General features: G+C 40.4%; 47 protein-coding genes, 1 other RNA gene, 1 pseudogene and 1 other annotated feature. Of the genes and pseudogenes, 40 read left to right on the plus strand and 9 right to left on the minus strand.

What is annotated here, in order from left to right; genetic code table 11:
- From J7E63_RS09035 to yajC, 9 genes and pseudogenes are all read left to right on the plus strand, one after another.
- Window positions 1–577, plus strand: a pseudogene (locus tag J7E63_RS09035) (hypothetical protein); the annotation flags it as partial.
- On the plus strand, window positions 564–1553 hold the full coding sequence (locus tag J7E63_RS09040) for a phosphotransferase (protein WP_215011226.1): 990 nt from the start codon (window positions 564–566) through the stop codon (window positions 1551–1553). The pseudogene J7E63_RS09035 and the gene J7E63_RS09040, both read left to right, overlap by 14 nt.
- A 105-nt stretch (window positions 1554–1658) precedes the next feature.
- Window positions 1659–2354, plus strand: coding sequence for a YhcN/YlaJ family sporulation lipoprotein (locus J7E63_RS09045; RefSeq protein ID WP_215011228.1), 696 nt, complete (start codon window positions 1659–1661; stop codon window positions 2352–2354).
- A gap of 131 nt (window positions 2355–2485) precedes the next feature.
- On the plus strand, window positions 2486–3031 hold the full coding sequence (locus J7E63_RS09050) for an intercompartmental signaling factor BofC (protein ID WP_215011231.1): 546 nt from the start codon (window positions 2486–2488) through the stop codon (window positions 3029–3031).
- A gap of 399 nt (window positions 3032–3430) precedes the next feature.
- Window positions 3431–4042, plus strand: a complete 612-nt coding sequence (gene ruvA / locus J7E63_RS09055; protein ID WP_168245206.1) for a Holliday junction branch migration protein RuvA — start codon at window positions 3431–3433, stop codon at window positions 4040–4042.
- 10 nt (window positions 4043–4052) lie between these two features.
- On the plus strand, window positions 4053–5057 hold the full coding sequence (ruvB, locus tag J7E63_RS09060; RefSeq protein WP_214731742.1) for a Holliday junction branch migration DNA helicase RuvB: 1005 nt from the start codon (window positions 4053–4055) through the stop codon (window positions 5055–5057).
- Window positions 5058–5086: 29 nt separating this feature from the next.
- The gene (queA, locus tag J7E63_RS09065) at window positions 5087–6115 is read left to right on the plus strand and encodes a tRNA preQ1(34) S-adenosylmethionine ribosyltransferase-isomerase QueA (RefSeq protein WP_215011234.1); all 1029 of its coding nucleotides are present in this window, start codon (window positions 5087–5089) and stop codon (window positions 6113–6115) included.
- Window positions 6116–6142: 27 nt separating this feature from the next.
- Window positions 6143–7282: a tRNA guanosine(34) transglycosylase Tgt gene (gene tgt / locus J7E63_RS09070; protein WP_215011236.1), complete on the plus strand. Its 1140-nt coding sequence runs from the start codon at window positions 6143–6145 to the stop codon at window positions 7280–7282.
- A 29-nt stretch (window positions 7283–7311) separates the two neighbouring features.
- Entirely contained in the window at window positions 7312–7605 is a 294-nt protein-coding gene (gene yajC, locus J7E63_RS09075) for a preprotein translocase subunit YajC (protein WP_088089120.1), read from the plus strand.
- Between the two features lie 81 nt (window positions 7606–7686).
- Here the strand turns inward: yajC and J7E63_RS09080 are convergent, their stop codons facing one another.
- Window positions 7687–8079: a TIGR04086 family membrane protein gene (locus J7E63_RS09080; protein WP_308161930.1), complete on the minus strand. Its 393-nt coding sequence runs from the start codon at window positions 8077–8079 to the stop codon at window positions 7687–7689.
- A gap of 233 nt (window positions 8080–8312) precedes the next feature.
- Here J7E63_RS09080 and J7E63_RS09085 point away from each other — a divergent pair, with 233 nt between their 5' ends.
- Window positions 8313–8972 carry a DUF421 domain-containing protein gene (locus J7E63_RS09085; protein ID WP_215011238.1) on the plus strand — a complete coding sequence of 220 codons (660 nt, stop codon included), beginning with the start codon at window positions 8313–8315 and terminating at the stop codon, window positions 8970–8972.
- A 46-nt stretch (window positions 8973–9018) separates the two neighbouring features.
- Here J7E63_RS09085 and spoVB read toward each other — a convergent pair whose 3' ends face one another.
- The gene (gene spoVB, locus J7E63_RS09090) at window positions 9019–10566 is read right to left on the minus strand and encodes a stage V sporulation protein B (protein ID WP_215011240.1); all 1548 of its coding nucleotides are present in this window, start codon (window positions 10564–10566) and stop codon (window positions 9019–9021) included.
- Between the two features lie 138 nt (window positions 10567–10704).
- Here spoVB and J7E63_RS09095 point away from each other — a divergent pair, with 138 nt between their 5' ends.
- The 6 genes from J7E63_RS09095 (at window position 10705) to dtd (ending at window position 19398) form a co-directional block, all read left to right on the plus strand.
- On the plus strand, window positions 10705–11001 hold the full coding sequence (locus J7E63_RS09095; protein ID WP_215011242.1) for a post-transcriptional regulator: 297 nt from the start codon (window positions 10705–10707) through the stop codon (window positions 10999–11001).
- Window positions 11002–11143: 142 nt separating this feature from the next.
- Window positions 11144–13408 (plus strand): protein translocase subunit SecDF, encoded by a 2265-nt coding sequence (secDF, locus tag J7E63_RS09100; RefSeq protein WP_215011243.1) that lies wholly within the window; start codon window positions 11144–11146, stop codon window positions 13406–13408.
- Between the two features lie 248 nt (window positions 13409–13656).
- A complete protein-coding gene (gene recJ, locus J7E63_RS09105) occupies window positions 13657–16020 on the plus strand; it encodes a single-stranded-DNA-specific exonuclease RecJ (RefSeq protein ID WP_215011245.1) in 2364 nt (787 codons plus the stop codon).
- Entirely contained in the window at window positions 16011–16523 is a 513-nt protein-coding gene (locus J7E63_RS09110) for an adenine phosphoribosyltransferase (RefSeq protein ID WP_168245196.1), read from the plus strand. The genes recJ and J7E63_RS09110 overlap by 10 nt, the downstream gene beginning before the upstream one ends.
- 219 nt (window positions 16524–16742) lie before the next feature.
- Entirely contained in the window at window positions 16743–18941 is a 2199-nt protein-coding gene (locus J7E63_RS09115) for a RelA/SpoT family protein (RefSeq protein ID WP_215011247.1), read from the plus strand.
- Window positions 18942–18954: 13 nt separating this feature from the next.
- On the plus strand, window positions 18955–19398 hold the full coding sequence (dtd, locus tag J7E63_RS09120; protein WP_215011249.1) for a D-aminoacyl-tRNA deacylase: 444 nt from the start codon (window positions 18955–18957) through the stop codon (window positions 19396–19398).
- A gap of 145 nt (window positions 19399–19543) precedes the next feature.
- Here dtd and J7E63_RS09125 read toward each other — a convergent pair whose 3' ends face one another.
- From J7E63_RS09125 to J7E63_RS09135, 3 genes are read right to left on the minus strand one after another with little or no spacing between them, the layout of a single operon-like run.
- Window positions 19544–19993, minus strand: a complete 450-nt coding sequence (locus tag J7E63_RS09125; RefSeq protein ID WP_215011251.1) for a PaaI family thioesterase — start codon at window positions 19991–19993, stop codon at window positions 19544–19546.
- Window positions 19994–20008: 15 nt separating this feature from the next.
- Window positions 20009–21559 (minus strand): solute symporter family protein, encoded by a 1551-nt coding sequence (locus J7E63_RS09130; RefSeq protein WP_215011253.1) that lies wholly within the window; start codon window positions 21557–21559, stop codon window positions 20009–20011.
- Complete coding sequence (locus J7E63_RS09135) at window positions 21559–21909, minus strand: DUF485 domain-containing protein (RefSeq protein ID WP_215011255.1); 351 nt, start codon at window positions 21907–21909, stop codon at window positions 21559–21561. Before J7E63_RS09135 ends, J7E63_RS09130 begins: the two co-directional genes overlap by 1 nt.
- Before the next feature lie 275 nt (window positions 21910–22184).
- On the opposite strand from J7E63_RS09135, the gene J7E63_RS09140 reads away from it, so the two are divergent.
- The 13 genes from J7E63_RS09140 to paaX all read left to right on the plus strand — a co-directional run bounded on the left by J7E63_RS09140 (window position 22185) and on the right by paaX (window position 33937).
- Entirely contained in the window at window positions 22185–23513 is a 1329-nt protein-coding gene (locus tag J7E63_RS09140) for a phenylacetate--CoA ligase family protein (RefSeq protein ID WP_215011257.1), read from the plus strand.
- A gap of 294 nt (window positions 23514–23807) precedes the next feature.
- Entirely contained in the window at window positions 23808–24764 is a 957-nt protein-coding gene (gene paaA, locus J7E63_RS09145; RefSeq protein WP_215011259.1) for a 1,2-phenylacetyl-CoA epoxidase subunit PaaA, read from the plus strand.
- Between the two features lie 15 nt (window positions 24765–24779).
- Entirely contained in the window at window positions 24780–25139 is a 360-nt protein-coding gene (gene paaB / locus J7E63_RS09150; protein ID WP_088089105.1) for a 1,2-phenylacetyl-CoA epoxidase subunit PaaB, read from the plus strand.
- Window positions 25129–25932 (plus strand): 1,2-phenylacetyl-CoA epoxidase subunit PaaC, encoded by an 804-nt coding sequence (paaC, locus tag J7E63_RS09155; RefSeq protein WP_215011261.1) that lies wholly within the window; start codon window positions 25129–25131, stop codon window positions 25930–25932. Before paaB ends, paaC begins: the two co-directional genes overlap by 11 nt.
- Window positions 25933–25959: 27 nt before the next feature.
- Window positions 25960–26457, plus strand: coding sequence for a 1,2-phenylacetyl-CoA epoxidase subunit PaaD (gene paaD / locus J7E63_RS09160; protein WP_215011263.1), 498 nt, complete (start codon window positions 25960–25962; stop codon window positions 26455–26457).
- A 17-nt stretch (window positions 26458–26474) separates the two neighbouring features.
- Window positions 26475–26777 (plus strand): EthD family reductase, encoded by a 303-nt coding sequence (locus J7E63_RS09165; RefSeq protein ID WP_215000730.1) that lies wholly within the window; start codon window positions 26475–26477, stop codon window positions 26775–26777.
- Between the two features lies 1 nt (window position 26778).
- Window positions 26779–27555 carry an enoyl-CoA hydratase/isomerase family protein gene (locus J7E63_RS09170; protein ID WP_215011265.1) on the plus strand — a complete coding sequence of 259 codons (777 nt, stop codon included), beginning with the start codon at window positions 26779–26781 and terminating at the stop codon, window positions 27553–27555.
- Window positions 27556–27566: 11 nt separating this feature from the next.
- Window positions 27567–28340: an enoyl-CoA hydratase-related protein gene (locus tag J7E63_RS09175; RefSeq protein ID WP_215011266.1), complete on the plus strand. Its 774-nt coding sequence runs from the start codon at window positions 27567–27569 to the stop codon at window positions 28338–28340.
- A 23-nt stretch (window positions 28341–28363) separates the two neighbouring features.
- Complete coding sequence (locus tag J7E63_RS09180) at window positions 28364–29884, plus strand: aldehyde dehydrogenase family protein (protein WP_215011268.1); 1521 nt, start codon at window positions 28364–28366, stop codon at window positions 29882–29884.
- 169 nt (window positions 29885–30053) lie between these two features.
- Window positions 30054–30926, plus strand: a complete 873-nt coding sequence (locus J7E63_RS09185; RefSeq protein WP_215011270.1) for a 3-hydroxyacyl-CoA dehydrogenase — start codon at window positions 30054–30056, stop codon at window positions 30924–30926.
- On the plus strand, window positions 30923–32125 hold the full coding sequence (locus tag J7E63_RS09190) for a thiolase family protein (protein WP_215011272.1): 1203 nt from the start codon (window positions 30923–30925) through the stop codon (window positions 32123–32125). Before J7E63_RS09185 ends, J7E63_RS09190 begins: the two co-directional genes overlap by 4 nt.
- A 62-nt stretch (window positions 32126–32187) precedes the next feature.
- The gene (locus J7E63_RS09195; protein WP_215011274.1) at window positions 32188–32964 is read left to right on the plus strand and encodes an enoyl-CoA hydratase-related protein; all 777 of its coding nucleotides are present in this window, start codon (window positions 32188–32190) and stop codon (window positions 32962–32964) included.
- An 82-nt stretch (window positions 32965–33046) separates the two neighbouring features.
- A complete protein-coding gene (gene paaX / locus J7E63_RS09200; RefSeq protein WP_215011276.1) occupies window positions 33047–33937 on the plus strand; it encodes a phenylacetic acid degradation operon negative regulatory protein PaaX in 891 nt (296 codons plus the stop codon).
- Here the strand turns inward: paaX and J7E63_RS30075 are convergent.
- The gene (locus J7E63_RS30075) at window positions 33922–34047 is read right to left on the minus strand and encodes a hypothetical protein (RefSeq protein ID WP_285289921.1); all 126 of its coding nucleotides are present in this window, start codon (window positions 34045–34047) and stop codon (window positions 33922–33924) included. The genes paaX and J7E63_RS30075 overlap by 16 nt on opposite strands.
- A gap of 80 nt (window positions 34048–34127) precedes the next feature.
- Here J7E63_RS30075 and J7E63_RS09205 point away from each other — a divergent pair, with 80 nt between their 5' ends.
- Window positions 34128–35087 (plus strand): NAD(P)H-dependent flavin oxidoreductase, encoded by a 960-nt coding sequence (locus J7E63_RS09205; RefSeq protein ID WP_215011278.1) that lies wholly within the window; start codon window positions 34128–34130, stop codon window positions 35085–35087.
- A gap of 166 nt (window positions 35088–35253) precedes the next feature.
- Here J7E63_RS09205 and J7E63_RS09210 read toward each other — a convergent pair whose 3' ends face one another.
- Window positions 35254–36801, minus strand: coding sequence for an N-acetylmuramoyl-L-alanine amidase family protein (locus tag J7E63_RS09210; protein WP_215011280.1), 1548 nt, complete (start codon window positions 36799–36801; stop codon window positions 35254–35256).
- A gap of 167 nt (window positions 36802–36968) precedes the next feature.
- Between J7E63_RS09210 and J7E63_RS09215 the strand changes: the two genes are divergently transcribed.
- From J7E63_RS09215 to J7E63_RS09235, 5 genes are all read left to right on the plus strand, one after another.
- Window positions 36969–37145: a hypothetical protein gene (locus J7E63_RS09215; protein WP_215011282.1), complete on the plus strand. Its 177-nt coding sequence runs from the start codon at window positions 36969–36971 to the stop codon at window positions 37143–37145.
- Between the two features lie 61 nt (window positions 37146–37206).
- Window positions 37207–37448 (plus strand) — a binding site (T-box leader).
- A gap of 197 nt (window positions 37449–37645) precedes the next feature.
- Entirely contained in the window at window positions 37646–38917 is a 1272-nt protein-coding gene (gene hisS, locus J7E63_RS09220; protein WP_215011284.1) for a histidine--tRNA ligase, read from the plus strand.
- A 14-nt stretch (window positions 38918–38931) separates the two neighbouring features.
- Complete coding sequence (aspS, locus tag J7E63_RS09225) at window positions 38932–40701, plus strand: aspartate--tRNA ligase (RefSeq protein WP_215011286.1); 1770 nt, start codon at window positions 38932–38934, stop codon at window positions 40699–40701.
- Between the two features lie 66 nt (window positions 40702–40767).
- Window positions 40768–40965, plus strand: a non-coding RNA gene (gene ssrS / locus J7E63_RS09230) — 6S RNA.
- Window positions 40966–41124: 159 nt separating this feature from the next.
- The gene (locus J7E63_RS09235) at window positions 41125–41892 is read left to right on the plus strand and encodes a tRNA threonylcarbamoyladenosine dehydratase (protein WP_215000702.1); all 768 of its coding nucleotides are present in this window, start codon (window positions 41125–41127) and stop codon (window positions 41890–41892) included.
- A 555-nt stretch (window positions 41893–42447) separates the two neighbouring features.
- On the opposite strand, the gene J7E63_RS09240 is transcribed toward J7E63_RS09235, so the two are convergent.
- Window positions 42448–43359 (minus strand): nuclease-related domain-containing protein, encoded by a 912-nt coding sequence (locus tag J7E63_RS09240; RefSeq protein ID WP_215011287.1) that lies wholly within the window; start codon window positions 43357–43359, stop codon window positions 42448–42450.
- 186 nt (window positions 43360–43545) lie between these two features.
- On the opposite strand from J7E63_RS09240, the gene J7E63_RS09245 reads away from it, so the two are divergent.
- Together J7E63_RS09245 and J7E63_RS09250 are read left to right on the plus strand one after the other, a co-directional pair.
- Window positions 43546–44475, plus strand: a complete 930-nt coding sequence (locus J7E63_RS09245) for an ABC transporter ATP-binding protein (protein WP_215011288.1) — start codon at window positions 43546–43548, stop codon at window positions 44473–44475.
- On the plus strand, window positions 44468–45412 hold the full coding sequence (locus J7E63_RS09250; RefSeq protein ID WP_215011290.1) for an ABC transporter permease: 945 nt from the start codon (window positions 44468–44470) through the stop codon (window positions 45410–45412). The genes J7E63_RS09245 and J7E63_RS09250 overlap by 8 nt, the downstream gene beginning before the upstream one ends.
- Window positions 45413–45476: 64 nt before the next feature.
- On the opposite strand, the gene J7E63_RS09255 is transcribed toward J7E63_RS09250, so the two are convergent.
- Entirely contained in the window at window positions 45477–46748 is a 1272-nt protein-coding gene (locus tag J7E63_RS09255) for a replication-associated recombination protein A (protein WP_215011292.1), read from the minus strand.
- 170 nt (window positions 46749–46918) lie between these two features.
- Between J7E63_RS09255 and cymR the strand changes: the two genes are divergently transcribed.
- Genes cymR through mnmA form a run of 3 tightly spaced genes read left to right on the plus strand, consistent with a single transcriptional unit; the run spans window position 46919 to window position 49684 of the window.
- A complete protein-coding gene (cymR, locus tag J7E63_RS09260; protein WP_088089084.1) occupies window positions 46919–47338 on the plus strand; it encodes a cysteine metabolism transcriptional regulator CymR in 420 nt (139 codons plus the stop codon).
- Between the two features lie 45 nt (window positions 47339–47383).
- Window positions 47384–48526 carry a cysteine desulfurase family protein gene (locus tag J7E63_RS09265; RefSeq protein WP_215011294.1) on the plus strand — a complete coding sequence of 381 codons (1143 nt, stop codon included), beginning with the start codon at window positions 47384–47386 and terminating at the stop codon, window positions 48524–48526.
- A 39-nt stretch (window positions 48527–48565) separates the two neighbouring features.
- Window positions 48566–49684: a tRNA 2-thiouridine(34) synthase MnmA gene (gene mnmA, locus J7E63_RS09270; RefSeq protein ID WP_215011296.1), complete on the plus strand. Its 1119-nt coding sequence runs from the start codon at window positions 48566–48568 to the stop codon at window positions 49682–49684.
- The last annotated feature ends 43 nt before the right edge of the window (window positions 49685–49727 follow it).

Below are 49727 nucleotides of genomic sequence, written 5' to 3' on the forward strand. Positions count from 1 at the left end.
AGGAGGATATGGTCAAATGCCAACAGGTTATGGCCAGCAAATGCCAGCAGGATATGGTCAAATGCCAACAGGTTATCCAATGGAAAGCCCTTCAGGATTCGAGACACCACAAAACCCAACTGACTTTGCTCCACCTCCAGTAATGCCTGGAAACCCGTTCGGAAATCCAGCAATGGCTAATCCGTATGGAATGGGAGCACCATATGGCCAAATGCCATACGGATACCCTCAGATGGGTGGTCCAATGAGTGCACCTGCAGGCTTTGGAACACCTGAAATGGCGGGATCAGGTCCATTCATGCAGCAGCCAAATCCAACACAGGGGTTACCAGTAGGAACCGGAGCGATGGGGGATTGCGGCTGTGGAGCTGCACCAGCTGGAATGCCTGGACCTGAAGCCACACCGCAGCCAGCAGCCATGCCACCAAACTTTGTACCGCCAACGCCGCCAATCTATAGCGCACCATATACAGGACCTGTTAATGCTGCACAGCCTCCTTATATGAATCCATATGGTATGGGTCCAGTTGGAACAAGTCCTTACGGTATGCCGGGTTACGAAGATGAGAGCCTTTAATACGGCAAATAATAAAAAGGGAGACGATGATTATTTTGATCGTCTCCTCTCTTATTTTCAATCAAAGTTCTATGATAGAATCCTTCAGATGATTCCGATTCGAAAAGCCGTTATTTTTTTAAGAACGGATAAAAATGATTATGTCATAAAAGGGTATCATACCAACAGTAGACTTAGACTCCAAGAAGCCTTTACAGCAACATTGAAAAAAGAAGGGTTTAAAAAGACATATTTGTTTTTAACATCCCCAGTGAGAGACCAGCTTTTTTTTGAGGGAACTTACTTCGGATGTATGGAGTACATTCCGCCGAATAAAAACGTATTTTCTTTTCATACTCATAAAAATCGCCAAGAAGGAATGGAGTTATTAGAGAAATTTCACCAAACCACAGCTTCGTTTGAATCACGCTATCGAACCTTACTGCCAAAAGGGCACCTTATTGAAAAATGGACAGAAAGGTTAAATGTTTTCTCCAATAATCTTCCCTATCTTGGGTATTTTATCAATGAACCCTTCATCTCGGAAATGTTGTCTTGGGCAAAATGGTCACTTGAAGGTATGGAAAATAATCGTGTTTTTTTTCAAAAAGAACCAATCGTCATATTGCATGGGGATGTAGCCCATCATAACTTTTTAAGGGATACAAAGGGGCAGTTACATCTCATTGATTTTGATTTAATTAGTATCGGACCCGCATCATTTGATTATTTACAATATGCAAACCGAATTTTGCCTTTTATCGATTGGTCATTTGAAAGACTGTCGAGCCTTAAACAAATTAAAAAATACTTACACGAAGAGGCTTTTTTATTTGCCTTAGCCTATCCCGCTGATATTTTTCGGGAATGGAATCGAATGATCCGTGAAAAATCGTACACAGATCATACAAAATATAAACAGGTAATGGACTTAACCATTAGTCAGTTTTATGCAAGAAAAAAGTTTATTGACCACCTAAGGGAGTTATTGGTCTGAGCAGCTTTGGAATTTTCCGTCTGAATGAAATCCCCCCGAAAATAACACCCTATTAATGAGCATGTTAAGCTCATGCTCAGGATGTTAATGGAGGGGGTTTTTCGCTTGAACAAGAAACAGTGGATGATTCCTCTTTCAGCCGCATTGATGTTGGGGCTGGCTGGATGTACAAATGATAATAATCGTGCGGGAGTTAATAAGAACAATAACAATTCGTTAAGGCCGGTTGGATATTATTCCAATGAAAACCACCCAACTTCAGATAACGATTTATTTAGAGATGATGACGGGGCAATAACGGAAATGATGGACCATTCTCTTGGGGATGAGGATCAAGTTACAAATGAAAACAGAAGAAGGCAGCTTCAATCACGAGACGAAAATGGAAATCCAAAAAATCCATCATCACCTTTAGCTTCTAAAGACCGTAATTTTTTCCAACGCGATAATCGTTTTAGTACAAGCGATATGAACTATCACGGTCATCTGAATGCAAAAACTGGAAATGCCGGGGTTGTTACGGATCCTGACTTCCAGGATAATTTTACCAATAAAGTCAGAAACAAAGTAGAAGCGATTCCGAATGTACAGACCGTAAGATCCGTCGCTTATGGAAATACTGTCATTGTTTCAGTGGTGTTAAACGATCAAGATAAAGCCGCTGCAACAAAAAGTGCAATTAAGAGAGCTGTGAGGCCTTACGCAAGCGGAAGAACGGTAAAGGTTATAACCGATGAAGGAACCCTTGGCCGCGACCGCAATTTCAACAAAGATAATCAGCACGAAAAGGGCGGAAGGTAATTCCTTCCGCGGTGGAGGGCAAAGCTTTCGAGCTTTGCCCTTTTAAAATTGCATGAAGGATAAAAAGGCAAAATAAGGCTAAACTAGTACTGGATAGATTGTTCAATTTTTAACAATAAGAGGTGAGTAGCATGAGGTTTAAGTGGATGGCATGGTATCGGTATAGTCTCGCCGGATTCGCTTTTCTTCTCTTCATGTTTATTTTTAATGCCAAAGGAATGACCATTAACGCCGCTGCTTCACAAATGGATACCCAGAAAAAGACTGAACCTTTACACATGACCGTTATTTTGGAAAGGGTCTATTTAGATGGGGAAATAAGTCAAGAAGTAGTCCACGAGACTTGCTGGTCTGCCGAGAATTTCTGGGCAAAATATGACCAATGGCAGCTGACTGATATCGATGAATCGACAATGGTATTTCGGAAACAGGTCAATGACATATCACCATTGCTTAAAGCGAATGGCTTTTTTGGGATAACTGAAGATGGTGTTTTGAGTATTTTTAATGGAAGACCTGACCAATTGAGAATTATTCAATCATTTTTTCAAATAGATATTAAGAAGTTGGAAAGTACGAAGCAAGAAGAACTTCTTCAAGGCATACCAATCAAAACAAAAGATCGATTTGTTGAAGTTTTAGAGACATTTAAGCCTTATTCTTTAAAAAAAGAATAGTAATATTACCGAATCAGACTGATGCCGCCACTTCAGCCTGTTTTTTTTTTGAATTCTCCTTGTTCGAGTTGTAATTTTGTGAATCTTAATTATTTATTAGCGGAAAATATAGTTTAATGGGCGAATTCCGCAGTCCAATGAGCGAATTTTGAGGTTTTATGAGCGAATTCCGTCGTTCAATGAGCGAATCCACCTCTATCAGCGAATCTCAAGCTTCTATCAGCGAATTTCATGGTTCAATCAGCGGAACCCAAACTTCAATCAGCGGAACCCAAACTTCAATCAGCGAATCCCGAATTCCGAATAGTTTGATGTTTTATCTACCAGCCTATTTTCTACAACTAACCTAAAATTTTATGATAGAATGAAATACAGTGAAAAACTAGGGGAGAGAATGTAGTGTACGAATTTATTAAAGGGACCGTCGATTTTGTCGGACCAGAATATATAGTTGTTGAGAACAGCGGCATTGGCTACCAAATATCTACACCCAATCCGTTTATTTATGCTAGTAAAATGGAAACAATGGTAACCGTCTATACCTACCACTACGTTCGTGAGGATGTAATGGCCTTGTACGGTTTCGAAACAAGAGAAGAGAAAAAGCTTTTTACAAAATTACTAAATGTATCTGGAATCGGTCCAAAAGGGGCGTTGGCCATCCTTGCTTCCGGTGAAGTACAACAGGTGGTTACTGCCGTTGAAAATGAAGATGAAAGCTTCCTAGTCAAATTCCCCGGGGTTGGCAAAAAAACAGCCCGGCAAATGATATTGGACCTAAAAGGAAAATTGCAGGATATCGTTCCCGACTATTTCCCCAATTTATTTAATACCGACCAACTTCACTTACATACACAAGCAACCAACTCGAACTTGGAAGAAGCAATTCTTGCTCTGAAAGCATTGGGTTATTCCGAAAAAGAAATCAAAAAGATTTCCCCTGAGTTAAGAAAAGAACAAATGTCAACGGACCAATACATTAAGAAAGCCCTTCAGCGGCTTTTAAAATAGGTGATGATTCATGGATGACCGAATTATTTCGAGTGAAGTCAATGAAAGTGAAATCAGCATAGAACAAAGCCTTAGGCCGCAAACCTTAAGACAATACATCGGACAGGATCAAGTAAAGGAAAATCTTGATATTTATATTAAGGCAGCAAAAATGCGTAAGGAAACGTTAGACCATGTGCTCCTTTATGGTCCGCCCGGATTAGGGAAAACAACACTCGCTGTGATCATTGCCAATGAAATGGGCGTGAACATCCGCACCACTTCAGGACCTGCGATTGAAAGGCCTGGTGATTTAGCTGCAATTCTTACCGCACTCGAACCTGGGGACGTTTTATTTATTGATGAAATTCATCGCCTGCAAAGGACGATTGAAGAGGTACTTTACCCAGCGATGGAAGATTTTTGTCTTGATATTGTCATTGGTAAAGGCCCAAGTGCGAGATCAGTCCGCCTCGACCTCCCACCCTTTACGCTTGTTGGAGCGACAACGAGGGCAGGCTCCCTTTCAGCTCCTCTAAGAGACCGGTTTGGAGTTTTAAGCCGACTCGAGTATTATAAGGAAGATCAATTAAAAAATATTGTCCTTCGAACAGCGGAAGTGTTCGGTACCGAAATCGATGACCTTTCAGCGCAAGAAATAGCCAGGAGATCAAGAGGGACCCCGAGAATTGCGAATCGTCTTCTTCGCCGGGTTAGAGATTTTGCCCAAGTAAGAGGGAATGGGACGATTGAGCTGGCGCTAGCACGAGAAGCACTCGAACTCCTCCAAGTAGATCGACTTGGTTTAGACCATATCGACCATAAACTGCTGAAGGGCATTATCGAGAGATTCCGCGGCGGCCCTGTCGGCCTTGATACGATTGCCGCATCGATTGGGGAAGAAGCCGAAACGATTGAAGATGTGTATGAACCATATTTATTACAAATTGGCTTTTTGCAAAGAACTCCACGGGGCAGGGTGGTAACCCCATTGGTCTATCACCATTTTGGGATGGATTCGCCTGCCACTGATTGATTATTAAATTTAGATTAGGGTGTCATAATATGAAGGTAGATTTGTTTGATTTTCATTTGCCAGAGGAATTAATTGCACAGGTTCCGCTTCAAAATCGGACGGACAGCAGATTAATGGTCCTAGATAAGGAATCAGGCGAAATAAAGCATGAAGTTTTTAAGAATGTTATCGACTATTTGCGTGAAGGAGATTGCCTTGTTTTAAATGATACAAAGGTACTTCCTGCACGTCTTTTTGGTGTCAAAAAAGATACAGGTGCAAAAATCGAAGTCTTACTCTTGAAGCAGCTGGAAGGCGATCAATGGGAGACACTTATCAAGCCTGCAAAAAGAGTAAAAGAAGGAACGGAAATAGATTTCGGTGATGGCCTTCTTACGGCTGTTTGCACAGGGACCTCGGACCATGGCGGGAGAATTTTAGATTTTAAATATGAGGGTATTTTTTATGAGGTCCTTGACCAATTAGGAGAAATGCCGCTTCCTCCCTACATAAAAGAGCAGCTCGAGGACCGGGATAGGTATCAGACCGTGTTTGCCCGTGAACCTGGTTCAGCCGCGGCACCAACGGCAGGGCTTCATTTTACAGACAGCTTATTAGAAGCGATTAAAGAAAAAGGTGTTCATATCGCCTTTATTACCCTTCATGTAGGGCTCGGAACCTTCCGTCCTGTAAGTGTAGATGATGTATTGGAACACGATATGCACTCCGAATTTTATATCGTCACAGAAGGGACAGCGCGTCTGCTTAACGAGGTACGAAGCAATGGAGGCAGAATTATTACCGTTGGGACTACCTCAACACGAACCCTTGAAACGATTGGATCCGCAAATGATGGACGTTTTATCGAGGGCAGCGGCTGGACCAATATTTTTATTTACCCAGGGTACGAATTTAAAGCAATCGATGGCATGATTACGAACTTTCATTTGCCAAAATCAACCCTGATTATGCTCGTCAGTGCGTTAGCAGGCAGAGAACATGTTTTACATGCTTATCAAACTGCCGTTACAGAGCGGTATCGTTTTTTTAGCTTTGGCGATGCAATGTTCATCATCTAAGAGGTGCATAAGGAAGGAGAAAAAATTTTGACTGCGATTCGTTATGAATTAATCAAGACATGTAAACAAACAGGGGCCAGGCTTGGCAAAGTCCATACCCCGCACGGTTCGTTTGATACCCCTGCATTTATGCCGGTAGGAACGCTGGCAACTGTGAAAACAATGTCCCCCGAAGATTTAAAAGAAATGGGAGCGGGGATCATTTTAAGTAATACCTATCACCTTTGGCTCAGGCCGGGGCATGAAATCATCAGAGAAGCAGGCGGACTACATAAATTTATGAACTGGGACCGAGCCATCCTAACAGATTCAGGCGGATTCCAAGTTTTTAGTTTAAGTGAATTCCGTAAAATTGAGGAAGAAGGAGTCCATTTCCGTAACCATATGAGCGGTGAAAAATTATTTTTATCACCAGAAAAGGCGATGGAAATTCAAAATGCTCTGGGTTCCGATATTATGATGGCCTTTGATGAATGCCCACCATACCCTGCAACATATGAGTACATGCAGAAGTCTGTTGAGAGAACATCACGATGGGCGGAGCGCTGTTTAAATGCACATAGCCGCCCCAATGACCAAGGCTTATTTGGGATCGTCCAAGGGGGAGAATATGAAGAGCTTCGTAAGCAGAGTGCGAAAGATCTTGTTTCGTTAGACTTCCCTGGCTATGCGGTTGGCGGTTTGTCAGTGGGTGAACCAAAGGACATTATGAATCGCATGCTTGAACACACGACACCACTTTTACCTACAAATAAACCAAGGTATTTAATGGGTGTAGGATCGCCTGATTCATTAATTGATGGCTCCATCCGCGGAATTGATATGTTCGACTGTGTGCTGCCTACACGAATTGCGAGAAATGGTACATTGATGACAAGCACTGGCCGACTTGTTGTAAAAAATGCACAATTTACGAGAGATTTTGGCCCGCTGGATGAAAATTGCGATTGCTATACCTGCCGAAATTATAGCCGTGCATACATTCGTCACTTAATTAAATGTGACGAAACATTTGGAATTCGATTAACGTCTTACCATAATCTCTATTTTCTGTTAAGATTAATGGAGAAAGTCAGACAAGCCATCATGGAAGACAGGCTTGGTGATTTTAGAGAAGAATTTTTTGAGCAATATGGTTTTAACAAACCGAATGCGAAAAATTTCTAATAGATGTTTTTTGAAAGGAGGGAAACAAGATGTCAGGAGGAATTGGTACAATTGTTCCATTAATATTAATGTTTGTGTTATTTTATTTCCTATTAATTCGCCCGCAGCAAAAGCGCCAGAAAGCGGTTCAGAGAATGCAAAGTGATTTAAAAAAGGGTGATAAAGTAGTCACGATTGGTGGATTACATGGTTTTATAGATTCAATTGATGAGAATAAAGCCGTAATTAAATGTGGTGACGGAAGCCGTCTTACATTTGACCGTAATGCCATTCGTGAAGTCACTGCGGATGCAAGTGAAGGAAGCGTCAATCTAACAAAATAGGAACAAACGAAAAGGAAGCCGTCCTGTATGGCTTCCTTTAATTTTTTAATTGTCTAGCTCCAGCGCTTCCACTTTTCGATTCTAAGCGGATCTCCGTGAATTGTTGGTTGAGATGTTTACCCCTAAAATTCCACCCATCATCGCAATTAAGGTGTAGCAAGTATGATAAATTACTTGTTCGGCGTTAAACAGGCGATCATATCCTAAGTATTGGAATAAAAAGACAACGATCGAGTAGATAAGTCCAGTTAGTCCGCCAATAAGCCAACCCTTCTCTTTTCTTTTCCCGCCAGATAGAAAACCGCCTCCAAATAGTCCGATGAATGATAATGCCGTGATGACATATTGTAGTGATACTTCACGAGCAGACGTAAACTTGAGAATAAACGCAAATATAATGCTGCATATCACGGCAAATACAAGAATAAAAATTAATCCGTACAGAATTGAAGTACCAAAGCTTTTTGATTCGATTTTAACTCTCCCCCTTCAGTCGCCTTCAGGCTGGCAAAAGATCCTAAATGTAAAGTACTGCCAGACCCTAGATACATGTTTCACTCCTAGTACAAGCGTATTCGTTGAAGGCGGAAAGTAGAATAAGTTTCCGTGAATTTTTCTATTGAAGAGTAGGTTGGTATTTTATTCCGCTAATTTTTTAGCCACTAATGCAAATAATACCGTTGAACGTAAAAAAAGGGGCGACGGTTGTGGAGGATTATCTAACGATTGTGTTTCGAACGCTATTGTTCTATACCCTAATCCTAATTATTTTTCGTGTTATGGGGAAAAGGGAAATCGGTGAATTAAGCATTTTAGATCTAGTTGTTTTTATTATGATTGGTGAGATGGCAGTTGTGGCCATCGAAAGAGTTCATACACCGTTGTTCCATACGATCATTCCAATGGTGTTGCTAATGTTGATTCAAATAACCTTAGCCATCCTTTCGTTGAAAAGTAAAAAATTTCGTAATCTGATTGATGGGCAGCCAAGCATTATTATTAATAGGGGGAAAATAGATGAGAACGCAATGCGGAAGCAGCGGTACAATTTTGATGATTTAATGACCCAGCTCCGAGAAAAGAACATTCGCAGTATTGCAGACGTGGAGTTTGCAATATTAGAATCCTCAGGAAGTTTGTCTGTCATTGAAAAATTAAAGAATAATAATAATGAACCTGAGCTAGGCGATATTACCATCCCTTTAATCCTCGATGGAAACATTGAAGAAGAAAATTTAAAAAGAATTAACAAAACAAATCTCTGGCTTCGGCAGGAATTGAAAAAACAGGGCTATCGCGATGTGAAGAAGATTTCTTTTTGCAGTTATGAAAATGGGAAATTCTTTATTGATCTACAAGATGAATGAACAAAAGACACGCTAAGAATGCGTGTCTTATTTTTATAGAAAGTAATTAGGCAAACAAGTTTCGAAGCCAGGGAATACGTTTTAGCTCTTCCTTTTTAATAAGACCTAACAAAATAATCATGATCAAATAGGAAATGGACATGGCCATTAACGAAAATATTACCTTAATGGTTAACGGTTCAGTTAGGAAGGTGTTCTCAAATAACCAATAGCCTAACCAACCGGTAGCTCCCATGACTAGAAATCCCTTCAGATAATCGCGAACGTAAAATGAGAAGGAAATCTTTTTTAATACCGTTGCAAAATGAAGAACAGTGACTAATACAAAACCAACGATAATTCCTAATGCCACCCCGTTAATTCCAAATGAGGCTTGCGAAGCCAGTAAAAAAATCACAGCTGTCTTAACGATGGCGCCAATAAGACTATTAATCATCGCTGCTCGTGCAAGATTCAATGCTTGTAACACAGCTTGTAATGGTCCTTGATAGTAATAGAATAAAAAGAAGGGAGCCATCAATCTAATAAAATAAGAGCCCTTCGCTGAGCCATACATGAGTTCCATCAATGGGTTAGCCAGCACATATAGAACGACAACGGCCAGTCCTCCCGATAAAAAGGCAAAGCGCAATGCTTGCTGTAACCGGTATTCAATCAATTTTTTGTTGTTCTGCGTATTGGCTTCGCTAATCGCAGGCACAAGTGATGTAGCTAAAGAAAAGGTGATGAAAGACGGTAACATTAACAGTGGCATCGCAAAACCAGTTAAGGCACCGTATTGTTTGGTAGCTTCTACAGTGATGACACCAGCAAGGGCTAAGCTATGGACGACAACTATAGGTTCAAAGAACCATGCCACAGATCCAATCATTCTGCTCCCCATTGTCGGTAAAGCGATATCCATGAGTTCTTTGAAGGTTTGTTTCCCGCTGTGGACAAATTGAAAGAAATTTTTCCTTAGCCTAAAACGTTTTTTTAATTTAAAGGCAGTCATTAAGTAGATGAGTGAGACAAGTTCGCCGATTACAGAAGAAACCATTGCTGCTGCAGCGGCATATTCAATTCCATAAGGAAGGAACGCTTTTGTCATCACAGCAATCAAAGTAATTCTCACAAATTGTTCTACAATTTGTGAGATTGCCGAGGGACGCATGTTTTGTCTGCCTTGAAAGTAGCCCCGAAGCACAGAGGAAATCGCAATTACTGGAACCACTGGAGCTATTGCAATTAAAGGATAAAAGGTTCTTGGGTCAGTAAACAAAGTTTTTGATAGAATTGGTGCAAGTAAGATTAGCGCTGGCGTAAATATAAGTGATAAAGAAATAGTCGTCGCTAGGGATACAACAAGAATTTTTTTTATCTCTGCAAAATTTCCCTTTGCTTCTGCCTCCGCGACATTTTTTGAAATAGCAACAGGGAGCCCTAACTGAGTAAGCGTCACTACAAGGATGAATGTAGGAAACGCCATCATGTATAAGCCAACACCTTCTTCCCCAATACTCCTTGCTATTACAATCCGATTAATAAAACCAAGGACTCTTGTAACAAGACCTGCGATTAATAGGATAAAAGTCCCCTTTAAAAACTTCGACATGCGGATTCCCACCTTCTCAAATAAGAAGAATTCATATACAATTATCTATATGCCTAATGGTGGACAAAGCATGACAAGTAGTAAAAGCTTTTTGAAAGGTTCAATTCAGGTGGGAGAGCTCCCAAGGAGGCAGTCATAATGGATAATAGTCACAGATTCGAACATTTTCGCACCCAGGTCCAACCAGCAGTAGCAAGTAAACTCACCGAGTTTCAATTGCTAGGGATTGATTCTGTAACGGAGAAGGAACTTTGGGATTTTTTAATAAAGAAAAAGTGGAAAAAGGTAAAGGAAGAAATGAAACTGTACGAAATTATCCAAGAAATCCTGTCTGTTAAGGCGAGTGATTATCTCAGCTTCGCGACGATTGAGGCATATAAAACGACCGAATTCTCAATTGATAATGAAGATGAATTGAAAGAGCTTTTAAAATAAAAATGCCTTATGAATTCATATTATTGTAAATTGACAGCCAATCTAACTTCTTTCATAATGAAGGAAATGACTTTTTGGTAATTTTTATAATGATTATACGGAACAGTGCTAATGCACAGGCACTAAGGAGGAACAATACATAATGGTAAAGCGCAGTAGAATTGTTGCTTTTTTTCTTGTCGTCCTAATTATAGGAAGCACAATGGGAGCAACAACTAAGAACATCTTAAACAATATGAAGCTAGGACTAGACCTTCAAGGTGGATTTGAGGTTTTGTACGATGTTAAGGAAGCGAAAAAAGGTCAAAAGATTGACAAAGAGGTTTTGGCAAGTACCGCTGAGGCACTCGACAAGCGGATCAATGTCCTTGGGGTAAGTGAACCTAGTATTCAAATTGAAGGAAAGAACCGGATTCGTGTGCAGCTTGCTGGGGTAACAGACCAGAATAAAGCTCGCGAAATCTTATCTACTCAAGCAAATCTAACCTTCCGTGATGCTAATGACCGTCTGATGATGGATGGTTCTGACCTAAAACAAGGCGGAGCTAAGCAAACTTTTGATGAAAATGGTGCACCAAGCGTTTCTTTAACATTAAAAAGTGCCGATAAATTCCGCAAGGTGTCCGAAGAAATTATGAATATGGCACCAAACAATGTTCTTGTTATTTGGCTGGATTTTGAAGAAGGAAAAGACTCTTTTAAAGAGGAAGTAACAAAAGAGAACCCTAAATTTTTATCAGCCCCAACAGTAAAGCAAATATTTAATCAAAATACAGTTTCGATTGTTGGCAGTTTTACTGCAAAAGAATCTCAAACCTTGGCTTCGCTTTTAAATGCAGGCTCCTTACCGGTCAAGTTAAAAGAGGTGTACTCAACTTCCGTCGGAGCTAAGTTCGGGGAACAGGCATTACATGATACGGTCTTAGCTGGAATCATTGGTGTTGTAATCATATATCTTTTCATGCTTTTCTATTACCGTTTTCCAGGTTTCATTGCTACTGTTACGTTATCAATTTATATATTTCTCGTCTTATTAATTTTCGATTGGATGAATGGGGTTCTGACCTTGCCGGGAATTGCCGCGATTATTCTCGGAATCGGTATGGCCGTCGACGCCAATATTATTACTTATGAACGGATTAGAGAAGAACTAAAGGTAGGTAGAAGCATTAAATCAGCGTTCCAAGCTGGTGAGCAGCATGCTTTTACAGCTATTCTTGACGCCAACTTAACGACAATCTTAACAGCTTGTGTATTATTCTTTTACGGGACAAGCTCTGTAAAAGGGTTTGCGACAATGTTAATAGTGAGTGTCCTGATGAGCTTCCTCACGAATGTTTACGGTGCAAGGTTATTGCTAGGGCTATGGGTCCAAAGCGGTTTATTAAATAATAAACCTGGTTGGTTTTCAGTACGCAAGTCCCAAATTAAATCTATTAATGATAATGTAGATACAATCGATCTTCCGACTCGATTTGATAAAATTGATTTTGTTAAACTTAGGAATAAAATATTCATCCTATCTGGAGTTCTCCTTGTTGCCGGTGTAATCATTCTCGCTATTTTCCGTATGAATTTAGGAATTGATTTTTCAAGTGGAACACGTGTAGAAGTTCAATCAAGAACACCTTTAACCACTACCCAGGTGGAAAATGCTTTTAACAAACTTCATTTAACTCCAGATGATGTCGTCATTTCTGGTGATAAAAAGCAAATTGGTGCCGTCCGAATGATTGGGGTACTGTCAAAAGATGAAATTTCAACTTTAAAAGCAGATTTTAAAAAGCAATTTGGCTATGAACCGAATGTTAGTACAGTTTCTCCGACTATAGGAAAAGAACTAGCGAAAAATGCCTTTTTTGCCGTCTTGATTGCATCAATCGGTATCATTCTCTACGTTTCGATTCGATTTGAAGCTTATATGGCAATCGCCGCGATTGCTGCCATCCTTCATGATGCATTTTTCATGATTGCTGTTTTTAGTATTACAAGACTTGAAGTAGATTTAAACTTTATCGCCGCAATTTTGACCATTATTGGTTACTCAAACCATGATACGATTGTTACTTTCGATAGGGTTCGCGAGAATATGCAAAAGAAAAAACGGCTTAAAACGGTTCAGGATATTGCTGATGTGGTAAATGTTAGTATTCGCCAAACTTTAACACGGTCGTTTAACACCGTTTTAACAGTCCTCATTACGACAGTATGCTTAATGATTTTTGGAAGCCCGGCAATTCGCAATTTCTCTATCGCTTTATTCGTTGGATTAATTATTGGGGTATATTCCTCCGTCTTTGTCGCAGGTTCTTTATGGTATGTGATGAAATGTAAAGAGTTGAAGAAGAAGGGCGTTATTAAAACGGTAAAAGAGAAAAGAAAGTACTCTGATCAACCACAAGTATAAATTTAGTTGAAAACCGCAGATATCCTGCGGTTTTTTCTTCTGTCTAGCTCCGGCGCCCAGCGACTAGTGGACTTCGCTCTCTTCCCTACGATAAGTCAACATCGAATCGCTTACGCTCTTCGTGTTTCCTTTATCTCAGTCAGAGCGCTCCAGTCCATACGTCGCTAACCGGGCGCCTCCGCTTTTCTTTTATTGAATCCTGTATTCTACTCCTGTATAATAAGAAGGTCTGAGGGGTGAACATACACATGTTAAGTTCAAAAACAAGATGGATTGTTCGGAAATCCGATGAACAACTGATCAAAAAGCTAGAAACTGAATTGAAAATTACGCCTCTTGTCGCTTCACTGCTTGTCAACCGTGGCTTTAATACCGTTGAATCTGCACGGTATTTTTTATTTGGAAAGGAAGAATTCCACGATCCCTTTCTTCTAACAGGGATGGATGTTGCAGTTACGAGAATTCGTGAAGCCATCGAAAACCAAGAGCCGATCCTCATATTCGGCGATTATGACGCTGATGGAGTAAGCAGCACATCAGTATTAATGATCACGCTTCGTGACCTTGGTGCAAATGTTCAATTTTACATCCCTAATCGTTTCACTGAAGGATATGGCCCGAATGAGGCCGCATTCCGGAGTGCAGCGGAAAATGGAATAAATTTAATTATTACTGTGGATACTGGAATATCAGCTACCTATGAGGCATCCGTTGCAAAAGAGCTAGGCATGGATCTCATCATTACCGATCACCATGAGCCTGGGCCGGTATTACCTGAGGCACTTGCGATCATTCATCCCAAGCTTCCTGATAGTACCTATCCGTTTCGTGAACTGGCAGGAGTGGGTGTAGCCTTTAAACTTGCCCATGCCCTTTACGGGAAGGTTCCAGAGCATTTGTTAGAAATAGCTGTGATTGGGACGATTGCGGATTTAGTCTCGTTAAAGGATGAGAATCGCCTGATCGCTAAAAAAGGACTTGAAAAACTAAAAACAACGAATAATATTGGCCTTAGAGCCATTTTAAAGCTGGCAGGGGTCGATCCCATGTCGATAAATGAAGAAACAATTGGCTTTACCCTCGCGCCAAGGATTAATGCCGTGGGGCGTTTAGAAGATGCTGACTTAGCTGTTCAGCTGATCTTAACCGATGATCCACTCGAAGCAGAAAGCCTAGCATCAGAAATGGATGCTCTCAATAAGTCAAGACAGTCGATTGTTAATTCGATTACGACTGAGGCGATGGAAGAGGTTGAAAAGAATTTCCCGATCGAGTCTAATAAAGTTCTAGTCATCGGTAAGGAAGGCTGGAATGCCGGAGTCATCGGAATTGTTGCCTCAAGACTCGTTGAAAAGTATTACCGGCCAACGATTGTACTGAATTTTGACCCGGATAAGGGAGTGGCAAAGGGTTCGGCACGTAGTATTGCAGGTTTTGACCTATTTAAAAATTTATCAACCTGCCGTGATATTTTGCCGCACTTTGGCGGTCACCCCATGGCAGCAGGGATGACCTTAAACCTAGAGAATGTTGCGGAACTCCGCACAAGGTTAAATTTATTGGCAGAAGAACAATTGACTCATGAGGATTTAATTCCAGTAACATTTCTCGATGAGGAAATTAAACTTCAACATGTAAATCTATCATCATTAGATGAAATGAGTCTACTTGCTCCTTTTGGTATGGACAACCCCAAACCAAAGGTTTTAATAAACAATGTCGATATTACAAATATCAGAAAAATTGGCAGTGAGCAAAACCACTTAAAAGTATTAGTGAATGAAAGTGGTGCAAATCTGGATGGGGTAGGCTTTGGTTTAGGACCTTTAGTGGATCATATCTCACCTGCATCAAAAATTTCGTTAATTGGAGAATTATCTGTTAACGAATGGAACAATATACGTAAACCACAAATTTTCATCCACGATATTGCCGTGGAGTCATGGCAATTATTTGATTATCGCGGACAAAAGCGGATCAACAGCCTTTCAAATGCTGTCCCTGCTGATAACAGGAAATTTATTATTTTTAATCAAGAACACCTTGAAAAAATAAACCCTAATTTAATCGATGAGACCATTTTTATTAAAGATGTGGAAGATGCAAAATCGTTCGATGGGAACAAGGCAAATATTGTTCTGGTTGACTTTCCTTCATCAAAAGAAATCCTAAAGGTTTTATTTAAAGGGAAACAACCAGCTAGGATTTATGCTTATTTTTATAAAGAATCCAGTGATTTCTTTAGTACTGTCCCGACCCGTGACCATTTTAAATGGTTTTATGCTTTTCTGTTAAAAAAGGGTCCGATCGATCTTAAACGACATGGGGGTGACCTCGCAAAGCATCGCGGTTGGTCGCAGGAAACGATAAACTTTATGTCAAAGGTGTTTTCTGACCTGGATTTTGTTACAATAAACAATGGATTTATAACTTTAAACACCGGAGCGCAAAAGCGTGACCTAACTGACTCTCGAACCTACCAAATAAAACAAGCACAATATGAACTTGAAAGGGAACTATTGTTTTCATCCTTTCAGGATTTAAAAGCCTGGTTCGATCAAGTTATTCAAGAGTCGGTTGAAACTGAGGAGGCAATTGAAGAATGGACTTAAAGGAATTTATTACAATCGTACCTGACTGGCCAAAAGAAGGAATTAAATTTAAAGATATCACCCCTTTAATGAATGATGGTGAGGCCTATAAATATGCAACAGACCAAATCGTTGCTTATGCAAAAGAAAGACAAATTGATCTGATTGTTGGACCTGAAGCCCGAGGATTTATTATTGGCTGTCCGGTTGCATATGCCTTAGGCGTAGGCTTTGCCCCAGTCCGTAAAGAAGGTAAACTTCCACGGGAAACGATTAAAGTTGGTTACGGGCTTGAATATGGTAAAGATGTTCTAACCATCCATAAAGATGCCATCCAACCAGGCCAACGTGTCCTAATCACGGATGATTTGTTGGCTACAGGCGGTACAATCGACGCTACGATTCAATTAGTGGAGCAACTTGGCGGTGTGGTTGCAGGGATTGCTTTCTTAGTTGAGTTAAGTTATTTAGAAGGTAGAAAAAAACTTGATGGTTATGATGTTTTAACATTGATGCATTATTAAACCATTAAAGAGGGCACTCAGGGCGAGTGCTCTCTTTATATAAAAAAGCGGAAGCGCCCGTTTAGCACAATTTTTCCTGAATTGTGTGGAAAAAGACTCTCAATCTCTTTACATCTTGGCTTTTTTTTTCGATAATAATAACAATCATTCCTATTTAGAACAAATTTTTAGAGAATGACATTTATATAAATAAAATGAGACGAAAATAAAGGTGATTTCATGGCGAATGATCTAGTGTTAACAGCCGACCAAGTCATCGACAAGACTCGGAATTATTTAAATGATGAACATGTTAAATTTTTGGAAAAAGCATACGAATTTGCAAAACATGCTCATCGTGAACAATATCGAAAATCGGGCGAACCGTACATTATTCATCCGATCCAGGTTGCTGGCATTCTAGCTGACTTGGAGATGGATCCTGCCACGGTTGCAGCTGGTTTTCTTCATGACGTCGTTGAAGATACGAGTGTATCTTTAAAAGATATTGAGTCTTCTTTTAATGACGAAGTGGCCATGCTTGTCGACGGCGTAACCAAATTAGGGAAAATTAAATATAAATCTCACGAGGAACAGCAGGCAGAGAACCACAGAAAAATGTTTGTGGCAATGGCCCAGGATATCAGGGTCATCCTTATTAAGCTTGCCGACCGTTTGCATAATATGCGGACACTTAAACATCTTCCTTTAGAAAAGCAGCGTCGGATTTCAAATGAAACACTTGAAATTTTTGCACCTTTGGCACATCGTCTTGGTATTTCTAAGATTAAATGGGAACTGGAAGATACAGCCTTAAGGTATTTAAATCCGCAGCAATATTATCGAATTGTTAACTTAATGAAAAAGAAGCGCGCTGAACGTGAGCAATATTTAGTGGATGTCATTGAAGAAGTAAAGAACCGAATGGGTGAAGTGTCCATTAAAGCAGAGCTTTCTGGCCGTCCGAAGCATATTTATAGCATTTATCGGAAAATGGCTTTGCAAAACAAGCAGTTCAGTGAAATTTATGATTTGCTAGCTGTTCGTATCGTCGTAAACAGTATTAAAGATTGCTATGCTGTTTTAGGGATTATTCACACTTGCTGGAAACCAATGCCCGGCCGTTTCAAGGATTATATCGCGATGCCGAAGCCTAATATGTATCAATCCTTGCATACTACCGTAATCGGCCCAAAAGGAGATCCGCTTGAGGTTCAAATTAGAACGTATGAGATGCATCGGATTGCTGAATTCGGGGTGGCAGCACACTGGGCTTATAAAGAGGGCAAAGAAGCACTTAACGAGAGCACTTCGTTTGAACAGAAATTAACCTGGTTCAGAGAAATACTGGAGTTCCAAAATGATACCGCCAATGCGGAAGAGTTTATGGAGTCATTGAAAATTGACTTATTTTCCGATATGGTATTTGTGTTTACACCAAAAGGTGATGTCATTGAGTTGCCGTCTGGTTCTGTACCTATTGATTTTGCTTATCGAATTCACTCCGAAATTGGCAATAAGACGATAGGCGCAAAAGTGAATGGCAAAATGGTGACGCTGGACTACCGGCTTAAGACTGGTGATATCATCGAAATCCTTACATCGAAACATTCATACGGTCCAAGTCAGGATTGGTTGAAGCTGGCGCAAACATCGCAAGCGAAAAACAAGATTCGGGCCTTCTTTAAGAAGCAGCGCCGCGATGAAAATGTCGATAAAGGCAAAGAGATGGTTGAAAAAGAAATTCGTAATATGGAGTTCGATATCAAAGAAATATTGACCTCTGACAATCTAAAAAAGGTTGCCGAAAAGTTTAATTTCTCCAGTGAAGAAGATATGTATGCAGCGGTTGGTTATAATGGTGTAACGGCTTTACAGGTCGTTAACCGATTAACCGAGAAATGGCGCAAAAAGAGGGATCAGGAACAGAGTTCAAATATTACCAATGCCATAACGGACCTAAAAACCTTCCCATCTTCCAAAAAACGTGAATCCGGTGTCCGAGTTTCCGGGATTGATAATTTACTGATTCGGTTATCAAGATGCTGCAATCCTGTTCCAGGCGATGAAATTGTCGGTTTTATTACCAAGGGGCGCGGAGTTTCTGTTCATCGTTCGGACTGTACAAACATTGATTCTAATGATGCTCAGTCAAGGTTAATCCCTGTAGAATGGGAATCGTCCTTAAATGATCGGAAAGAATATAATGTTGATATTGAAATTAACGGTTATGACCGAAGAGGGCTTCTCAATGAAGTACTCCAAGCTGTAAATGAAACAAAAACAAATATTTCTGCCGTTTCAGGCAAATCGGATCGGAATAAAATGGCGACGATTAGCATGTCGATTGCCATACACAATGTGAACCATTTGCAAAAGGTGGTTGAACGAATTAAACAGATCCCCGATATTTATTCCGTCCGTCGAATGATGAATTAAGGAGTTTCAAAAAATGCGTGTAGTTGTTCAACGAAGTAAAGGTGCCAGCGTAACTGTTGGCGGGGAAGTAACTGGTCAAATAACAAAGGGGCTTGTCTTACTTGTCGGTATCACCCATGCTGACAAGGAAGAGGATGCCATCTACCTAGCCGATAAAATTGCCAACCTCCGTATTTTTGAGGATGCCGATGAAAAGATGAATCTATCTTTATTAGATGTTGGCGGTGAAATTCTTTCTGTTTCGCAATTTACTCTTTACGGTGATTGCCGAAAGGGGAGAAGGCCAAACTTCATGGATGCGGCCCGGCCAGACCAAGCTGTTCAACTTTATGAGTTACTTAACAGCTTGCTGCGGGAAAAAGGGATTCGTGTTGAAACCGGCATATTCGGTGCGATGATGGATGTCGAACTCATCAATGACGGTCCCGTGACGTTGATACTTGAAAGTAAATCATAAAAAAGGCTTGGCACTTTCGATTAGGTGCTAAGTCTTTTTTATTTTATATAGGAAAAGCCCTTTCAATTGAAGGCCGGGAAATCATTATTTCAAATTGTAAAAAACAACCGGACGAAATGATTGATTTGTCCGGTTAATAAAAGCTTTATTTATCCTGTTTAACAAAATAATGACTTTTTCTGTAAACCATCGCTTCCATTGTTGCGATTAGTTCATTTTCACTTTGGACATCGATTTTGTACCAAGCGAGTTTGTGATTTTTCTTTATTTCTTTTGCATTTGCAGTTAAAGTCCTGCCAGGTTTGCCAGCTGATATAAAGTTAACATTGGTTGTGACACCCACAGCTGTTTTGCCATATGAGTTGCTCGCTGCGGCAAATACGTAATCTGCAAGTGAAAAGATAATGGCACCGTGAACTGTTCCATGTGCATTAAGCATTCTGTCGTCAGGAATTAATTCCGCTTCCGCTGTGCCAGGTCCGAGATTTGTCAGCTTCATTCCAAGAAAAGCTGCAAATGGTTCGTCTTTTAGAACTTGCTTAATTTCATCGTAATGTAAATCGTGAATTGCCTGATCATCTAATTGAATTGTCATGGAATTCTCCTTTTCTTAATGATCTTTTGCTGAGCTAATGCCATACCCAGTGTTTGATTTAAACAATACTTCTGCGAATTTATTTTGGTCTTCTTTTGCTTTAGACAACATTGTACCTATATAGGCACCTATAAAGCCTAGAGGCACGGTGAAAATGGTCGGGTTGCTCATTGTGAAAATAGGGTCTCCTGTGAAAATACCCATTCCAGGTTGGGGATTCCATATATTCGGACTAAGCAAAACTAAAACTAGAGAGCTGATTAACCCAAACAGCATGCCGGTGATCGCTCCGCTTGCATTAAATCGTTTCCAGTAAATTGTGCAAAGAATAACCGGCAAGTTGGCGCTTGCTGCAATACCTAATGCAAGTACAGAAAGGAAAGCAACATTCAGTGACTGTGCGAACAAGGCTAGCACGATTGAAATAGCCGCAACACTAATTGCCGAGATACGTGCTACAAGAACTTGCTGCTTTTCAGTCATTTTTCCGTCTTTAATAATTTCTCCATAAATGTCATGTGCAAAGGCAGATGCTGACGTTAAAACAAGGCCGGATACTACCGCTAAAATAGTGGCAAATGCGACAGCTGAGACGAATGCAAACAAGAATTCACCGCCTACGGTTAATGCGAGAAGCGGCGCGGCCATGTTTCCAGCAGGGTTAGCCTCAACAATGCGTTCAAAACCGACGAATGAAGCAGCACCGAACCCTAGGAAAATCGTCATAATAAAAAATACGCCAATAAACCATGTTGAATATACAACAGATTTTCGTGCCGTCGCCGCATCCTTTACAGTAAAGAAGCGGACAAGTAAATGCGGAAGTCCTGCTGCGCCGAGGACAAGTGACATATTAAATGAAATCATATCAAGTCCATTCGTGTATTTATTACCTGGATTTAAAAAGTCATTACCAAGGGGTGTTGCTGTCTTAACATGGTGGAACATTTCTGAGATGTTAAAGTTATATCGGGAAAATACAATAAACGTCAAAACGGAAGAACCGCCCAGCAAAAGCGCGGCTTTCGTTATTTGCACCCAGCTTGTCGCCCGCATCCCACCGAAAATAACATAAATTGTCATTAATACACCAACGAGAAGAACGGAAAGACCGTAATCGATCCCGAGAAGAAGTTTAATCAATCCACCCGCACCAACAAGTTGAGCAATCATATAAAAAATAGAAATGACAAGAGTGTTCGCTGCAGCGATCCCACGTACCTTTTTGGACTTAAACCGAGCAGAAATCATATCGGCTAACGTGTATTTTCCAAGATTACGAAGCGGCTCCGAAACAAAGTATAATAAGACAAGGAACGCGACAAGATTGCCAATGCTCATATAAAATCCATCGAAACCAATCAGAGCGATAGCCCCTGTAATACCGAGAAAAGAAGCGGCAGACATAAAGTCACCAGCTACAGCCAATCCATTTTGCCATGCAGTCAACCCGCCGCCAGCTGTATAAAAATCGCTAGCGTTTTTCGTTTTCTTAGAAGAATAATAGGTTATTGTAAGCGTTAACAAGATAATGCCTAAAAAAAGTATAAGAGATAATGTACTCATCAGCCAAGCTCCTTCCGGTATTTAGTTAAAATATTTTGGGCCATTTTGTCATACTTCTCTGATTTCTTAAGGTAGACAATACCACCGATCCAAACCACAACGAACTGAAGAAGTGCATAAACCCATGCCCATGTTATACCGAGAAAAGCTTCTCCTTTTAATACATATGTATAAGCAGCTAACACAGGCAGAACAAAATAAAACGTAAGGAAGAAAGTGGTGACAGGGATAATAAATGCTTTTTTCTTTTGAAGTAAAACCTTAAAATCTTCGGTTTCAACCAATTGATAATAGGGCTTCTTTTCGACATGTTCTTCGGTTAAGTAGCTTTTTTTTACTGGTGATTCCATAATAACCCCTCCTTGAATAAAACGATTTTAAAACGGTGTTGATAAAAAGTGATATATGTCACTCTCGTTTTAAAGCTATCATAATTAGAATATTAAGTAAATTAAAATATTTAATAAAATTTTATATTTTCTATTAAAATTCAAAGTTAACACTATTGACAACGTGGAAATGTCGTATTAATCTGAAAAAGTATATTACTAGATTTTTTATTTTCGTTTTAATTCCGTTATGTGATTTCGGGAACAATGAAAAGCAAATGAGGGGGACTGAAACAATGTACAATCCAGAAATTGAAACTGCTACCCGTGTTGAAATGGAAAGTTTGCAGCTGGCACGTCTTCAAAAAACGGTTAGAGATGTATTTGAGAATGTACCATTTTACAAAGAGAAATTTGATGAACTGGGTATTACGCCAGAAGATATTCAACAGCTAAGCGATGTGACAAAGCTTCCATTTACCAAAAAACAGAATTTTCGTGAGCAATACCCATTCGGTCTATTTGCAGTTCCCATGGATGAGGTTGTCCGCGTTCATGGATCGTCTGGAACGAGTGGAAAGCCGACAATTGTAGGATATACAAAAAATGATATTGAAAACTGGTCCGTAATGGTTGCCCGTGCAATTGTCACTGCAGGTGGCCGGAAATCTGATATTTTTCATAACGCCTATGGCTATGGATTGTTTACAGGCGGACTTGGTCTTCATTACGGAGCAGAAAAGCTAGGAGCTGCAACATTACCAATTTCAGGGGGAAACACAGATCGGCAAATTACACTTATTAATGATTTGAAACCGAGGGGTATTTGCGGAACGCCATCTTATATTCTAAATATGGCTGAAAAGATGGAAGAAATGGGGATAGACCCTGCTGATAATGGAATTGAATATGGTATTTTTGGCGCTGAGCCTTGGTCGGAAGAAATGAGAGCGACACTTGAAAAGAAACTAAAATTGAAAGCGGTTGATATTTACGGCCTAAGTGAAGTTATGGGACCGGGTGTTGCGATAGAATGTCATGAAGCACAGGATGGACTTCATATCGCAGATGATCATTTCCTGATTGAAGTGATTAATCCAGATACACTCGAACCGGTAGCAGATGGAGAAGTTGGAGAACTGGTTTTTACTAGCTTAACGAAGGAAGCCCTACCAATAATTCGTTATCGAACTGGGGATCTTGCCGCTATTACCCGAGAAAAATGTAAATGTGGACGTACGACAACGAGAATGTCCAGGGTAAAAGGCAGAACAGATGACATGCTCATTGTCAGAGGTGTAAACGTTTTCCCTTCTGAAATTGAACGGGCATTGTTGCAAGTGAAGGGACTCGTTCCTCATTATCAGATTCACCTTGTTAAGAAAGGTGCAATGGACAGTGTTGAATTACATGTTGAAATTGAAAGCGATTTCTATACTGGAATTGATGGAGACTTAACACATGCCAATGTTCAGAAATTGAAGAAGACGGTCCAGCACCATATGAAAAACACATGTCTAGTGACGATGGATATCGTTGTCAACATTCCAAAAGGCATCCCGCGTTCTGAAGGAAAGGCCATTCGTATTGTTGATAAGCGAAAAAGTGCTATGATCAGCGTATAATGAATCTGTCATTATCCCAGCAGGGAATGATGCATGCTGTTCCTTCATTTTCGTCAAGAAGAACAAATGCCATTCCCTTGTCATTGTAATCAAAAATTTCTGGTGAAGCTGCACCGTGCCCACAATCGATTAAAGTGGAGTCGTCACGGTTCAAAGTATCGTTGAAATAAAGGAGAGTATCGCCCATTCTTTTATTTTAAAAAAATGACGCAATATTCTTGCTTTTTATATAACAATAAAATATAATTACGTTAAATAAACGTTATATTGTTTTTGAGAAAAGGGGGATTTGAAATGAGCGTTCTTTTAAATGAAATAACAGAACAGGAAAAGCTGGAGCAATTTATAGCTAGGATCGAAGCTGGAGATAAAATTGAAGCAGATGATTGGATGCCAGATGAATATCGGAATACATTAATCAAATTAATTTCCATGCATGGTATGAGCGAAATAATGGGAGCACTTCCTGAAAAGGAATGGGTACCGAAAGCTCCTACTTTGCATAGAAAACTTGGGATTATGGCGAAGGTACAAGACGAAATGGGACACGGACAATTATTGCTTCGTGTGGCGGAAGATTTATTGAAACCATATGGAAAAAAGCGGGACGATCTGATGCAGGATCTTTTTACTGGGGATTTAAAGTTCCATAATGTTTTCCATATGGAAGCTAAATCATGGGGAGATGCAGGGCTGATTGGCTGGTTAGTTGACGGAGCGGCCATTATCACCCAAACGGATATGCTTGGTGCATCTTACGGTCCATATGCCCGTGCCTTACACAGAATTTGTGCAGAAGAGGTTTTCCACGCTCAACACGGAGAAGCCATTATTATGGCTTTAGCTGAAGGGACAGAAGAACAGAGACAAATGGTGCAAGATGCCCTTAATTATTGGTGGGAATCTTTGCTGCTTTTCTTCGGACCGCCAAGCAAGAATGAAATGGGTGCTTCAAAACAAGATGTTACCTTAAAGTATAGAATCAGAACGGGCACGAATGAAGGACTTCGTCAATCTTTCTTTAGCAAGTATATTAAGCGGATACATTCACTTGGTTTTACCATTCCGGATGAAACGCTGCGATTTGATGAAGAAACAGGAAAATGGATTTATAAACAGCCTGACTGGAATAAATTGAAGAAGATTGCTAGAAATGAAGGACCTCGTTCACAAGAGCGCTTGAATCTTAGAAGAATTTCTTACAAAAATAACCAGTGGGTACGTGAAGCATTGTCACCAAAGACTGTCTAAGGGAGGGGAAGGAACATGGAAACTAGGCAAGAATCATATTTTGAAGAGTTTGAAGTATTTAGCCGCAAGACCCCAACTGCACCAGTACAATATCATTTTAGCTTGCTCGCACCAAATGAGGATATTGCGATCCTGATGGCACAGGAAAACTTTATGCGACGTGAAGCAGTGGATGATATCTGGGTTGTGAAACGTCAGAATATACGTAAAATGACTTCGGAAGAAAAGAAAACGCTTCAACGTTTAGATAATAAAGAATACCGCACAACAAAAGGGTATGGCTATTTAAAGAAAAAATGGCGGAAATATGAACAAGAAATGCTTGATGAGAAGGAAATTTTATCTTGGGCAGGAGGCGTAAAAAATGGCAAATAATTCATCAGTAGAGAATACGGCAATTAAAGAGTTGCTATTTCAACTAGCAGACGATGATTTTATCCATTCCTATCGTGGATCTGAATGGCTGGGTCTCGCTCCTCACATTGAAGAAGACGTAGCAACTTCCTCCATCACCCAAGATACAATGGGTCATGCGGCCATATTCTATCAATTGTTAGAAGAACTCGGTGAAGGGAATGCAAATCAGCTAGCCCATGACCGTCCAGCGAATGCAAGGCGTAATGCGATTATCTTGGAACTCGCTAATGGACCTGGCTATTATATGGAAGAACCGGATTATGATTGGGCTTTTGCAGTTGTACGAAATTATTTTTATACCCAAGCTAAAATGATTAAGATTCAATCACTACATTCAAGTTCATATGAGCCGCTGGCTGAAGTTGCCGCAAAGGTGCAAATGGAACTTTACTATCATTTAATGCACTGGAAAACATGGTTCGTTCAACTTTTAGGTTCAGGTCATGAAGAAGCTGTTTCCCGAATGAAAGCAGCTATTGAAAAAACGTTGCAAGATTTTCAAGGTGTTTTCTCTCTTGGAGAACATCGAAATAAAATCGTGCAACAAGGTTTAATTGAAAGCGAAGCGGTTTTACTGAATAAGTGGAATCAGGCCGTTGCACCTGTATTGAAAAGTGTTGGGCTCCAAGGACCCATTGAAGTAGGAATGGCTCAAGGAGATGGACGAAATGGGAAGCACACAGAGGATTTAGAGAAGGCACTCGAAACTTTAAGTGAAGTATACGCTAGTAATAAAGCAGCTACCTGGTAATACAAGAGGAAAAGGGGGAGGGGGACTATGTCTACCGTGTTATTAACATCAGAAGAAATATATAAACTACTGGAAAACGTAAAAGATCCTGAAATTAATACAGTCAGCATTCTAGATTTAGGAATGGTGGAGAATGTGGAGATATCAGGATCAGATGTTTCAGTAAAAATACTGCCTACCTTTCTAGGGTGTCCAGCTTTGTCTATCATTCAAAAAAATGTTGAAACAGCCGTTAAACAGCTGCCAAGCGTTGAAGGAGTGAGCGTAGAATTCCTACGTTCCCCATCCTGGACATCTGACCGGATTACGGAAAAGGGGAAAGCGGGACTAAAGGTATTCGGAATCTCCCCTCCCCCTCGACAAATGAAAGAAGATGGATCGTGGCATATAGATTGTCCGTATTGTGAATCCACGTATGTCACGATGGAAAACATATTCGGACCAACAGCGTGCCGCAGCATTTTATATTGCAAATCATGTAAAAACCCATTTGAAGCAATGAAACCAATGATTAAATTTATGTAAAATACGGAGGAAATAAAATGGTAAAGTTAATTGCTCTATATAAGCAGCCGGAAAATAAAGAAGAATTTGATGAACATTATTTCAGTGTTCACGGTCCTATCACAGAAAAAATCCCAGGTCTTCAAAAAATGGTCGTTACGAAAATAGTCGGAACACCAATGGGGAAAGACTCTGAATATCACATTCTATGCGAAATGTATTATGAAAATCATGAAGCACTTCAACAAGGTATGCGTTCCCCTGAAGGAAAAGCATCAGGAAAAGACTTGATGGGTTTTGCTGGGAAACTCGTAACCATGATGATCGGTGAGGAAGTATAAAATGAACGAGTTTCAATTTATTGAGACATCAATTGGGGATGGGATAGGCTTTATCACTTTGAACCGACCGAAACAATTGAATGCGCTGAACCGGACGATGGTCGGTGAAATTGTTTCTGCAGCAGAAGAATTCGACCGTGATACCCAAGTGAAAGTAATCTTATTATCCGGTCATGGAAAAGCATTTTCTGCTGGAGCGGATATTGATGAGATGGCCAATGACAATCCTGTTAGATTGGAATTGTTGAATCAATTTGCTGATTGGGACCGGTTAAGTTTCGTTAAAAAGCCTATCATTGGTGCAGTCAAAAGCTTTGTATTCGGCGGTGGCTTTGAGCTTGCCTTATCATGTGACTTACTTATAGCTGCTGGAGATACACTGTTTTCCTTTCCAGAAGTAACACTTGGAGTTATGCCTGGAGCAGGAGGGACACAAAGACTGACGAAGCTAGTGGGTAAAACAAAGGCACTTGAATGGATCTTGACCGCCGAAAGAATCAATGCAGAAACAGCCTTAAAATATGGCATTATTAATAAAATTGTCGCACCTGAATTATTGATGGAGGAAGCAATTGGCTTTGCAAGAAAGATTGCGGCACAGCCGCCTTTAGCAGTCAGAATAATCAAAGACTCTGTTAATAAGGCAGTGGATTACTCCTTATATGAAGGAATGCAATATGAAAGAAAGAATTTCTACTTGCTCTTTGCTTCTGAAGATCAAAAGGAAGGCATGGAAGCGTTTGTAGAAAAAAGAAAGCCTAATTTTACAGGCAGATAAGGAGTTATGCTATGTACGAAACAATTACTTTTCGGATTGAAAACGGGGTAGCTTGGCTCAGTCTAAACCGACCTGATAAACTGAATGCTTTTACATCACAAATGAATAAAGAAATCCAAAAGGTAATTAAACACTCGTCAAAGTCTCATGAGGTGCGTGCGATTGTCATTACCGGAGAAGGAAGGGCCTTTTGTTCCGGTCAAGACTTAGCAGATGTGGATGACAGCATGAATTTAGGGCAAATGCTCCGTGACGATTACGGTCCGATGATGAAGGAAATCGTCAGTTGTGAAAAACCAATTATTGCAGCAGTAAACGGTGTGGCTGCAGGGGCAGGCTTCAGTCTGGCATTAGCCTGCGATTTCCGTCTTATCTCTGAGAAAGCAAGCTTTCTAAATGCCTTTGTCAATATTGGGTTAATTCCTGATTCGGGTAATCTGTATTTCCTTTCACGAATTGTGGGTCATGCAAAGGCATTAGAGCTATCTGTATTGGGAGAAAAAGTACCTGCTGCTGAGGCAGAAAAAATGGGTCTTGCTACAAAAGTAATCGGAGTAGAGGACTGGAACGAACAAGTGACAGCCTTTGCAGAAAATATTGCCAGCAGACCAACGAAAGCAATCGGCTTAATCAAAAGATATTTAGAAGCCTCCTACCATATTTCTTTTGAAGAATATTTGAAAGAAGAAGCGGAAGGACAACGAATTGCCGGCTTAACGAAAGATTATGTTGAAGGGGTAACGGCATTTACAGAGAAACGCAAAGCTCAATTTATTGGTGAGTAACATAAAAAAGGGAGTGGGATGAAATGGTAAAAGTACAAGAAGCAGCAACTTTTGAAAAAGTAGAAATGAAGCGTGATTATTACCATCTAGTTATTAATGGTGAAAGAGTGGAAAGTTCTAATGGAGCCACTATTGATGCTTACAATCCTGCCACTGGTGAAATCATTGCCAGGGTTGCAAAAGCTACACAAGAAGATGCTGAAAGAGCAGTACAAGCAGCTCTTGGGGCTTTCGAAAACGGGAAATGGAAAAAATCACCTGTTAATAAACGCTCTCGAATTTTAAATAAAATTGCGTCAATTATGCGTTCCCGTTTTAATGAATTAGTCGAATTAGAAGTCTTAAATAGTGGTAAATCCATTTCAGCGGCACAAGGTCAAGTTATGCAAGCTGTTGAAGTTTTTGAATTTTATGCAGGTGCCATTGTAGGACATAGTGGCTCCGTAAATAATATGGCAGGTCAATTCCATAACTATACAGAGAAAGAACCTGTAGGTGTATGTGCACAAATTATTCCTTGGAACTACCCATTGATGATGGCGGCGTGGAAGATTGCACCTGCAATCTCGGTTGGATGTTCTGTCATTGTGAAACCAGCTTCATTAACTCCGTTAACTGCCATTGTTTTAGGGGAAATTTGTATTGAAGCAGGAGTTCCTGCGGGAGTTGTTAATATTATTCCTGGTTCTGGTTCTGACGTTGGAAATTATCTTGTTGAACATCCGAATGTAAATAAAGTCGCTTTCACAGGTTCTACACCAATTGGTAGAGATATCATGGGCAAGGCTTCTAAAACATTAAAGCGTGTAACATTGGAGCTTGGCGGGAAATCTCCGAATATCGTGTTCGAGGATGCTGATATTGAAGCGGCTATAGATGGGTCACTATTCGGTATTTTCTATAATACAGGACAATCTTGTGAGGCGAGATCTCGCTTATACGTGCACGAGGATATCTATGATGAATTTGTTACTAGATTCGTAGAAAAAACGAAAAAGCTTAAATTAGGAAATCCATTAGATAAAGAAACACATGTTGGATCAGTTATCGATCAAGGTCAATTAGATGTTGTTGATAGTTATGTTCAATCAGCTATTGCAGATGGAGCTGAAATCTTAGTGGGTGGAAAGCCGGCTGTAGTTGAAGGATTCGAAGGCGGTTATTGGTATGAGCCGACGGTCATTGGTAATGTAAATCACAATATGAAAGTAGTGAAAGAAGAAATCTTTGGACCAGTTGTTGTAATCATGAAGTTCAAAGATGAAAAAGAGGCAATTAGACTAGCAAATGACACAGAGTTTGGTCTTGGTTCTGCTCTTTGGACAAAAGATGGTGCCCGTGCAACTCGTGTCGGTAACCAAATCCAAGCAGGGATTGTCATGGTAAACTGCCCATTCTCAGCTTTCCCAGGAACACCTTTCGGCGGTTATAAACAATCAGGGTTCGGAAGGGAGCTTTGTATTGAGACATTAGATCTTTATACTGAAACAAAAAGTTTTATTTCCTATTATGGAAGCCGCCCATTAAATCCTTTCGGCATTTAATAAGGTGAAACTTCTATCAGGGGCCTGCTGTTGATGGATATTAAACCGAGATACAAAATAGTGAATAAAGGCTGGCTGAAACATATTTCAGAAAAATCATTCGGGTATAGCTGGATGCTAATCTGATTCTATCGCAGCCAGCCTCTATTATGTGGAAGGAGAAAGTTAGATGATTACAAACATAGTAGTCGTAGGCTCTGGAGTAATGGGCAGAGGGATCGCCTATGTAGGAGCGACCGGAGGATTTGACATAACATTAGTAGATGTGAATCCATCTGCTTTAGACAGCGCGAAAAAAGAGATTGATATTATTTTTGAAAAAGGTGTACGTTACGGAAAAATCACTTCTGAAGAAGCGGATGCAGGAAAAAGTCGATTATTATATTCTTCCAATTTAAAAGAAGCTGCTATTAAAGCTGATTTAATTATAGAGGCCGTTCCAGAGCGTGCAGAAGTTAAAAAAGCTGTTTTTGAAAAAATAGAAGAACATGCACAGGATCACTGCTATTTTGCTACTAATACTTCCACTATGAGCCCGACAGAAATTGGCTCTTATGGAAAGCGTCCTGAAAAAACGATTGCGATGCATTTCTTCAATCCTGTACAGAAAATGCCGCTAGTCGAAATTGTACGCGGCCTCGAAACGAGTGATGAAACAGCAGCAGTCATAAAACAGGTTGCTGAGAAGATGGGGAAAGAGACAGTGGTCATAAACGAATTTCCTGGTTTTGTAACAAGCCGGATCAGCTGCCTGGTTGGGAATGAAGCATTCTATATGCTTCAAGAAGGGTTAGGAACACCTGAAGAAATTGATAAAGCAATCAAGCTAGGATTGAATTTTCCGATGGGCCCATTTGAGCTGGGGGATTTAGTAGGACTAGATGCCCGTTTAAATAATTTAAAATATTTACATGAAAAACTTGGTGAAAAATACCGTCCAGCGCCACTTCTTGAACAGTATGTAAAAGCGGGAAGGCTGGGCCGCAAGTCTGGTAAAGGTGTGTACGACTATACAAAAATTGAAGAGCTGGTGGGAAAATGAGGGACGTTGTCATTGTTGATGCGGTAAGAACACCTATCGGGAAGTATAAAGGAGCATTAAAAAGTGTACGTCCAGATGATCTCGGAGCAATTGTCATTAAAGCGCTGACAGAGCGGAATCCAGGGCTGCCGCCAGAACAAATTGAAGATGTCATCTTCGGAAATGCGAATCAGGCAGGAGAGGATAACCGAGATGTAGCGAGAATGTCCGCACTTTTAGCTGGTCTTCCAGTCAACGTTGGTGGAACTACTATTAATCGTTTGTGCGGATCAGGACTTGATGCGGTTATGTATGCTGCACGATCTATAGCTGTAGGGGAAGGCGATATTTACATCGCAGGGGGAACGGAAAGTATGACAAGAGCACCATATGTCATGGCAAAACCTGAGAGTGACTTCCCTCGGGGATCGATGGAGCTTCAGGATACAACGATTGGATGGCGATTTACGAATAAAAAGCTAGAAGAGATGTATGGAGCAGATTCCATGCCTCAGACAGCTGAAAATGTGGCGCAACGCTGCTCAATTTCACGGGAAGATCAGGATCAGTTTGCACTTCAAAGCCAACAGCGGGCAAAAAAAGCAATGGAATCCAATCGTTTTGCGGAAGAAATTGTACCCGTTCGTTTTCATGATCGGAAAGGAAACGAGGTTGTCTTCGATCAAGACGAGCATCCACGTCCAGATACAACGATTGAAAAACTTGCTAAACTGCGCCCGATTTTTGAAGGCGGCACAGTAACAGCTGGTAATGCATCCGGAGTAAATGACGGTGCATCCGCTTTGTTATTAATGAGTGCGGATAAAGCAAAGGAACTTGGTTTGAAGCCCCTTGCAAAATATGTGGTTGGAGCGGTTGCTGGTCTTGAGCCTGCGGTTATGGGCCTTGGTCCAATTTATGCAACGAGAAAAGCGCTTGATCGGGCAAACTTATCGGTAAACGATATCGGTCTTGTAGAACTAAATGAAGCTTTTGCCTCACAGTCGCTGGAATGCATACGCCAGCTTGAGTTTGATCAGGAAAAGGTCAATGTAAACGGCGGTGCTATTGCGTTTGGACATCCACTTGGTGCAAGCGGAGCCCGTATTTTGACGACGCTTTTATATGAAATGAAAAAACAAAATGTTCAATATGGACTGGCGACAATGTGTGTAGGAGTCGGTCAGGGGATAGCAGCGATTATTGAAAATATAGAGTAGGAACTACAGAGTCTGTCTCGAATACGAGAGGGCTCTATTTTAAAAAGGAGAGGGAATTTTTTATGGGAAATGTATTATATGAAGTGAAAGGTCATATCGGATATGTAACAGTAAACCGACCGGACGTATTGAATTGTTTTAACTATGATACACTTCGTGAACTGCAGGAGGCTGTTGATTCCATTCATGTAAATCCTGAGGTACGCGTTGTTATTTTTACAGGATCCGGCCAAAAAGCATTCAGTGCCGGTGCTGATTTGAAAGAAAGAAAAACCTTAAATGAGTCAGAGGTAAGAAGAAATGTAAAAGCGATTCGTGATGTGTTTAATAGTATTGCCAGCTTGCCGCAGCCGACAATCGCAGCGGTTAATGGTTACGCGCTGGGCGGAGGATTTGAGTGGCTACTGTCGTGTGACTTTGCGATTGCGGCACAAGGTGTATCCATGGGGTTGACCGAAACGAGCTGGGCAATCATTCCGGGTGCAGGCGGAACACAGCGCCTTCCACGACTGATTGGTGAAATGAAGGCCAAAGAATTAATTTTAACGGCGAAAAAAATCTCAGCTGAGGAGGCGCTCGACCTTGGTATTGTATTAAAAGTGGTGCCGCGTGATGTGCTTTCTGAAGAGTGTAAACAATTTGCGGCAAACATGATGAAAAACGGGCCTGTTGCATTAAAACAGGCGAAATATGCGATTACTCAGGGAATGAACACAGATATACAGACGGGGCTTGCAATTGAAGCGAAAGCGTATGAACTGACGATTCCAACAGAAGACCGAATCGAGGCGCTCGATGCATTTAGTGAGCGGAGAATACCTCAATTTTCAGGGAGATGATATTGACGTTTATGATATAATAGAAAAAAACGTCTCGTTCAAAATTTGTAAGGGACAGGGAAAAAGAAAGAGTGAAGAGGTTATGGGTGCAAACACACAATCGATGATTTTCACCATTTATGGAGATTATTTACGTCACTATGGAAATAAAATTTGGATTGGCAGCTTGGTTCGTTTATTGAAAGAGTTTGGGCATAATGAACAGGGCGTTCGTGTCGCTGTTTCGCGAATGGTGAAGCAAGGGTGGATTCAGTCAGAAAAGCAGGGAAACAAAAGTTTTTACTTTTTGACTGAACGAGGTGTTTCCCGGATGGATGAGGCCGCCAACCGAATTTTTAAACTGAACCCGCATGAATGGGACAGAAAATGGCGTATTTTAATGTATTCGATTCCGGAAGAAAAACGGCAGATTCGTGATGAGCTTCGACAGGAACTATTGTGGAGTGGATTTGGCAGTTTCTCTAATGCCTGCTGGATTTCACCGAATAACCTTGAAAAAGAAGTGAATCTTTTAATCGAAAAGTATGATATTAGTGAATACGTTGATTTCTTCGTCTCGGACTATAAAGGGCCAAAAGATAGTCAATCCCTTGTGGAAAAAAGCTGGCCGCTTGAGGAAATCGAGAATAAGTATGAGGAGTTTATCTCAAAGTACAGTAAGCAATTCATTGTACATCAAAGTGTGCTAAGCAAAGGAGAAATGTCCGACTCAGAGTGCTTTGTAGAGAGAACAAATCTTGTTCATGAATACAGAAAATTTCTGTTCATTGATCCAGGTCTGCCAAAGGAACTTTTACCGCCAATGTGGAGTGGTAATCATGCGGCGCTGCTGTTTAGTCAGTATTATCAACTTTTAGCGGAACCAGCTAGCAGGTTTTTTGAAAATGTCTTTGAAGCGGATAATGATTTGCGCAGAAAGGATCATTCCTATGACGCGAAAAATCATCCTTTAATTATTCATTCAAAAAAATAAAAGCTGCCCCAAAAGTCTTTAATGGAAGACTTTCGAGGCAGCTTTTTTTGTTCCGCAGCTCCGTGTTGTCTAGCTTCAGCGCCAAGGGGCTTATTGAATGGGATGATCATTTCTTTCGCTCCTTTTAAAAAATCAGAATTGTTTTTCTATTGATTATAGTATAACATGAAATTAATAGGGGGTTGAAAAAATGAAATATATTTGCGGGCTTTTTTCTATTCAATATCCAATCATTCAGGGGGGAATGGGGAATATAAGCAATGCTCAACTTACGGCTGCTGTATCTGAAGCTGGAGGTCTTGGTACGATAGGATGTGGAACGATGACCCTTGAGCAGGTCGAAGCCATTATTCTTGAAACGAAAGATAAAACGAATAACAGTTTTGCATTGAATATACCAATTAATGTTAGTCCTTATACAAAAGAAATGATTCAACTTGTGTTTAAGCATGAAATACCAATTGTTTCATTATCGGCTGGCAATCCTGCTCCTTTTATTCCACTCCTGCATGAAAAAGGCATAAAAGTAATTGCGGTTGTCGCGTCGGTCAAACAAGCTCAAAAGGCAGAGGCTGCAGGAGCAGATGTATTGGTGGCAGAAGGGTTTGAAGCAGCCGGTATTAATTCAAGTATGGAATTAACCACATTTACGCTCATTCCACAAATAAGCCGCCATGTCACAATCCCGGTTGTGGCAGCGGGTGGAATTGGAAATGGTCAAGGTCTGGCAGCGGCTTTGATGCTCGGAGCAGCTGGCGTACAGTTAGGTACCCGCTTGATAGCAACGAAAGAAGCACCATTTCATTCAACCTATAAGCAAAGGCTTCTTGATGCTGGGGATAACGAAACCGTTATTTTAGGCCGGTCAGTCGGACAAGTAAGACGCGTTTTAAAAGCACCATATGCTGATAGCATTATCGAATCGGAACGAAGTGGAGTGGCTTCAGAACAATACCTCGAAATGACATCAGAGGACCATCACATTGCTGGTGCGATCCAGGGAGATGCTGAGAATGGTTTCATGAATAGCGGGCAGGTGGCCGGACTCATTGAACATATTCCAACCGTGAAAGAACTGCTCGATAGAATGATGATTGATGCTAAAAAACAAATGGAAGATCGATTAAGCAGCTTTACTGTGATGTTATAATTACATTCTAATTGTTTTACGAACCTGGATAATGGAGCCTATAGGCGATCCAAATTATGGGTGGAGCAGTCTCGGTAGCCCACAACAAAACAAGCACACGTTATTGTCGTGTGCTTGTTTGAATTTCTTATACTATCGAGGAATTTGTAGAAACCTTCCAAGGCTCTTATTCATTCTCTTTAAAAAATCTGGCTAATCCATTAAACAAACCAGAAGCGGCATTTTCTTGGAATCCACTTGATTTTATCGTCATTTCTTCTTCCGGGTTACTTAGATAGCCAAGTTCTATTAAAACGGCTTTTTGACTATTCTCACGGATCACATGGAAATCGCCAAAACGCACCCCACGGTTATTCAATTTTGTTTGTCCAATAGTTGATGTTAAAATGGATTCAGCCAGGGCTTTTTGATAGGAATGATAATAAAAGCCAGTCATTCCTCGAATACTGCGATCTAAATTACTATCGTAATGAAGGCTGATAAAAGCATCCGCCTTGTAATTACTTGCCATATTCACTCGAGCAGCGAGTTGTAAGTAAGAATCATTTTTTCTCGTTACGTAGACATTGGCTCCTGCGGCTATTAATTTATTAGATAAAAGCTGGGATGTCCTAAGTGTAAGCTCTTTTTCATATGTTCCGCTCGCTCCAGTAGCCCCTTTATCCACTCCGCCATGTCCTGGGTCCAGAACAATGGTTTTATTTTTAAGATATAATTCGGCTCCGGGCTTTTCAATCTGTTGTTTCGTTCCGTTAATGGAAACAAGCCAGCCAGCTACATACCCTGTTTTTCCGTTCTTCAGCTTAATCTCATACCAGTCATTAATTACCCTTTTAACGGGATAATTACTGCCCTTATTTGCACGCTCGAGGACACCTGACTGCACATTTGGTTCTATTCGGATATTTGTCCCGTTATGTATTATCGTAATGATACTTTCCTTCACAGCTTGTCCAGATTGGGATTTCACTGTTTTTTTATCAAGATACCATCCCGCAACCCATCCGAAACTACCAGTCTTGTATTCTATTTTTGCCCAGTTATTCTTCTCTTCTACTATCTTATAACTTAAACCATAGGTTACAGTCCCAATGAGGTTTGAATTTAATGAGGCCGCTGAGCGAACACTAAGACTATTCGCTGTTACGGTTCCGGTGACGGTACTGGTAGTCTTTTCGTTTTGAGTCGTGCCATTTTGAGCACTTGATGATTGGCTGTCAATAAACTCAGTACTGACCCATCCCCTTACATTAGAAAAGCCAACCTCTAACCAATTCTTTTGTTTAGAATAAATGGTTACGCTTGTCCCACCTGTTAATTTCCCAATAACGGGACTCGATGTGGAGGGTTCACGTCTTATGTTTAATGTATCACCATTGACGATCCCTGTATTATTTTTCGAAGCAGTACTTTCTGGTTTACTTTCTTGTTGGAAATCGTTATCTTTTGTGACTAGCCAATTAACTAACCAGCCAGTTTTACCAAATGACAATTGAATTTGAATCCAATCCCCTTGCTCCTTTACAATCTGATACTTCTCGCCCCGATTGGCTATTTTTACAAGGGGATAACTCAAGCCTGGGCCGCCGCGGACATTGACTAAATCGGAGGAAATAGTAATGGAACCTGTCGCTGCTACACTTTTCCCTTGAGGCAGGAAGGCTCCAAAAACAAGAATAATAGATAATAGCAATAAACTATACTTCTTGACCATAACACCCTCCTTTTCTATTAATTCAATTTTAACGTATTAAAAGCTGAAAATCATTCCTAAATTGCTAATATTGTCCAATAAATTGAGAAATACTTATTGATTATGCAAGTTTTTCACGAAGAGTGGAAATAATATCAGTATTGAAGAAAGGGCAGAGGTGATTAAGAATGAGAGCGAGTGAAAAGGGAATGAATATCCAGTCAATGGATGGACGACTTTTCGGCGTTGATTTTCATGATTTTATTCAAAAGGAACAGCAGGCTACCTCGTTTGAACTGGCATCAGAATTTGGATTAACGATCGGTGATGTCAGAAAGTTAAAAAAACATTTAGAAAGATCATAAAACACTATTGACATTACCATCGATGCTCCGTAATATTAATAAAATAAAATGACATATTGCGACATAACCAATGATGGAGCATAGTAATTAAGCACAGTCATGAAAAGAGAGGAAATGCCCTAGGCTGAAAGCATTTCTACATGGAACTTAATGAAGGAACACTCCGTAGGCTTCTCTCTGAAAAAGGATCAACTCTAGTAGGAGAAGAACGTAGCAGGCGTTAACTGTTAAAGAGGAAGTGCATGAAGTCTATGCCTTCAACTAGGGTGGCACCGCGGGATTATTATAACTCTCGTCCCTTGTATTCGTACAAGGGATGGGAGTTTTTTGTTGTTTAAAAGAAAAGCGGAAGCGTCCGTTTAGCGAAGTTCATTAGACGCTGGACTCTCCTTTAGAAAAGCTAACGGTTTTCTTTCGTGCGAGGTATCGCTTTCGAAGCTTACTCTAATGGAACTAAACACAATACTTACATAACTGATTAAATGAGGAGGTTTTCCACTATGTCAATAAGCATTCCACGGGGAACGCAAGACATTTTACCCGGAGAGGTTGAAAAGTGGCAGCTGATTGAAGCAAAAGCGAGAGAACTTTGTGAGAAATACCAATACAAGGAGATTCGCACCCCAATTTTTGAACATACCGATCTTTTTTCAAGAGGCGTTGGCGATAGCACCGATATTGTTCAAAAGGAAATGTACACATTTGAAGACAGGGGCAAGAGGAGTCTCACGCTTAGACCAGAAGGAACTGCTGCGGTAGTTCGCTCCTATGTTGAGAAAAAAATGTTTGGGCTGCCTAATCAGCCTGTAAAGCTTTATTATATGGGGCCAATGTTTAGATATGAACGCCCACAAGCAGGACGGTTTCGTCAGTTTGTTCAGTTTGGAATTGAAGCCTTAGGCAGTAATGACCCTGCCATCGATGCAGAAGTCATTTCGCTCGCGATGAACTTGTATAAAGAAATGGGCTTAAAAAAGCTGAAGCTGATTATTAATAGTTTGGGTGATAAGGAAAGTCGGAACGCCCACCGCGATGCGTTAGTCAATCATTTTAAACCAAGAATCGGCGAGTTTTGTCATGATTGTCAAAATCGTCTCGAAAAAAATCCGCTCCGAATTTTGGATTGTAAAGTGGACCGTGAGCATGAATTAATGAAAACAGCGCCATCGATTCTTGAGTTTTTGAATGATTTTTCAAAGAATTATTTTGAAAAATTACAGCGCTATTTAACCCAGCTTGATATTCCCTTTGAAGTGGATGCCAACTTAGTGCGCGGGTTGGATTATTATAACCACACAGCATTCGAAATTATGAGTAATGCGGAAGGCTTTGGTGCAATTACCACGCTTTGTGGAGGCGGCCGTTATAACGGATTAGCAGAAGAAATTGGCGGTCCTGAAACGCCTGGAATAGGCTTTGCCTTAAGTATCGAACGTTTTATTGCTGCTCTTAATGCAGAAGGAATCGAGCTTGCGATTAACGAAAGCATTGATTGCTATCTGGCTGCACTAGGGGAAGAAGCTAAGGATTACACGGTCGGACTGTTGCAGCAGCTGCGCAGGGCAGGCTTTTCAGCAGAAAGAGATTATATAAATCGAAAAATTAAAGCTCAATTTAAAGCAGCCGATCGTCTAAAAGCAAAATTTGTGGCGGTTCTTGGCGATGAGGAGCTTAAAAATAATAAAATTAATGTGAAAAATATGGCGACTGGTGAGCAAGTAGAAATCGATTTAGCAACTTTTATTAAACAATTCCAAGAGTTGCAGGAATAAGGGGAGGATATTTTATGTTTGGCAGATCATATTTTTGTGGGGAATTACCTGAATCAGCAGTTGGTGAAAAAGTAACCTTGAAAGGCTGGGTCCAAAAAAGACGCGACCTAGGTGGATTAATTTTTATCGACCTTCGCGACCGTTCAGGTGTTGTTCAAGTAGTGTTTAACCCTGATTTATCTAAAGAAGCGTTGCAAATTGCTGAAAAGATCCGTAACGAATTTGTTTTGGATATTGTGGGTACTGTGGTAGCCCGCGATGAGGCAACCTTCAATGAGAATTTGAAAACAGGTAAAATTGAAGTGCAAGCGGAAAAAGTAACGATCATTAATGAAGCGAAAACACCGCCATTTATGATTTCTGACAAAACCGATGCTTCAGAGGATGTTCGGTTAAAATACCGGTACCTAGACTTCCGCCGTCCGGTGATTTTTGAAACCTTAAAAATGCGTCACCAAGTAACAAAGCAAATCAGGGATTTCCTGGACGGTGAAGGCTTTTTAGATATTGAAACACCTATTTTGACAAAAAGTACACCTGAGGGTGCACGTGATTATTTAGTTCCAAGCCGTGTTCATCCAGGAGAATTCTATGCGTTACCACAATCACCACAACTTTTTAAGCAGTTACTTATGGTGGGTGGAATTGAACGCTATTATCAAATTGCACGCTGTTTCCGTGATGAGGACTTACGTGCCGACCGTCAGCCGGAATTCACACAAATCGATATCGAAACCAGCTTTTTAAGCCAAGAAGATATCATGGGTATGATGGAAAAAATGATGACGAAGTTAATGAAAGAAGTAAAAGGAGTAGACGTACCTGCTGCCTTCCCACGGATGACTTATGACGAAGCAATGAGCCGGTTTGGATCGGATAAACCTGATACTCGTTTTGGGCTAGAGCTTGTCGATCTTTCAGAAATCGTCAAGGACTCAGGCTTTAAAGTGTTTGCTTCTGCAGTGGCAAATGGCGGGCAAGTTAAAGCGATCAATGTAAAAGGTGCATCTGAGAAATACTCTCGTAAAGACATTGATGCCTTAACAGACTTCGTTGCTGTGTATGGCGCGAAGGGGCTTGCTTGGCTTAAAGTGGACGCAGATGGACTTAAGGGTCCGATTGCAAAATTCTTCTCTGAAGAAGACACAAAGGCACTTACGAGTACGCTTGAAGCTTCAGCAGGTGATTTGCTCCTGTTTGTTGCTGATAAGAAGAAGGTTGTCGCCGATGCTTTAGGTGCACTTCGACAAAAGCTAGCTAGAGATTTAGATTTAATTGATCCAAGTTTGTTCAATTTCTTATGGGTAACAGACTGGCCGCTTCTTGAGTATGATGAAGAGGATGGTCGTTATTACGCTGCCCATCATCCGTTTACCATGCCGTTTAGGGAAGATCTAGAGTATTTAGATTCAGATCCTTCAAAAGTACGTGCCCAAGCGTATGATATTGTCTTAAACGGGTATGAACTAGGCGGAGGGTCACTCCGGATTTTTGAACGTGATATCCAAGAAAAGATGTTCAGCGTACTTGGGTTTACACCTGAAGAAGCAAAGGAACAATTTGGTTTCTTGTTAAATGCGTTTGAATATGGAACCCCTCCACACGGTGGTATCGCGCTCGGTCTTGATAGATTTGTCATGCTTCTTGCTGGCAGTACGAATTTAAGGGACACGATTGCTTTTCCAAAAACCGCAAGTGCAAGCTGCTTGTTAACGAACGCACCTGGTGAAGTTTCTGAGGCGCAATTAAAGGAATTAAATTTGTCACTAAATGTAAAAAAATAGCAGGAAATCGCTTTCATGAATACTTGAATACCGATTTTTAATATGCTATTATAAAAGCATCAAAGAAGAGTCCTGAAATGTACGTTGCGTTGCCTGAAGTTTTGACCGAACATTATTTATACGGGAGTCTAGAGTTTCCTGATTGCGTAAATGCCTCACCCTACTACGGGTAAGGGGACTTACAATTTCGGGAACAGGACACCCACCTGCTGAGGGCGGGATCAAAACTAAGGAATTAAGAGTGACGGCATAATTGGGACTCTTTTCTATGCTTAAAATCAACCTCCTGAACGTTGCGGGAGGTTTTATTTTGCTTTCCAACTTTATTATTCCTATCAAGATACTTGTTTTTAATGGAGTGTATGATATATTTTTAATCGGGAAAAAGAAACTTAACGAATTTAATAAATGGGAGTGAACATAATGCTGCATCAATTTTCACGTAATGAACTTGCCATCGGCAAAGAAGGCCTTGATATTATGAAAAATAGCACGGTTGCTGTTTTAGGTATCGGCGGGGTAGGTTCCTTTGCTGCTGAAGCTCTGGCCCGTTCTGGCGTTGGCCGGTTAATTTTAATAGATAAAGATGATGTTGATATTACCAACATCAACCGACAGCTGATTGCTTTGCTTTCCACTGTTGGTCGACCAAAAGTAGAGATTATGGAAGAGCGGATCAAAGATATCAATCCAGATTGTGAAGTCATTTCATTAAAAATGTTTTATACAGAAGAGACGTATGAACAGATTTTTAGCCATAATTTGGATTTTGTTGTCGATGCTTCTGACACGATTGTCTATAAAATTCATTTAATGAAGGAATGCTTGAAGAGAAATATCCCAATTATTTCAAGTATGGGAGCAGCCAATAAAATGGACCCAACCCGTTTTAAGATTGCTGATATTTCGAAAACTCATACGGATCCGATCGCAAAAGTCATCCGCACGAAGCTGCGCAAGGAAAGAATCCATAAAGGGATCCCGGTTGTTTTTTCCGATGAAAGCCCGATAGTTATTCGTGAGGATATTAAAAAAGAAGTCGGCAATGAAAATGCACCTATCCGCAAAGCACAGATGCCTCCAGCGTCCAATGCCTTTGTTCCATCTGCTGCAGGTCTGATCATGGCAAGCTATGTGGTAAGACAATTATTAAGCAGCATAAAAATCCAACGAGTATCTGATGAGAAATAAGCGTTGAAGTGGGGCCCTAAACTTTTATTGGTTTAGGGTTATTTTTTTACGTAGTAAGGTTCAACGCTAACTTAAACTTGGAATAAAGGGAAAAAGCAACGTAGGAAGGGTCTACGTGACCGGAATCATTAAAAGAAGGATGAGATGGTAACGTAGGAGGGTTCTACGTGACCGGAACTGTTCAAAATAGGATGAGAGGGTAACGTAGGAAGGGTCTACGTGACCGGAACTGTTAAAAGAAGGATGGGAGGGTAACGTAGGAAGGGTCTACGTGACCGGAACCGTGAAAAGAAGGATGGGAGGGTAACGTAGAAGGGTTCTACGTGATCGATTCCGAGAAAAAAAGGGTGTTAGGGTAACGTAGGAACCGTCTACGTGACCGGAACCGTAAAAAGAACGATGGGATGGTAACATCTTAAGTTTTATGTGACTGTAAAAATGAAGAGCAAAAGGAAATGGTCACTTAGGATCCACTAAGTGACCAAACTTATTAATAAAGGAAGGAAAGGGTATTTATGATAAATGTTTTTCTCAATTTAAGATACAATCCACTATTCATTCATAATAGAACCATCGACCATACCCTATTGCTTTATAATTTTCCATTAGTACCCTTCTAATCGTCTTTTTAGACTTTACTACGTGACACCACTCATAAACCAAAACAGTAGTAATTTTTATATCTGGGAAAAGGAACTTTAGTTCCACGACATTACGTAGTACTGCTGATTCAACCGTTTCTACATACCCACATTTTTTACACTTAACAATAATATTATCCTCACCAGAAATCATCAATGAGTCGCACTTTTTACAAGACATACCTTTCTTAAGTTTTCGATATTCATAAGTAGGTAATCGGGTTGCATAGGGTGATTCGTTCGAATGTAAAGATATTAATCGGTCCGCTAACTTATTGTGTCTGTCATTTAGTTTTGACGGTGTCCCATCAAACTTTTTCATAAAACAATCAATCTGAGTTGGATAAATAATCGGCTGGTTAAGAGGCGCTTGATATAAGGTAAACTCGGGGTTAATAAAAATGATGGTTGGTTCAACGGGTATATTATAGCCAAGATTTTGAAGCAACTGGAGGAGTAATAATTTACTGCGTCTTATCTGGTCTAATGGATTAGTTATAATTGTCCCGGATATTTTATGGAACCCTTCAGTGTCGTAATAATAATCTCCGGAGTAGTTTTTTACCTCAAATGGATAAATCCTATCTTGAGCAATGATTAAAGTATCAATTTGAAACACAGTGTCGTTAATCTCAAGGCACAAGTCGTTTATTACTAACATATCACCTTGAAGCTTTTCGGTTAACAGATCAAACATCAATTCACCTTGGTATCCTTTTTCAAGCTTAAAAAAGTACTTCTTTTCTGTTGGAGATAAATTACTCCGTATGTTTAAAGATCTCATAATTTTTAATTCCTTCGACTCACAACGAGACTTTAATGCCATAGTCCACTCCCTCTCATTTTAATAGAACCTAATCTTATTTTACAAAAAAGAGGGTACGTTTAGGGGAAAGTATATGAATATTTTGTTAAAATTTGCCGAAATCATTTTTGGTGATAACCTTAATATGAGGTAAATACTTCTGCAATAAGATAAACTAGGTGAGGATACATTGAGAGGAGTGAGAGGTTGGAAAAAATCGTTGAGTTAAAAAATGTTACAAAAGTAATTAAAGGAAGAACCATAATAGATAATATTAGCTTTCAAGTAAATAAAGGAGAGGTATTTGGTTTTTTAGGTCCAAATGGAGCAGGGAAAACTACAACTATTCGAATGATAGTTGGTTTAATGAATATTACATCAGGGGATATCAGTGTTGGCGGTTCAAGTATTAAAAGTGATTTTGAAGACGCGGTGCGTCATATTGGTGCGATTGTTGAAAATCCGGAAATGTATAAATTTCTAACTGGCTATCAAAACCTGGTCCACTATGCAAGAATGTCAAAAGGAATTTCCAAGGAGAAGATTGCCGAAACAGTAGAACTCGTGGGATTAACTAACCGCATAAATGACAAGGTAAAAACCTACTCCCTTGGTATGAGACAAAGATTAGGGTTAGCACAGTGTCTATTGCATGATCCACAGGTGTTAATCCTTGATGAACCAACCAACGGTTTAGACCCTGCTGGAATAAGGGAAATTCGTGACTATGTACGTCTCCTGGCAAGTGAAAAAAACCTAGCCGTGATTGTCTCAAGTCATTTGCTTTCAGAAATGGAAATGATGTGTGACCGGATTGGGATTATTCAGAATGGGCGCTTGATCGATGTGCAGCATGTCCATGAACTAGTCCACGGTGAAACTGAAATGACCTATGAAATGGAAGTAGTTCCTAGCGAAAAGGCGTTGGCACTTTTGGAGACCCACTATCCAAATCTTCGAGCAAACCGTTCAAGGAATGGTATAACTGTGGCGCTTCCAAAAGAAGAAATTCCGAATCTAGTAAAAACATTCGTTACAGAGGATATTCAAGTTTTTGCAATCAAAGAAGTAGCCAAGACTTTAGAAGATCGCTTCCTTGAACTGACAACCGAAAAGGGGGCGCCAAGTCGTGGTTAATTTAATTAAAAATGAATGGATGAAAATTTTTAGACGCCCTGGAACGTATGTGATGATTGCGATCCTGATCGTTATTATTTCTATTTTTGGTATTTTTCAAAAATACCAGGAACAGGATTTCAACCTTGATAAAAACTGGGAACAAACATTACAGCAGGAAAATGATGCACTAAAGAAGCAGATGAAGCAAAGCAATTCGAAGCTGGAGAAGCAGTTTTATAAGGAAGAAATTGCTATTAATGACTACCGAAAAAAGCATCATATTCCCTATAATGAAAAATATAATGTCTGGACGTTCGTGAAAGACGCTTCACAACTCATTATCCTAGCAGGATTATTTACAATAATTATTTCGGCAGGGATTGTTGCGAGTGAATTCAACTGGGGTACCATCAAGCTATTATTAATCCGGCCGATAAATCGCAGCAAAATCTTAGCATCCAAATATCTTACCGTTATGTTGTTTGCGTTGCTGATGTTGGCCATCCTATTTGCTTTCTCTACTTTACTTGGTGCCATCCTGTTTGGAACGCCAGATCATCCTGTGCCATATTTGAATTATTCCAATGGGCAGGTAACGGAGCAAAATATCATTGTTTATCTAATGATTTATTATGGGTTTAGATCCATTGACACGATAATGCTTGCGACGATGGCGTTTATGATTTCATCAGTTTTCCGAAACAGTTCTCTAGCAATTGGCTTATCATTATTTTTGTTATTCACAGGAGCTCAATTTACAGTATTGCTTTCGATAAAATTTAGCTGGGCTAAATACATCTTGTTTGCCAACACGGACCTAATGCAATATGTGGACGGTACACCCATGATGGAAGGAATGTCGATGTCATTCTCAGTTATCATGCTCCTCATCTACTTTGTAATATTCCAATTATTAGCCTTTCTTGTCTTTAAAAAACGAGACGTTGCTGCCTAGATAGATACGAAAAGGGTGTCAGGCACCATGTGAATTTTTCACATGGTGCCTGACACCCTTATTATTATTTCTTCCTTGATAGTTTCTCATAGACAATCGCAAGTGCCTGTTCGAATTTTCCGGTTTTCTTTGGTTGGTAGTATTGTTTGTGTTTTAATTTGTTGGGCAAATATTGTTGCGGTACCCAACCGTTTTCATAGTCATGTGGGTATTTGTAGTCAATTCCTCTGCCAAGCTCTTTTGCCCCTTTATAATGGGCATCCTTTAGATGGTCAGGTACTTCGCCGACGATACCTTTTTGAATATCTTCGAGCGCAGCCTGAATGGCTAAGACAGCCGAGTTAGATTTTGGTGATAAGCATAGTTCAATCACGGCATTTGCAAGTGGAATTCTTGCCTCTGGAAAACCAATTCTCTCGGCGGTTTCAATCGCTGCTAACGTGCGTGCTCCTGCTTGTGGGTTGGCTAGTCCGATATCTTCATAGGCGATGACAATCAATCTTCGGCTGATACTCGGCAGGTCACCGGCTTCAATTAATCGGCCCAGATAATGAAGAGCAGCATTGACGTCGCTGCCCCGAATCGACTTTTGAAAGGCTGACAAGACATCATAGTGGCCATCACCGTCTTTATCGGCAACAAGGCTTTTCTTTTGCAAACATTCTTCAGCGGTTTCGACATTGATATGGATGATATCAGATACATCCTTATCTGTTGAAAGGATTGCTAATTCTAGTGCGTTCAAAGAACTCCTTACATCACCATTCGAACCTTGTGCAAAATGCATTAACGCGGCATCCTCAATTTCAACCTTCAATGTACCAAAACCGCGTTCGTCATCCTCAAGGGCGCGAATTAAGGCCTGCTTGACTTCATCCGGAGTTAGCGGCTTTAACTCAAAAATCTGACAGCGGCTCCGGATCGCAGGATTAATGGCATGGTAGGGATTACTAGTCGTAGCACCGATTAGTACAATCATTCCATTTTCTAAATAAGGTAATAAAAAGTCTTGCTTTGCTTTATCTAAACGATGGACTTCGTCGAGGAGCAGAATAACTTTTCCTGACATTTTTGCTTCAGCAGCAACAATTTCCATATCTTTTTTATTATTCGTCACCGCGTTGAGTGTTCGAAAGGCGTACTTTGTGCTGCCGGCAATCGCACTGGCAATCGAAGTTTTGCCAATACCAGGAGGTCCATACAAGATCATTGAGGTCAGCTGTTTGGCCTTCACCATTCTTGAAATTATTTTTCCTGAACCTACCAGATGCTGCTGTCCGACAACTTCTTCAATCGTTCTAGGCCGCATCCGAAAGGCTAAAGGCTTTTGCTGCATTGTACATCTCTCCAAAAAAGGTTTTTCTAATTGTTATTTAGATTATGTATAGCTTTACATTATCATTTTTCCTTGAAAAAGCATATTAAAGAAGAATATGATATAATTTTAATGCCTATCAAATTACTAAGGATTTTTATTTTTAATATAGATATGAATAGAGGTGCGGTATGAAAATCTCAACAAAGGGTCGCTATGGTCTGACGATCATGATAGAACTTGCTAAAAAACATGGTGAGGGCCCGACTTCATTAAAAACGATTGCGCAAGCAAATGATTTATCGGAACATTATTTGGAACAATTAATTGCCCCATTGCGAAATGCAGGGTTAGTAAAAAGCATTAGGGGTGCATACGGTGGCTATATCTTAACAGACATTCCATCTAAAATTACGGCTGGGGATGTCATTCGAGTCCTAGAAGGACCGATCACACCTGTAGAAGGTATTGAAGATGAAGAACCAGCCAAACGAGAGCTGTGGATTCGGATTCGGGATGCTATTAAGGATGTTTTGGAAAACACTACGTTAGAAGATTTAGCAAATCATAGTAATGATGAAGAGCCGGATGGTTATATGTTTTATATTTAGGGTAAAAAGTAACATTGTAGAATTATTTTGATAGAAGGTGTAAATGTGAAACGAATCTATCTCGACCATGCTGCCACATCTCCCATGCATCCAAGGGTTATTGAAAAAATGCTCGAGGTGATGAAATCAACTTTCGGAAATCCCTCAAGCATCCATTCTTTTGGCAGGGAAGCACGGCACCAGATTGATTTAGCGCGCGCGGTGCTAGCGGACAGCATTGGTGCAAAGGAAAACGAGATTATTTTTACAAGTGGAGGAACCGAAGCAGATAATATGGCGTTATTTGGGGTTGCGGAAACCTATCAGCAAAATGGCAGGCATATTATTACCTCCGTAGCGGAACATCATGCGGTTCTCCATGCTTGCAAAAAGTTAGAAAAAATGGACTTTGAAGTCACGTATTTACCTGTGGATGAAACAGGTCGAATATCAATGACTGAACTTCGTGCTGCCTTAAGGGAAGATACCATTTTGGTGTCGATAATGTATGGTAATAATGAAGTTGGCACACTCCAACCAATTACCGAGATTGGACAGTTATTAAAAGATCATCAAGCGAAATTCCATACCGATGCCGTTCAGGCTTACGGTGTCGAAAACATTGATGTCAATGAAAGCCAGATTGATTTGTTATCTGTCTCTGCCCATAAAATAAGCGGGCCAAAAGGAACAGGATTTCTTTATGCCAGGTCCAATGTGAAACTGTCGCCTCGTTCCTTCGGTGGTGAGCAAGAAAGAAAAAGACGTGCTGGGACGGAAAATATTGCGGCGATTGTTGGATTTCATGAAGCTGTGTTGATTGCAAATGAAGAACGTACAGCCAAGCGTGATAAATTCATTGATTTGAAAAAGACCTTGATGGAAAGGCTTCGTCAGTTAGATGTAGAATTTGACAGAAACGGATCGCTTGAATATTCATTGCCACATGTATTAAACTTAAGCTTTCCTGGGACAAGTGTGGAAGCGATGCTAGTTAATCTCGACTTAGCGGGAATTGCTGTTTCGAGCGGTTCGGCATGCACAGCGGGCTCAATAGAACCTTCCCACGTACTTGTTGCCATGTTTGGGAAACAATCAGAACGATTAACTAATTCGATTCGTTTCAGCTTTGGCTTTAATACGACAACCGAGGAAGTAATTAAGGCAGCTGAGGAAACGGCTAAAGTTGTTACTCGTCTGAAAAAATAAATCTTCGACGACTTTGCAGCATAAGAGAGGTGAAAATCAATGGAAAGAAAAGATCCAAAAAACACAAGGGTTGTTGTTGGAATGTCAGGGGGAGTAGATTCTTCTGTGGCAGCACTTTTGTTGAAGCAGCAAGGCTACGATGTCATCGGAATTTTTATGAAAAACTGGGATGACACGGATGATACCGGTTTTTGTACGGCAACCGAAGACTATGAGGATGTCATTCGCGTTTGTAATCAAATCGGGATCCCCTATTATGCGGTAAATTTTGAAAAACAATATTGGGACAAGGTATTTACCTATTTCCTTGAAGAATATAAAGCAGGCAGGACACCTAATCCGGATGTAATGTGTAACAAGGAAATTAAATTTAAAGCCTTTTTAGAGCATGCAATGAAATTAGGTGCGGACTATCTGGCTACTGGCCATTATGCACAAGTTGAATATCGTGATGGAGAATATAAGATGCTCCGCGGTCTTGACGAAAATAAGGACCAAACCTATTTCTTAAACCAGTTGACGCAGGAACAGCTTAGTAAAGTTATGTTCCCGATAGGTAATCTTGAAAAACCAAAAGTTCGTGAAATTGCCAAAGAAGCGAATCTTGCCACTGCTACAAAGAAAGATAGCACAGGGATTTGTTTCATCGGGGAACGAAATTTTAAAGATTTCCTAGGTCAATATCTGCCGGCTCAGCCAGGAAACATGGAGACGTTCGATGGTGAGGTTAAAGGCAAGCACGAGGGGTTAATGTATCATACGATCGGTCAAAGACATGGCTTAGGAATTGGTGGAGCGGGTGAACCGTGGTTTGCCATCGGTAAGGACTTAGAAAGAAATGTTCTTTATGTGGGCCAAGGTTTTCATCATGAAAAACTATATTCAGATTCCATTACTGCTGTCGACGTAAGCTGGGTATCGGACCGAGAAAAGCCAGCTGAATTTACATGCACGGCAAAATTCCGCTATCGTCAGGAAGACCATAAAGTAACCGTGCGTCTTTTAGAAGATGCTCAAGTTGAGGTCGTTTTTGATGAGCCGATTCGTGCCATCACTCCAGGACAAGCCGTTGTTTTTTACAATGGAGATGAATGTCTGGGCGGAGGGACAATTGACCACGTCTTTAAAAATCGTGAACGATTAACATATGTTGGCTAAAAAAAAGCCTGATTCCTTTTCTGAACTATAACCCGAATATTGG

The organism is Bacillus sp. ISL-75 (genome assembly GCF_018613095.1).

Bases quoted from the DNA above. Each gene is read 5' to 3' on its own strand.
- J7E63_RS09040 (WP_215011226.1), top strand. From the start codon at position 564: ATGAGAGCCTTTAATACGGCAAATAATAAAAAGGGAGACGATGATTAT.
- J7E63_RS09050 (WP_215011231.1), top strand. From the start codon at position 2,486: ATGAGGTTTAAGTGGATGGCATGGTATCGGTATAGTCTCGCCGGATTC.
- ruvB (WP_214731742.1), top strand. From the start codon at position 4,053: ATGGATGACCGAATTATTTCGAGTGAAGTCAATGAAAGTGAAATCAGC.
- queA (WP_215011234.1), top strand. From the start codon at position 5,087: ATGAAGGTAGATTTGTTTGATTTTCATTTGCCAGAGGAATTAATTGCA.
- yajC (WP_088089120.1), top strand. From the start codon at position 7,312: ATGTCAGGAGGAATTGGTACAATTGTTCCATTAATATTAATGTTTGTG.
- spoVB (WP_215011240.1), bottom strand. From the start codon at position 10,566: ATGTCGAAGTTTTTAAAGGGGACTTTTATCCTATTAATCGCAGGTCTT.
- J7E63_RS09095 (WP_215011242.1), top strand. From the start codon at position 10,705: ATGGATAATAGTCACAGATTCGAACATTTTCGCACCCAGGTCCAACCA.
- secDF (WP_215011243.1), top strand. From the start codon at position 11,144: ATGGTAAAGCGCAGTAGAATTGTTGCTTTTTTTCTTGTCGTCCTAATT.
- recJ (WP_215011245.1), top strand. From the start codon at position 13,657: ATGTTAAGTTCAAAAACAAGATGGATTGTTCGGAAATCCGATGAACAA.
- J7E63_RS09110 (WP_168245196.1), top strand. From the start codon at position 16,011: ATGGACTTAAAGGAATTTATTACAATCGTACCTGACTGGCCAAAAGAA.
- J7E63_RS09115 (WP_215011247.1), top strand. From the start codon at position 16,743: ATGGCGAATGATCTAGTGTTAACAGCCGACCAAGTCATCGACAAGACT.
- dtd (WP_215011249.1), top strand. From the start codon at position 18,955: ATGCGTGTAGTTGTTCAACGAAGTAAAGGTGCCAGCGTAACTGTTGGC.
- J7E63_RS09125 (WP_215011251.1), bottom strand. From the start codon at position 19,993: ATGACAATTCAATTAGATGATCAGGCAATTCACGATTTACATTACGAT.
- J7E63_RS09130 (WP_215011253.1), bottom strand. From the start codon at position 21,559: ATGAGTACATTATCTCTTATACTTTTTTTAGGCATTATCTTGTTAACG.
- J7E63_RS09135 (WP_215011255.1), bottom strand. From the start codon at position 21,909: ATGGAATCACCAGTAAAAAAAAGCTACTTAACCGAAGAACATGTCGAA.
- J7E63_RS09140 (WP_215011257.1), top strand. From the start codon at position 22,185: ATGTACAATCCAGAAATTGAAACTGCTACCCGTGTTGAAATGGAAAGT.
- paaA (WP_215011259.1), top strand. From the start codon at position 23,808: ATGAGCGTTCTTTTAAATGAAATAACAGAACAGGAAAAGCTGGAGCAA.
- paaB (WP_088089105.1), top strand. From the start codon at position 24,780: ATGGAAACTAGGCAAGAATCATATTTTGAAGAGTTTGAAGTATTTAGC.
- paaC (WP_215011261.1), top strand. From the start codon at position 25,129: ATGGCAAATAATTCATCAGTAGAGAATACGGCAATTAAAGAGTTGCTA.
- paaD (WP_215011263.1), top strand. From the start codon at position 25,960: ATGTCTACCGTGTTATTAACATCAGAAGAAATATATAAACTACTGGAA.
- J7E63_RS09165 (WP_215000730.1), top strand. From the start codon at position 26,475: ATGGTAAAGTTAATTGCTCTATATAAGCAGCCGGAAAATAAAGAAGAA.
- J7E63_RS09170 (WP_215011265.1), top strand. From the start codon at position 26,779: ATGAACGAGTTTCAATTTATTGAGACATCAATTGGGGATGGGATAGGC.
- J7E63_RS09175 (WP_215011266.1), top strand. From the start codon at position 27,567: ATGTACGAAACAATTACTTTTCGGATTGAAAACGGGGTAGCTTGGCTC.
- J7E63_RS09180 (WP_215011268.1), top strand. From the start codon at position 28,364: ATGGTAAAAGTACAAGAAGCAGCAACTTTTGAAAAAGTAGAAATGAAG.
- J7E63_RS09185 (WP_215011270.1), top strand. From the start codon at position 30,054: ATGATTACAAACATAGTAGTCGTAGGCTCTGGAGTAATGGGCAGAGGG.
- J7E63_RS09190 (WP_215011272.1), top strand. From the start codon at position 30,923: ATGAGGGACGTTGTCATTGTTGATGCGGTAAGAACACCTATCGGGAAG.
- J7E63_RS09195 (WP_215011274.1), top strand. From the start codon at position 32,188: ATGGGAAATGTATTATATGAAGTGAAAGGTCATATCGGATATGTAACA.
- paaX (WP_215011276.1), top strand. From the start codon at position 33,047: ATGGGTGCAAACACACAATCGATGATTTTCACCATTTATGGAGATTAT.
- J7E63_RS30075 (WP_285289921.1), bottom strand. From the start codon at position 34,047: ATGATCATCCCATTCAATAAGCCCCTTGGCGCTGAAGCTAGACAACAC.
- J7E63_RS09205 (WP_215011278.1), top strand. From the start codon at position 34,128: ATGAAATATATTTGCGGGCTTTTTTCTATTCAATATCCAATCATTCAG.
- J7E63_RS09210 (WP_215011280.1), bottom strand. From the start codon at position 36,801: ATGGTCAAGAAGTATAGTTTATTGCTATTATCTATTATTCTTGTTTTT.
- J7E63_RS09215 (WP_215011282.1), top strand. From the start codon at position 36,969: ATGAGAGCGAGTGAAAAGGGAATGAATATCCAGTCAATGGATGGACGA.
- hisS (WP_215011284.1), top strand. From the start codon at position 37,646: ATGTCAATAAGCATTCCACGGGGAACGCAAGACATTTTACCCGGAGAG.
- aspS (WP_215011286.1), top strand. From the start codon at position 38,932: ATGTTTGGCAGATCATATTTTTGTGGGGAATTACCTGAATCAGCAGTT.
- J7E63_RS09235 (WP_215000702.1), top strand. From the start codon at position 41,125: ATGCTGCATCAATTTTCACGTAATGAACTTGCCATCGGCAAAGAAGGC.
- J7E63_RS09240 (WP_215011287.1), bottom strand. From the start codon at position 43,359: ATGGCATTAAAGTCTCGTTGTGAGTCGAAGGAATTAAAAATTATGAGA.
- J7E63_RS09255 (WP_215011292.1), bottom strand. From the start codon at position 46,748: ATGCAGCAAAAGCCTTTAGCCTTTCGGATGCGGCCTAGAACGATTGAA.
- cymR (WP_088089084.1), top strand. From the start codon at position 46,919: ATGAAAATCTCAACAAAGGGTCGCTATGGTCTGACGATCATGATAGAA.
- mnmA (WP_215011296.1), top strand. From the start codon at position 48,566: ATGGAAAGAAAAGATCCAAAAAACACAAGGGTTGTTGTTGGAATGTCA.